This is a genomic window from Kitasatospora sp. NPDC057904, assembly GCF_042887925.1.
In the GTDB taxonomy this organism is placed as follows: Bacteria; Actinomycetota; Actinomycetes; order Streptomycetales; family Streptomycetaceae; genus Kitasatospora.
Genome location: NZ_JBHVOL010000004.1, coordinates 1 through 57,671, shown reverse-complemented (window position 1 = coordinate 57,671; position 57,671 = coordinate 1). Strand labels below are relative to the sequence as shown.

The window sequence follows — 57,671 nt, the reverse complement described above, 5'->3', positions numbered from 1 at the left end:
GCTGGCGCAGCACCGAACGGGCGCGGTCGCTCTCGGCGCGGAAGCCCGGCAGGTGCGGCAGCGCGGAGGCGGGCACGTGCAGCGACTCGGTGGCCACCGCCCGGCCCTCGACCAGCCGGACCCGGCGCACGGTGTGCACGGTGGCGCCCTCGGCGATGCCCAGGTGCTTGGCGAGCTGCGGGGAGGCCGGGGCGGTGGTGCAGTCCACCGTGCGCCAGGACTGGCTGCGCCCGGCACCGGGCCAGCCCTCCTCCTGCCGGTTGACCGGCACGCCGACGCGCGGGGCGGCGATCAGGGTGCCGATGCCGCGGCGGCGGACCAGGCGGCCCTCCAGCTCCAGCTGGTCGAGCGCCTGGCGCAGCGTCGCGCGGGCGACACCGAAGCGGGCGGAAAGCTCGCGCTCGTTGGGCAGCACCTGGCCGGTGGAGAACTCCGAGTCGATGGCGCGGAGCAGCACCGTGCGCAGGTGCCAGTACTTCGGCTCCGGTACCGACGTGAGCTGCCCTGTCGTCCCCACCGTGTCCTCCACCCTGTCGCGTCCGCCCGGCCGGAGTGGCGGGCTGAGAAGAGGGGCGGATCGCGGGCCCGCTGTCCGCTGTTGCGGCAGGTGGGAGAGCGGGCCTTTATCCGTCCTTCTTTATTAAAGGTCCTTGCAGTAAGCGACCCTAGGGGCATCTCGCGGAGATGGTCAAGACCAATGGCACGGCTTGGTGCGACCGTCGCGGGACTTCATGCCGCGTTCACGTCATTCACGTCCGGACGCGCGTCACGGCGCGGGCCGTACGCATCCACTCGGTAGGCTGCCCGGGTGATCGTGGTGACGAGTGTGAACGTGAACGGAATCCGGGCCGCCGCCAAGAAGGGCTTCATCGAGTGGCTGGCCGCCACCGAGGCGGACGTCATCTGCCTGCAGGAGGTGCGCTCCGAGCCCGGCCAGCTGCCCGTCGAGCTCCGGGACCTGGACGGCTGGCACGCCGTCTGGGCCCCGTCCGTCGCCAAGGGCCGGGCGGGCGTCGCCGTCCTGTCCCGCGCGGAACCGCAGCGGACGGCGATCGGATTCGGATCGGAGGAATTCGACAATTCGGGCAGGTACGTGGAAATCGACCTCCCGGGCCTCACCGTCGCGAGCCTCTACCTCCCCTCCGGCGAGGTCGGCACCGAGCGCCAGGACGAAAAGGAACGCTTCATGGCGGAATTCCTCGTCCACCTCACCGCCCTGCGCACCCGCGCCGCCGCCGACGGCCGCGAGGTCGTCGTCTGCGGCGACTGGAACATCGCGCACCGCCCCGAGGACCTCAAGAACTGGAAGGCCAACCAGAAGTCCGCCGGCTTCCTCCCCGAGGAGCGCGCCTGGCTCTCCCGCGTCTACGACGAGGCCGGCTACGTCGACGTCGTCCGCGCCCTCCACCCCGACCGCACCGGCCCCTACTCCTGGTGGTCCTACCGCGGCCGCGCCTTCGACAACGACTCGGGCTGGCGGATCGACCTCCAGGTCGCCACCCCCGGCCTCGCCGCCCGCGCCACCGACGCCCGCGTGGAGCGTGCCGACACCCACGCCGAGCGGTGGTCGGACCACGCGCCGGTGACGGTGGCGTACGCCGTGGCGGACTGAACGGCCGGCGGTCGCCGGAGAATCGTATGGAAATCAATAATTCCGGATGCGCTTGATCGCACATCAAGCATCCGGACGCACATCCCCGATGTGACCCTTGCCACAGCCGCGAGGGTCACATCATTCATTGGCGGCCGTTTACCTGGCCGAAACGATTCACGATGGCCTGATGCCGTGTGATCATTCGTCAAACCTTCATATTCGATGGCAGTGTGTGCGTAGCCGTACCACCCTTCTGCACCAAGTACACATGATCGTGTACACGATGACGAATGGCTGAACTGTGCGCACTACCCGGTCGGATCGCAACGACGCGACCACGCGGCCCCGCCTTCCAGATGAACAGCTCACGCTCCAGGAGTTCTCCCGGCTCGCCGGGCAGGTCGGGGGCTACCCCTATGTGAAGATCGTGCTCGACCGTCAGGAGTCGGTACTCCACTTCATCGACAGTGCCGACGGCACCCTCCACGTCCGGTACATCGCGAGCGAGATCCTCGGAATGTCGATCGACGAACTGGCCCGCGGGCTCGACGCGTTCAACGACGAGGTTTACCGGAATCCCGATCGCCGCTTCTATCTCGGCACCCTCGCGCACCACACCCACCACAGCCACCACACCCGCCACGGCGAATTCCTGTCCCTGGAAACGGTCGACGTCGACACCATGTCCCGGGAGATGCTGCGGCACTTCTTCCACCGGGTGCGCGAGCACGTCGACCCGGCGCTGCCGCTGGTCCTCAAGCCGGCCAACCACCGGCAGGAGGGCTACGTCGCCCGCATCCCGGAGAGCGAGATACCGCGCGTACTGTCCCACGAGCTCTACTCCACCGCCGCGTTCGTGCCGCTCGCGGCCGGGACGGCCCACGGGCGGCTGCGGGTGTTCCGGTCGGAGGAGGAGTACCGGGGTGATCCCGAGCCGCTGGCGTGGCACGACATCGTGGTGATGCCGCGGGTGCCCGAGGACATCCCCCGGGTGTCCGGGATCATCCACACCGAGCACACCACGCCGCTCTCCCACATCAACGTGATGGCCGCCGGCTGGCGGATCCCCAACGCCGTCGGCCTCGGGGCCGTCGAACGGATCGAGCGTGCCGGGCTCGCCGGGCGGTGGGTGCGCTACCGGGTCGCGGCGGACGGCGAGGACTTCCTCCTGGAGGCCGCGCAGCCGGGCAACCCCGGGGGCACGCGGCCCGCCGCGCCGGGCGACCGCGTCGTCGTGGACGTGCCCGACCTCACGCCCACCCCGATCGCCCCGCTGTCCGAGCTGCGCGCCGGCGACCACGTCCGGTTCGGCACCAAGGCGGCGGGCCTCGGCGAGCTCACCCACCTGCTGCAGCACGGCTCGCCGCGGTGGCTCGGCTTCTACCGCACGCCCCGGCCGCCCCGGGACAACCTGCTGCGCTACCTGGCCCGGCAGCTCGACCTCCCGGAGGACGCGGACGTCGCGGAACTCGATTTCGCCGCACAGCAGTTGGTGAAGGAGCATGCCCAGGTTCCGCGCGGGATCGTTCTGCCCTTCGCCCTCCAGCAGTGCTTCCTCGACTCGTCGGCAGAGCTCCGAGGAGTCGTCGGAGCGATCGATTCGGCTGTGTCCGACGGGACTTCGGCCCAGCGGGTCGAGGAGCTCTGCCTCGAAGCGCAGCGGCTGATCCGCGCCGTCCCGGTACCCGGACCGATCCGCACCGAGATCGACCGGGCCGTCGGCCGGCACCTGTACGGCGCACCCGTCCTGGTCGTCCGCAGCTCCTCCAACGCCGAGGACCTGCCCGGCTTCTCGGCCGCCGGCCTGTACGAGTCGGTGGCGAACGTCGGGAGTGCGGGCGGCATGGCCCCGGGCATGACCCCGGGCGATGCGCTCCTCGACGCGGTCCGGGAAGTGTGGGCGTCGCTGCTGTCGCCGCGCGCGGTGCTGCTGCGGAGCCAGGCCGGCATCCCGCCGGAGCACTGCCGCATGGGCGTGATCGTCCAGGAGCAGGTGGGTGCCACCGTCGGCGGCGTCCTGGTGAGCTGCAACCCGCTGAGCCCGGGGGACTTCCGCAACGTCCTCCTCAACATCTCGCCGCGCTCGGTGACCGACGTCGTCACCGGCCGGGGCGCCCCGATCCAGTACCTGTGCAACACGATGGAGGGCGGCAGCCGCACGGTCTCGCTGGGCACCGCCGGCGCCGACCTGGACGGCGGGACCAAGGACGTCCTGGGCCGGCTGGCCCTGATCAGCCGGCTGCTGCAGTCGCACTTCTCGCCCGACGAGGCGTACGACGCCCCGGTCGACGTCGAGTGGGCGGTCGAGGGCGACCGGATCAGCCTGCTGCAGGTGCGCCCCTTCCGCACCGCCGGCTGACGAGTCCCGCACCCTTGGCCCCCAGCCCTGAGCAGGCCTGCGCGAGGCAGCTCGCACGTGCCGCCGGGCCAACTGAACTTCCTTATGGAGAGCCGAAGTTGAACAAGATCCTGTACGTCTACGTCAAGGGCGGAGCCCCGCTCGAATACGCCTTCCCCCGCATCGCCGCCTGCGGCGAGCTGCACGTCCTCGCGCTGGCACCGCTGCCCACGACCGCGGAGGAGGTCTGGCGTCCGAGCTGTACGAGCATCGAACTCGTGCCGGACACCCCGCGCGGCGACGAGCTCGTCGAGCTGATCGTGGAGCATGCGAAGGCCCTCGGGGCCGACGCGGTGCTGACCCTCTCGGAGTTCGCCGTGCTGACCGTCGCGCACGCGGCGAGCCGGCTCGGGCTGGCCGGGGCCGGCGAGGGGATCCTCCGCGCCCGGGACAAGCGGCTGATGCGGGAGGCGTGGGCCGCGGCCGGCGTGCCGATACCCGCCTTCCGCCGGGTCGACAGCCTCGCCGACCTGGACGCCGCGCTGGCCGGGTTGACGCCCCCGCTGCTGCTCAAGCCGGCCTGGGGCGCCGGGTCGGTGGCACAGATCGTGCTGGACGCGCCCGAGGACGCCGCCCCGGCGTGGGAGGAGATCGAGCGCGGGCTGCGGGCCGGCAGCCGGGTCGGCATGAACGAGCTCTACGCCGCGGACACCGACCGGGACCGGCTGGTCGAGGAGATCGCCCAGGGCTCCACCGCGGGCTGGTACGAGGAGCCCGGCTACGGCGACTACGTGAGCGTGGAGGGGATCGTCGCGGACGGCGTCTACCACCCGCTGGCCATCACCGCCAAGCTGCCGACCGTGCCCTCCTTCGTCGAGGTGGCCAGCACCTCGCCCGCGGTCCTCCCGGTGCCGGTGCAGCGCCGGATCGAGGAGGTCTCGCGGCAGGCCGTCGACGCGCTCGGGCTGGAGAACTGCGGCACGCACACCGAGCTGAAGCTCATGGCGGACGGCGGGCTGGTGGTCATCGAGACCGCCGCGAGGTTCGGCGGCCTGCTGACGACCCGGCAGGTCCACGAGGTCTTCGGGCTCGACCCGATCGGCATGCTGGTGCGGCAGTTGCTCGGCGAGCGCGTCGACTACCCCGCGGCCATGCTCACCGACGGGGTGAGGGCCGCCGCGTCGGTGGCCGTCGTCCCGGCCGACGCGGCCGGGACGCCCTGGCGGAGCAGCCCGGTCTGGAACCCGCGGGCCGTGGACTGGCAGGGCCTGCTGTCGCCGGGCAGCACCATCGAGGCCGTGCCGGCCTTCACCCTGCCCGAGGGCGAGCCGGTCCCGGCCTTCGACCCGTCCGCGGGGTCGCGCAACTGGCTCGGCGTCTACCTGCTGACCGCCGTCGACGCCGCCACCCTGCACCGCGACTGCAACGCCGTGCTGAACGGCCTCGAAGCCGCCCTGCACCGGGCCTCCTCCTGATCCCGCCCGTCCCGACGACCGAGGTTCCTCCCATGCGCGTACTGTTCGCCGGCGCCCCCGGCTTCGGCCACCTCTTCCCGCTGGTCCCGCTCGCCAGGGCGATGCGCGGGCTCGGCCACGAGGTCGCGGTGGCCTCGATGGACGGCGGCGAGCCGGTCGCCGCGTCCGGGCTGCCGTACCTGTCCATCGCCCCCGGCGTCGACTGGCGCAAGGAGATCAGGGAGGCCGGCCGCACCCGGCGGCCCGACCTGATGGAGCGGGTGATCGCGACCAACTCGGCCGACCGCGAGGCGTTCGTGCCGCTCGCAGCCCACGTCAACAGCCGGGTGGCCGACGCGGTGGTCGAACTCGCCGCACGGTGGCGGCCGGACCTCGTGGTGTACGAGTACCAGTTCCCGGTGGCCCTGCTCGCGGCGGCCCGCCTGGGCGTGCCCGCCGTCCAGCACGACCTGGGCTTCGTCCGCACCCCGAAGCTGCGCGCGCTGATGCTCGCCGAGATGGCGGACACCTTCGCGCGGCACGGGATCGACCGGCTGCCCGAGCCGGCCGAGACCATCGACCTCGCACCGCCGAGCACGACGGGGGGCGACCTGTACGGCTGCTCGATGCGGCCCGTCTCGTACAACGGCGAGGGCGGCGTCCCGGCACCGCTGACCGCACCCGCCGGCCGGCCGCGCGTCGCGGTGACGCTCGGCACCGTGCCGCCCAAGACCGACGGCCTGACCAGGGTCGAACGGGTGATCGCGGCGGCGGCCGGCCTCGACGCGGAGTTCGTGCTGGCCACCGGCGAACTCGACCTGAGCACGCTCGGCACGCTGCCGGACAACGTCCGCGCGTACGGCTGGGTGCCGTGGCGGGCACTGCTGGACACCTGCGCGGCGGCGATCCACCACGGCGGCAGCGCCAGCGCGCTCGGCGCGCTGGACGCGGGCGTCCCGCAACTCGTGCTGCCCGACGGCTCCGACCGCTTCATCACCGCGGACGCCGTGCACGCCCGCGGCGCGGGGCTCCGGGCGAGTGCCGAGGAGATCGGCCCCGCGCTGCTGGAGCGGCTGCTCACCGACGAGGGGCTGCGCCGGGCCGCGCGCGAGGTCGGCGCCGAGATCGCGGCGATGCCGAGCCCGGCGGACGTGGCGCAGCGGCTCACCGGCCTGGCCGGCGCCACCCACTGAGCCGGGCGGCCGGTGCCCCGGCCGCGAACGCGCGGCCGGGTCCGGCCCGTACCCGCCGCCCGGTCCGCCGGGGTTGCCCCGGGTCCCGGCCCTCGGCCCCGGGCGGCCGGGAACGGCGACCTCACGCAGGCGTCCGTGCTCCGGCCGACTGGAGCGGTCAGAACGGTCCGGTGCCCAACTGCTCCGCCAGGAAGCGTTCGAGGGGCGTCAGCGGAACCTCCGGGCAGAGCCGTTCGGGGTGCCACCGGCCCGGTCCCTCCTCCTCGGGCGGCAGGACCGGAACGTGGACCCAGGAGCTTCCGTAGCTGATCAGCATGGACCAGAACGCCCGGGCGCACCGCCGGCCCCAGGAACGCAGGATCCCGGACACGCGACGGCGCGGGCGCCGCGCTGCTCGGCACCGAACCGCGCGCGGGCGGATCAGAGCGTGGGACGCCCGTCACTGAGCAGCCCGGCGTTGAGGAGCGCCAGGATGCGGGAGGCGCGCTTGGGGTCGGTGTGCTCGGCCAGCAGCGCCTCCCGGGTGGGGAAGTGCCGGTAGAGGGTGCCGATCCCGAGCGGCGCCGCCATCGCGATGGTGCTCGGCGCGCGGCTGATCGACAAGCTGGGCAGCGGGCCGACCTCCTTCATCGGCGGCATGGTCAGCATCGTCGCCACCCTCCCCTTCGTCGCCATCGGCTCCGACACCAACTACTGGTACCTCGGCGCCGCGATGGTGGTGCGCGGATTCGGCATCGGCCTGTGCGCGATGCCCGCGATGACGGCCGCCTACCGGGCCGTCTCGCCGATGAAGGCGGGACCGGGGGCACTGTGGCATGCCCGGCGCGGCACACCCGGCCCGGCACACCCGGCCCGGCGCGCCCGGCGTCGGCCCCGAACCCGGTTGCCTTGTCCATTACATGGCGTTACGTTTTCGTTACGTTCGATTGGGAAATCTGGGTGGAGCCCACTTGCTGACGTAGGTTTGGGTAAGGCCTAAAGAGATCAACGCGGGGGAAAGCAATGCTCAGCAGGCGTGTACGGGACTCCTATCGGCGGTTAAGGGACTCGCGCCAGGGCCGGAGCCGGGACGCCCACTTGCAGACCCACAGCCGTCGGTTGATGCGGCGACTGGAGCTGCCCGTGCCGCTCGACCCGGCGGAGCTGTGCGAGCGGCTCGGCGAGGACCGCGGCACGCCGATCCGGCTGATGCCGTGGGAGCTGCCGGTCGACGGGCCGTTCGGCATGCTGATATCGCGCCCGCACGAGGACGCCATCGTCTACCAGTCCCACACCACCAAGGCCCACCAGGCCCACATCATCCTGCACGAGGTCGGCCACATCGTCGCGTACGACCTCGCGGGCGGACGGCCCACCGAGGCCGGGCCGCACGGGTGTTACTCCGACCGGGACGAGCGGGACGCCGAGGTCATCGCCTCCACGATCATGCGGCACGCGATCACGCTCGGGCGCCGGGCGCAGCGCTACGGCATCGACGAGCCCTGGCAGCCCTCGGTGTACAACAGCCTGGTCCTGACCGACGGGCTGACGTGAGGGCGTTCGACTGCGTCGCCATCGTCACGCTGCTCGCCGGTACCGCCTGGACGCTGCCCGCGCTCGTCCGCCGCCGCTTCCGCGATCCCATGCGGCTGCACCTGAGCCTGTCCCTGCTGTTCATGGGGCTGGGCAACCTGCTGGCGCAGCCCCGCCTGGTCGCCCTCCTCGACCGGCGCACCACCGCCGGGGTCGCCAAGTGCAGCTACAACGCGCTGGTCCTGGTCGGGCTCTGCCTCATGGTCTCGTTCCTGCGGGAGCGCCCGATCAACCGCCGTACGGCCGGGCGCTCGTGGGAGGTGCTGCTGTGCGCGGCCTGTCTGGCGGGCATGGTCGCGATGACCGTCCTGCTGCCGCCGCCGCTCCGCAACCACACCCTGACCAGCCACTTCCTGCTCGACTGGCGGGTGCGGGTGTTCTACGACCTGGGCAACGTCTTCCTGTTCTCCGGGTACGCCGCGTGCGCCCTGCTCGCCCTGCGGCACTCGCGCGCCGGGCACCCGCTGCGCAGATGGTCCCTGGCGGTCATCGCCGCCGGCCTGATCGGGCTGGACCTGAGCTGCGTCTTCCGCGTCCTGTGGGTCAACCTGCCGGGGCTGCGCGCGCCCGGGACGCCGGTGACGTACGACGAGGACTTCGGCTTCGGCATCGCCGCCACGATCGTGGTGTGCGCGGGGCTGAGCCTGCCGTTCTTCGTGGGCCTGTTCCAGCTCCGGCGGGACCGGCGCGACCACCGCGCGCAGTACCACGGCCTGGAGGCGCTGTGGCAGCGGGTGGCGGTCTTCTACCCCGAACTGATCCTCGACCAGCGGAGTTTCGTCGGGCGGCAGCTGGGGCCCGTCGCGGACTACGCCTCGGCGACGTACCGGCGGTACGTCGAGTGCCGGGACGGGCTGACCCGGCTCGGCCCCTACCTCCGGCTCGCCGCCGACGAGTTGGCACCCGGCGGGGACGGTCTGCCGAAGGATCCGCGCGCGGCGGCCCGCATCGTCGACCGCGCGCTGCTCCTGTACGGGGCGCAGTCGCTGGGCGAGGCGGCGCCGAAGACGAACGCGCTGTTCATCCCGGGGCCCCGCGAGGCCTCCGACGACTACGAGAGCGACCTCGTCGGGCTGATCGAGATCTCCCGCGAGCTGCGGGCGCTGCGGGCCCAGCGCACGGGCGCGGCGTAGCCGCCCGGGCCGGTGCGCCGCCCGGCGCACCGGCCCGAGGGTGCGGGAACCCTACGGCACCAGGACGAACTTGCCCCGGAATCCGCCGGCCTCCAGCCGCCGGTGCGCCTCGTGCGCGTCGGCGAACGGGAGGACGGTCGTCCGCGGCCGCACACCGGCGTCGCGGGCGGCGTGGGCGGCCACCTCGGCCAGGTCCGCGCGGTCCAGCTCCACACCGTGGAGGACGAACTCCACGTCCGGGCGGCGGGCCGGGTCGGGCGCGGCGAACGGGACGAGGGTCAGGAACGTGCCGCCCGGGCACACCGCCTCGATCAGGTCCGGGGCGCCGCCGGCGTCCACGACGACGTCGTAGGCCTTCGCCTCGACGCGCGCCGGGTCGGTCAGCACCGCTCCCCCGCCCGGGCGGCCGAGGCGCAGCGCCCGGCAGGCCTCGGCGTCGCCGGGGCGGACGAGGAGGTCGGTGGTGGTGTCCGGCTCGTCGAGCAGCCGGACGGCGAGCTGTCCGCCGAGGCTGCCCTGGGCGCCGACGAGCAGCACCCGGCGGCCGGCCCGGACGGGGGTGCGGCGCAGCGCCTGGACGGCGGTGACGCCGGCCAGCGGCAGGGCGGCCGCGTCGACGAGGTCCAGGGCGTCGGGGACGCGGACGACGTACTCGGGGTCGAAGCGGACGTACTCCGCCATGCTGCCGACACCGGTGCCCAGTTGGGCGGTCATCGCCATGACGCGGTCGCCGGCGGTGTAGCCGCAGCCGGCGGGTGCGTGGGCGACGGTGCCGGCGAGGTCCCAGCCGAGGACGGCCGGGAGGGCGGTGGGGATCAGGCCCGAACGGGTGGCCAGGTCCACGGGGTTGACGGCGGCGGCCGCCACCCGGATGACGAGTCCGTCCCCGTCCGGTTCGGGCAGGTCGAGGAGGCCGAGTACCTCCGGGCCTCCGGTGCGCGTGATCCCCACGGCCTTCATCGTGCGGTGTCCTCCCCGGGACTCGGCGCCGGAGGCCTCGGGGCGTCCAGCGCGTCCATGATCGACAGTAGTTGCTCGCGGACCTCCGGGGTCATCCCGCCGGCCCGCATCGCGATCGAGCGCACCTGCCGGTCGGCGAGGACGGAGGCCCAGGCCGGGTCGTCGGCCGCGTCGGCGGCCGTCTCCTCGTTGATGAGCGCCCCCACCGAGACCGGGAGGGTCATCGGGCGGGCGCGGAAGTACTGCACGATCGCGGCGAGCACGCTGATCGTGGGGTTGGTCTGCGAGCCGTTGCGCAGGGCGGCCAGGTAGCTCCTGGAGACGGTGACGTCGTGGGACGGGTCCTCGGAGATCGCCTGGGCGACCTCGGACGTGGAGGGTTCCCGGCGGCGTCCCACGGCGTCCGTGGTGGCTGCATCCGCGAACCACGCGTTGAGGCGTTCCGCCAACGTGGCCATGTCCGTCTCCCTGGGCTCCGGCGCCTCGGGTCGGGACGACTCGGCGCGACGTTCGGTGACGGCAGGGTAGACGCTAGCGCTTCGCCTGTGAAGTCGCCGAGGTTCTCGAAGCCTAACACCAGTGCCACCTCATCAACACACCTGCCAATATAGTGGCAGCAAGTGCTAATATACTGGCGCTTGCGATCGCCATAGAGACAATCGTCCTGTGAGAAGGTCCTGCGTCGCCCCGGCCACCCGGGGTGCGGGAGCCCTGGCAGTCCAGGGCGCAGGAGCCCCGGGAGGCCGGGGACGCAGGACCGCCCGAACCCTTCCGAATCCGGAGGAGACATGCGCAGCGGTACGACTTTCACCCAGGGCCTGCGGCACAGCGTCGACGACGGCCGGGCCGGCGGCCCGGCGTGGACGGTGGAGGCCGTCCGCCAGGTGCGCTACCACGTCGTCAGCTCCGACCACCTGTTCGCGCTCGACAACACGGCCCTCCTCGACGGCTGCCCGGACGCGCCCATGCGCGCCGGCGACCGCCGCCTCGTCGTCATCGACGAGAACGTCGACAAGCTCTACGGCGGCCGGATCCGCGACTACTTCACCTACCACCGCGTCGCGGTCACGATGCTGCCGCTGCGGGCGGACGAACCCGTGAAGGAGTGGGAGTCCGTCCTGCGCGTGGTCGACGCCATGAACGACTTCGGCATCGACCGCCGCCGCGAGCCGGTCCTCGCCATCGGCGGCGGCGTGCTCACCGACATCGTCGGCTTCGCCGCCAGCCTCTACCGGCGCGGAACCCCGTACATCCGCATCCCCACCACGCTGATCGGCCTGGTCGACGCCGGGGTCGGCGTCAAGACCGGCGTCAACTACGGCCTCGGCAAGAACCGCCTGGGCACCTACGCCCCGGCGACGGCCACCTTCCTGGACCGCACCTTCCTGCGCAGCCTCGCGCCGCGGCACATCAGCAACGGCCTCGCCGAGATCATGAAGATGGCCCTCATCCGCTCCGAGGAACTGTTCGCGCTGCTGGAGTCCTGGGGCGCCGCCGTCCACGCGGACCGGCTCCAGGGCTCCACCGGGGAGCTGGCCGCCGCGTCGGACGCGATCGTCGCCGAGGCCATCCACCTGATGCTCGAAGAGCTCCAGCCCAACCTGTGGGAGTCCCACCTGGAGCGGTGCGTGGACTACGGGCACACCTTCAGCCCGACCGTCGAGATGCACGCGCTGCCGGAACTGCTGCACGGCGAGGCCGTCATGATCGACATGGCCCTCACCACCGCGCTGGCCACCCTGCGCGGCGACCTCTCCGAGGAGCAGGCCGACCGGATCTACCGCGTGGCCACCGCGCTCGGACTGCCCGTGTGGAACGACGTCCTGGCCGACCCGGCGCTCCTGGAAGCCGCCCTGCTCGACACCGTCCGCCATCGCGACGGCCACCAGCGGCTGCCGCTGCCCGTCGGGATCGGCCGGCACCACTTCGTCAACGACGTCACCCCGGCCGAACTCCGCGCCGCCACCGAGCTGTTGCGGCGCAAGGCCGCGGTGGCCGGGCACATCCCGGCCGGCTACGCGCGGGTGAGCGCGTGAGCGAGCGCAGCGAGGTGGGCGTGAGCGCCCCCCACGGCGGGGCCCGGCCCGTCACCGCCGTCGTGATCGGCGGATCCACCGGCATCGGCCGGGGCGTCGCCGACGCGTGGGCCGCCGAGGGCGTCGAGACCCACGTCCTCAGCCGCTCCCGGCCCGCCGGCCCCGGCGCCGACCTGCTCGCCTGGCACCCGCTGGACCTGCGCGACGGCGACGCGGCGCGGGCCGCCCTGCGCTCCGGCATCCCGCCCCGGGTCGACCTGGTCTGCTACTCGGCCGTGTACTTCACCGACCGCCGCGAGCCCTTCACGGACGTCCACGAGGCCGACTGGCTGGACCAGTTCGCGGTCAACGTGCACGGGCTGGCGTGGACACTGAAGGAGACGCTGCCCGCCCTGCGCGCGGCCGGCCCCGGCCTGTTCCTGCACATCTCCTCCGAGGTGGTCTACAACGCGGGCCCGAACCGGTCCGGCTACGCCGCGACCAAGGCCGCCGCCGACTCGCTGGTCCGCTCCGTCGCCCAGGAGACCGACCCCGCCGAGGTGACGTTCATCCAGGCGCTGCCCGCCGGGATGGTGGACACCCCCGGCATCCGCGCCCGCCGGCCGGCGGGCTTCGACTACGGGGCCTACATGACGCCCGCGCACTTCGGGCCACTCGCGGCCGAACTCGCCCGCACGCGCGGGGTGCCGTACGCGGGCGAGGCGCTGGTCGTGCACGAGGACCGGAGCTGGACGCCGGTCCGCGCAGGGACCCCGCAGTCCCAGTCCCGCCCGCAGTCCCAGTCCCGCCCGCAGTCCCAGTCCGACGCGGTGTCACCGTCCCGCCCGCCGTCCCCGTCCGGCGCACTGTCATCGCCCCCGTCCGGCGTCTGAGCGCGCCCGACTCCCTGTCCCCGAGCACGACGTCGAGGAGGACCCGTGCCACAGCTCCAGGCACACACACTGCTGTTCGACATGGACGGAACCCTGGTGGACTCGACCGCCCTGGTCGAGTCCACCTGGGCGGACTTCAGCGGGCGGCACGGGCTGGACCTCGCCGAGGTCCTCGCCTACGCCCACGGCCGCCCCACCCGCGAGACCGTGCACCGCTTCGTCGCCGACGCGCCGCTCGCGGCGTCCGAGACGCGGCGGCTGGTCGCGCACGAGGAGTCGGAGACCGCCGGCATCACGGCCGTGCCGGGCGCCGCCGCGCTCCTCGCCGCGCTGCCGCCCGGCTCCTGGGCGGTCGTCACCTCCGCGAGCCGCCGACTGGCCGAAGTGCGGCTCGGCGCGGCCGGACTGCCCGTACCGGAGCTGCTGGTCAGCGCCGACGACGTCACCCGCGGCAAGCCCGACCCACAGGGCTACCTGCTCGCCGCCCGGCGGGTGGGCGTGGAACCGCGGGAGACCGTCGTCTTCGAGGACTCCCCCGCCGGCATCCGCGCCGGACTGGCCTCCGGCGCGCGCACGGTGGTCATCGGCGGCTGCGCCGACCACGACCACGAGGCGGAGCGGCACCCCGACTTCCGGGGCTTCGCGGTGGCCCCGGCCGACCCGTCCCGCCCCGGCGTGACGCTCACCGTGCCGGAACCCGTCGCCGACGGCCGGCCGGTGCGGCCGTGACCGGGACAACGGCCCCGGCCGCGACCACCCTCGCCGCCGACGTCGGCGGCACCTGGGTGCGCTGGCGCGCCGGGGGCCCCGGGAGCCCGGTCGAGCGGGTGCCCGCGCCCAGCCGGCTGCGGCACCCGGAACGGGCCGTCGCGGACCTGCGGCGGGACATGGTCGAGCTGCTCGGCGGGGCCGCCCCGCCCGGCGCCAGGGCCGCCGTCTCCTTCGGCGCGGCCATCGACCACCTCACCGGCGTCGTCCACGGCTCGGCCCCGCTGTGGGGCGCGGCGGACGAGCCGTACGACCTCATGGCCGCCCTGCGCGAGCACCGGCCGGACGTCACCTGGACCCTCGTCAACGACGTCACCGCCGCCCTCGCCGACTTCGCCGTCAACCACGCCCGCCCCGGCACCCGGCGCGTCGCCTACCTGACCGTCAGCAGCGGCATCGCGCTGCGCACCGCCGACCTGGAGCGGACGGTGATCCCCGTCGACGCGTGGGGCCTGCAGGGCGAGGTCGGACACCTGACCGTCGCCTGCCCGCCGGACCTGGCCGGGCTGCCGTGCGAGTGCGGCGGCCCCGACCACCTCGCCTCGCTCGCCGCCGGCCCCGGCTTCGTCCGGGTCGCCGAACGCCTGGGCCTGCCGGACGCCGCACGGGTGGCCGACTGGCTGCCCGGCGCGCTCGACGCCGGCGACCCGGCCGCCCGGCGGCTGCTCGGCCTGTGCGTCGAACCGGTCGCCCAGCTGATCCGCACCCTGTGGTGCCTCGACCCGCACCTGGACCTGCTCGGGCTCGGCGGCGGCGTCGTCGAGGGCCTCGGCGCGCACTACGCCACCGAGCTGCGCCGCCGCCTGGCCGCCTCCACCTCGTACGCCGCCCGCGGCTACGGCCGGGCCTGGCTCGACGACCGCCTGGTGCTGTGCGGCCCCGGCGACGTGGACGCGCTGCGCGGCGCGGAGTGCATCGGCCACTGGCCGCCGAGGATCGCCCGGTGAGCGCGGCGAGCACCGTGAGCCCGGTGCGCCCGGCCGGCGCCGCGAGCACGACCGGCGCCCCGACCCCGGCCACGCATCGCGCGCTGGTGCGCCGTGCCCCGGACCGCCACGGCCGCACCCTCGTCGACGTCGCCGAGGTGCCCACCCCCGCGCTGCGGCCGGGCGACGCGCTGCTCGCCCCCGCCGTGGCCGGCATCTGCGGCACCGACTGGCAGATCCTGCGCGGCCTGCGCGACGACCCCACCCCGGTGCTCGGGCACGAGGGAGTGGCGTACGTCGTCGAGCCGGGCGACACCGGGCTCGCCCCGGGCACGCCCGTCACCGTGAACCCCACGCACCCGGACGACCCGTCGTTCCTGCTCGGGCACAACCTGCCCGGCCTGTGGGCGGAGCTCGCCCGGATCCCGGCGTCGGCGGTGCGCGCGGGCCTCGTCGTCCCGGTGCCGGACAGCGCCGTGCGCCCCCGGGTCGCCTCGCTGGCCGAGCCGCTCGCCTCCGTCCTGTACGGGCTGCGCACCACGCTCCGCCTGGTGCGCCCGGCCTCGCTGGTCGTCTGGGGGGACGGCATCGTGGGCCGCCTCGCCACCGAGCTGTGGCCGCGCGAACTGCCGGGCCTGCGCGTCCTGTTGGCCGGCCACGGCGACGGCGCCGTCCACCCGGACGACCCCGCGCTGCCGGCTCTGCTGGCCGCCCTGCCCGGACCGGTCGCCGCGGTGATCGCCACCCCGCGCACCGGCACCCCGGACGCCCTGCGGGCGCTGGACCGCCTCGTGCCGGGCACGCTGGTCGTGGACGTGCACGCCGGACTGCCGTCCGGCCCGGTCGAGTTGACCGCCGGCCCGGTCGACGTCACGGCGGTGCGCGCCGAGCACTGCGGCGGCGCGCCGTGGCCGCCGCGGGCCACCAGCCTCGCCCGGCCCGCCGGTCCGCTGCTCCTGCACGGCCACCGGGGCGTGTCGGGCGACCACCTGCGCGAGGCCGTCGCCCACCTCACCGCCCCGCGCGAGGCGCTGGGCCGGGACGTCCTCACCCACGAGGTCGGGCTCGACGGGGCCGCCGAGCTCGTCAACACGGTCCTGACCACGCGGCGGCGCGTCGCGGACGGCCGCCGGGTCCTCAAGGCGGCGATCCGGGTGGCACCTCCGCGGGACCGGCAGTACGGGGTCGGGGGTGGCCGGTGACCGCCCACCCGGTGACCGCCCTCCTGGTGGCCGCACCGCAGTGGCGGATCGCGGACGACCGGACGGCCGCCGCCCGGGCCGCGCTCGCGGCCGGGGCGGACGCGCTCCAGCTGGACTTCGGCGGGGCCCACCGGGGCCCGTTCCTCGACGACCCCGCCGAACTCGCCGCCGCCCAGGGGATCGCCGGGATCCTGCCGGTCCCCGTCCTGGCGGTGAACCACGCCAACGACCTCGGCCTGGCCCTCCCCGACGGCACGGCCAACCCCGCCGCCCTCGCCCTGCTGCGCCGGGCCCTGGACTGCGCCCTGCGCCTGGGCGCCCGGGTCCTGCACGTCCCGGGCTTCCGGCGCAGCCTGCCCGTCACTCCTCACCTACGCGCCGGGACCGCCGAGTTGCTGCGAACCCTGGGCAACGAAGCCGACGCGGCCGGGCTGACGCTCGCCTACGAGTCACCGCTCGACGCCCAGGACAGCCTCGCCCTCGCCCGCGCGGTGGGCCGCCCGGCCCTGCGCCTCGTCCTGGACACCGGCAACCTGCTCGACGCCGGCACCCCGCCCGCCGGCTTCGCCCGCGCCGTCGCGGCGGCCGGATTGCTCCTGCCCGACCTGCACGTCAAGGACCCCTCGCGCCCGACGACCTGGCGCGGCATCCGCACCGAACTGCCGGACCTGCTGCGGCACGCCGGCGCCCGCACGGTGCTCGTCGAGAACGACTACCGCCGGGCCCCCGGCCGCCTGCGCGCCGACGTCACCGCGTGCCGCGAGGCATCCCGTCACACCCCTCACACCGCTCCCAGGGAGAACGCCCCGTGAAAGCCATCCTGCTGACCGCACCGCGCACGGTGACGATCGCCGAGGTCGACCCGCCCGTACCGGGCCCCGGCGAGGTGCTCGTCCGGGTCGGCCTGCTCGGGTTCTGCGGCACCGACCTCGGCTTCTTCGACGGCACCAGCAACTACCTGCGGGACGGCCTCAAGAGCTACCCGTTCGTCCCGGGCCACGAGTGGGTCGGCACGGTGTGCGGGACCGGCCCCGGCGTCGACGCCGGCTGGGCCGGACGCCGGGTCTCCGGGCACAACTTCCGGGTCTGCGGGCGCTGCCCGGCCTGCCGGGCGGGCCGGATCCGCTACTGCCCCGACCGCAGCGAGATCGGGGTGCTGGGGCCCCGACCCGGCGCCGGGACCGAGCTGCTGACCGCCCCGGTGGACACCCTGACCCGGATCCCCGACGCCCTGTCCGACACCGCCGCCGCACTGCTGGAGCCCACCGCGGCGGCCGTGCACGCGGTGGACCGGATCGCGGTGGGCCCGCACGACCGGGTCGCCGTGCTCGGCGGCGGCACCCTCGGGCTCGCCGCGGCCCAGGTGACGCGGGCGCTCGGTGCGGACACCGTCGTCCTCGACCCGCACCCCGCGGCCCGCGAGCTCGCGGCCGCCCTCGGCCTGCCCGCCCTGGCGGCGCCGGGCGAGCGGTACCAGGGGGCGTACGACGCCGTGGTGGAGGCCTCCGGCAGCGGCGCCGCCGTCCGGGCGGCCGTCGGCCTGGTCGCCCCGGGCGGCCGGATCGCCCAGCTCGGCACGCCCCACCACCCCGTCGACGGCTTCGACGCCGCCGCACTGGTGATCAAGGACGTCACGCTGCACGCCGCGCTGTCCGGGGTCGGCTACTGGGACCGGCTGGTGGAGCTCGTCGAGTCGGGCGCCGTCGACCTGGACCCGCTCGTCGACCGGGTGTTCCCGCTGGAATCCGTGGAGTCCCTGGACGCCGCGTTCGCCCACCTCGCGTCCCCGGACCGCCGACGGCCCAAGGTCCTGGTGCGCATCGGGGCGGAGCAGCCGGGCGGCGTGGCCGAAACCGCAGCGGCGCTGGTGAGTTGATGAACGGAACGGACCCCGGCGCGGACCGTCCCGGCGCGGACCGCCCCGCCCGGATCGACGCGCGCACGGCGGCGCGGCTGGCCACCCTGGCCGCCGCCGCCTTCGTCTACGTCACCTTCGAGGTCTTCCCCGTCGGCCTGCTCCAGGACATGGCGGACGACCTCGGCGTCCCGGCCGGGCGGATCGGGCTGCTGCTCAGCGGCTACGCCGTCGTCGCGGCCGTGGTCACCATGCCGACCGTCGCGCTCGCCGCGCGGGTCTCCCGCCGCACGGCCCTGCTCGTCTGCCTGCTCGTCCTGCTCGCCGCCGAGCTCATGGCCGCGCTCGCGCACGACTACCCGACGATGGTGGCCAGCAGGGTCGCCGCCGCGCTCACGCACGGGGTGCTGTGGTCGCTGATCGCCCCGGAGGCGGCCGGACTGGTGCCGCGCGAGCGGGTGGGCACGGCGACCGCGGCCGTCTTCGGCGGCGCCACCCTGGCGTCGATCGTGGGCAGCCCCGGGACCACCCTGATCGGGCAGCTGATCGGCTGGCGCGCCACGGCACTGCTGCTCGCGCTCGCCACCGCGGCCGTGACGGGCGCCCTGGCGTGGGCATTGCGCCGGCGGCCGGAGGTCGGGCCCGCCGAGGCGCCCGCACGGACGGGCGAGGGCGTCCGCATGGACCGGCGCGCGGTGCTGACGCTGTGCGGGGTGGCGCTCGTGCTGGTCACCGCCCACTTCCTCAGCTACACCTACTTCTCCGTGCTCGTCGCCGGCATCACCGGCTCGGCCGGGTCCGTGGTCACCCTGCTGACGGTCTTCGGACTGGCCGGCGCCGCGGGCACGTTCCTCGTCGGCCGCCACAACGACACCGTCCCGCGCCGGACGGCCACCGTGACGATGACGGCCTTCACGGCGGGCGTCGGCCTGCTCCTGCTCGGCTCCGCCCCGCTGCCGGGAGCCGTCGCCGCCGCGGTGGCCACGGTGGCCGTCGCCCTGTGGGGCGGGGCGTTCGCCGCCGCCGGGCCGGTGTTCCAGACCGGGATCATGCGCCTGGCGGGCGACGACGCCGACCGCGCGTCCTCGATCTACGTCACCGGCTTCCAGATCGGCATCGCGAGCGGCTCGGCACTCGGCGCGGCCCTGCTCGACGGCTCCCCCGCCTGGCTGCCCGCCGTCTCGACGGCCCTCGCCACGGCCGTCCTGCTCGCCGTGACGCTCCGCCGCCCGATCCCGGAGGCGAACCCGGCCGGCGCTCCGGAGGCCGTCGAGCAGCAGCGCGGCCCGTCAGAACGTAGGAACGGACCACGATCCACCGCGTCGGCCGGCGGATGTCAGCTCCTCCCAGGCCATCGGCCCGGGGGCGTATCCGGCGTACATCCCCGGGGCGACGCGCAGGGCCGGCGCGGCTGAATACGATCTCCGCATGGAAGAGCTTCTCCAGCGTCTCTCGACATCGAAGCGCGTGACCTGGCTGATGTCGCAGGCCGTGGTGCTGGCCACCGCCGGCTTGTATGCGCTGATGCTCCCCTTGACGATGCCGGCCCCTGAGCACGGCCTGTTCCGGTTCCCCGACCTCGGGGGCTTCCAGAAGATCGGTCTCTGGCTCCTGCTCGCCCTGCCGGTTCTGCTCGTGCGCCGTCTGCCGGCGGCGGTCTTCACGGTGGTCCTGGGCGAAGCGGTCCTCGGCGACGCCTTCGGCGCGCGGCCCTCGATCGTGTTCGTCCTGCTCGTCGGCTTGGGCGGGTACCTCGCCGTCCGGCGGCCGAAGGCTGCCGCCGTCGGCTCCGTCGCGAGCGTCGTGGCCGCGTTCTTCAACGACCTCCACGGCCGCGAGCAGTCCCTCGGCGACGCGTCCCAGTGGGCCGGGGGGTTCGCGTTGTGGTTCGCGGTCGCGTGGGTCTTCGGCGGGGTGTACCGCAAACGCCGTGAGTACCTCGAAGCCCTGCAGGAGCAGACCGCGGCCCGCGTCGTCATGGCCGAGCGGCTGCGGATCGCCCGCGAGCTGCACGACAGCGTCGCGCACAGCATCGGGATCATCACGGTGCTGTCGGGAGCGGCGGCGCGGGTCGTGGAGACCAAGCCCGAGCAGACGCGGCAGGCGCTGGCCGGCATCGAGACCACCGGCCGGGAGACGCTGCTGGAGCTGCAGCGCATGCTCGGGGCGCTCCGCCGCGCCGAGCCCGACGACGCCATGCCGCAGGCCGCTCCGCTGGCGCCGGCCGGCAGCCTGGCCGACGTCCCGCAGCTCGCCGAACGCACGGCCGGCGCCGGGGTGCGGGTTCAGGTGACCTGGCGGGGCGAGCGGCGTCCACTGCCGCCGGAGATCGAACTGTCGGCGTTCCGGATCATCCAGGAGTCGGTGACGAACGTGGTGCGGCATTCCAGGGCGCGGACGTGCCGGGTCGCGGTCGGTTACGAGCCGGAAGGGGTGACGATCGAGGTGGTGGACGACGGGGACGACGCTCGCGGCGGGCCCGGCCGGCCGAGGCTCTCCGCGGCCGGCGGGAGCGGCTTCGGCCTGCTCGGCATGCGCGAGCGGGTGACGTTGCTGTCCGGCCAGTTCAGCGCCGGCCGGCGTCCGGAGGGCGGGTTCCGGGTGACGGCGAGGCTCCCGGCATGAGCGTGCGGGTGCTGCTGGTCGACGACCAGCCGCTGATGCTGGTCGGGCTCGGGATCCTGATCGGCGACACCGACGACCTGGAGGTGGTCGGCGAGGCCGGCGACGGCCGCGAGGCGGTGCGCCTGGCGCGTGAACTGCGGCCGGACGTCGTGGTGATGGACATCCGGATGCCGGGCATGGACGGGATCGAGGCGACCAGGCAGGCGACCGCCGAGCCGGACCCGCCCAAGGTCCTGGTGCTGACGACCTTCGACGACGACGAGTACGTCTACGGCGCACTGCGCGCCGGGGCCAGCGGATTCCTGCTCAAGAGCATGGCCCTGGACGCGATCCTGGAAGCGATCCGCGTGGTGGCCGCGGGCGACGCGCTGATCGCGCCGAGCGTGACCCGACGGCTGATCGCGGACTTCGCCGCAACGTCCGGCCCCGCGACCCCCGAACCGGACGCCGGGCCCGCCCCGGACCCGAGTCCCATCGCGGGGATCACCGACCGGGAGCGCGAGGTGCTGGCACTGGTCGGACAGGGACTGTCGAACACCGAGATAGCCGAGCGGCTGGTGATCAGCGCGGCGACCGCGAAGACCCATGTCGCGCGTCTGTTCGCCAAGCTCGTGGCCCGGGACCGCGTCCACCTGGCGATCATCGCCTTCGAAACCGGACTCGTGCCGCGTAGACGGTAGGGGCCCGCGACCGGGCCGGTCACGCTCGGCCGCGGGCCGCGGAACGAACCCTGACCTGCACGGCAGGCGAGCCGGCCGAAAGGCTTCCGGTGCCGCTTCGGCGAGCGCCGAAGCGGCACCGGAACAACCAACAGCAAACGGGGGTGCGAGGCGACCGGGCCGGTCAGACGGCGTGTTCGTCGAGGAAGCGCTCGACGTCCCGCGCCCACAGCCGGCCCTCGTCCTCGGTGAAGGCGTGGCCCGCGCCCGGGTACTCGACGACCGTCGCCCCCGGGATCCGCTCCCCCAGCAGCCGGCTGGTGGCCGGGAGGACGACGCGGTCGGCGCCCGCGACAACGACGAGCGTGGGCACGGCGATCTCGCCCAGGTGGCCGGTCAGGTCGACCCGGGTGGCGGCGGTGATCTGGAGCAGCCCGCCCGCGGGCAGCCCCGCCCCGACGGCGGCGGCCTGTGCGCCGTGCTCCTCCGCGCCGAGCTCCGCGAGGAGCCGGGGGTGCGTCAGCAGGCCGATCAGGTAGGCGCCCAGCACGGACGGGTCCCCGGCCGCGGCCAGGGCCTCCCACACCGCGGCGACCGTGCGCAGCTGCGCGTCCGGCTCGCTGAAGCCGACCGTGAGCACCAGGCCGGTGACCCGCTCCGGGTGGCGCAGCGCGGTGGCGAGGGCGACGGCGCTGCCGAAGGACGAGCCGACCACCGGGAACCGCTCGTGGCCCTCGCGGACCAGGGCGGCGACCAGGGAGTCCGCCAGTGCGAACACGTCGAGGTCGCCGGACGGGTCCGACGCGCCGGTGCCCGGGTAGCGGGTGCCGACGAGGTGGCGGCGCCCGGCGAGGCGCCGGATCAGCGGCCCGAAGTTCAACTCGACGTCGCCGCCCGCCCCGTGGGCGAGGGCGAGCCCGGCGCCCGTCCCGGCGCTCAGGTACTCGGTGCGGCCGGTGCCGAGCAGCGCGCTCGACACCGGCGACTGGAGGTCCGTCACCTCTCTCCCTTCCGCTTGCCGAACCGCCGCACGAGCGGCATCTCCACGTACCGGTACAGCAGTCCGGCGATCACGAGGGAGACGGCCAGCGCCGACGCCAGGTAGACGGCGACCATCGCCCCCGAGCCGAACGGCCCGTGCAGCACCTTGATGTTCAGCGTGTAGAGCACCAGGTAGTGGCACAGGTAGAACGCGAACGACGCGTTGCCGAGCGCCAGCAGGGGCCGGGAGGCCAGGACGCCCGGGCGGCCGGCGACGTCCCGCTGGGCGGCCGCCACGATGAGCAGCACGCACGGGACGATCAGCGGCGCCCGCCAGCCGAACAGCACCGGGCTGTAGGTGGCGACGGCGTAGGCCGGGACGAACGACACCAGCACCCACGGCAGGCTGATCCGCGGGAAGCGGCCGGAGGCCACCAGCTGGGCGGCGAACATGCCCGCGAAGAAGTCGAAGAGACGCCCCAGCGGGAACACGTAGGCGAACCACAGCTGGAAGCCCGTCACGCTCGGCTCGCTGATCAGCTTGATGTTCCCTGACGGCAGCGTGTAGGCGAGCACCGGCATCAGGACGGCGCCGGCCACGCACACGGCCAGCCCGGCCCAGGAGGTGCCGGAGCGGACGGTGCGGAACCGGGCGATCACGAACGGGAACACCAGGTAGAACACCGCCTCCACCGCGAGCGACCAGCCCGGGGGCAGGACGGTGAAGTTGTGCTTCGGGTTCGGCACCCACACCTGGGTGAGCGTCGCGTAGCGCAGCACGTCGGAGAGTTGCGTGCCGGTGCCCCAGAACACCGCCACCGCCGCCACGCCGGCCGCGTAGTACAGCGGCAGGATCTTGACGAACCGGCGGCGGTAGAAGGCCCCCAGGCGGTCGCCCGTGCGGGACGACCACGTGAGCACGAAGCCGCTGAGGACGAAGAAGAACGCCACGCCTAGGCCGCCGAACTGGTTGGAGACCTCGTGGAAGACGACGTTGGTGTGGTGGTCGGCGAAGGTCGGCAGCGCCAGGTACGAGGAGTGGCACACGAAGACCGACAGCGCGGCGAAGAAGCGCAGTCCGGTCAGCGAGTCGAGGCGGGGGGTGCGCCGCCCGGCCGCCGCTGGCGGCGGCCCGCTGGGTGCGGGGACCGCCGCCGGCGCCGGCGCCAGTCTGCCGGCGCTGTTCACCGTGCTCATTCCCCGGCCGGGGAGGTCAGGGCCGACACCGCCGCCACCGCCGCGAGACCGTCCTCGTACCCGAGCACGGCGGCCACGCCGCGCACGTCGGGGTCGAACGGGTCGGCGCCGAAGCCGGCCCGCGCGCGCTCGGACGGCTCCAGGACGACGGCCCGGTCCAGCACCTTCCGGCGCTCCGGCGTCACGTAGCCGGGCAGCTCGGGCTGCGGGCGCAGGACGAGCACGCGGTCGGCGTGGGCGGCGAGTTCGGCGTTGGTGAGGGAGTAGATGCCGCCGTCGACGTAGTCCGCGCCGTCGATCGTGGCCACCGGCCACAGGCCCGGCACGGCGCAGCTGGCGGTGAGCGCGTCCACCAGGCCGACGCCCGAGTCCGCGGTGAAGACGGCGGGCTCGCCGTCGGCGCGCACGGCGGTGACCGAGAGCCGGGCCTCGGGCCAGGCGTCCCGCTGGAGGCGGCCGGCGATGGCCGCGCGGCGGCGGGCCGGGTCGGTGCCGGAGCGCTCGCGGGACAGCGCGGCGAGCCGCTCGGTCTTGACGGCCAGGGACTCGTCGGCGCCGTGGACGGCGAGGACGTCCGGCAGGATCTCGGCGAGGGAGACGGCCGGGGCGAGTTCGGCGTTGCGGCGGGACTTGCGGACCGTGCGGTCGAACTCGGCGGCGGCGCCGGAGTGCAGCACGGCGGCGGCGACGGCGGCGCCGGCCGACGTGCCGACCACGTGGCCGACGGCGTCGAGCCGGAGCGCCCCGGCCTCCTCCAGCGCGGCCAGGACGCCGATGGTCCAGCCGATGCCGGCGAGTCCGCCGCCGCCGAGGACCACGGCGGTCGATTCCTGCGACATGAACTTCCTCCTGTTGGTACGGGGTGGTGCCCGGTGCGATGTGGTGGTGAGGGTCGTGGGGGGTCGTGGGAGCGGTCGGGGCCGTGGGGGTCGTGGGGGCGGTAGGGGCTGTGGGGGCCGGCCACCGTGCCCTCGGGGCGGGTCCGGTGGCCGGCCTCGTCCCGGCCGGGGGATGGCGGGACGGTCGCGGGCACGGCGCTCAGCGCGCGTGCACGGGTTCGGCGGGCGCCGCGGTGTCCGTGGGGACGCCGATGGGGGCGGGCGCGCCGGTGGGGGCCTGGCGCGGGCTCGCGTTGCGGCGACGCCAGCGCTGGTCGAGGGGTTTCTCGACGAGCTGGTACGACAGGTAGGTGGCGGCGATGGTCAGCGCCACGATCCCGGCGTACACGATCGGCGCCTCGACCCCGCTGTAGCCGTGGCCCGAGCGGTGCAGGTACCACATCCACAGCAGCGGCCACTGGTACATGTAGACGCCGAAGGTGAAGCGGCCGAAGCGGGCGACCGCGGGCGCGGGCCGGTCCGCCGGGCGGCGCAGGTCGCCGGCGCCGACGGCGCCGATCAGCAGCACGATGCCGGTGATGCCGACCGCGCTGGTGGCGAAGATGAAGTGCGCGTGCTCCGTCGCCACGTAGACCTCCGGTGCCAGCACCACCAGGGCGGTCCAGCGCGGGATCCGGGGCCAGGCGCCGCGCTTGAGCAGCAGGGCGATCAGCATGCCGAGGACGGACTCGACCATGCGCGCGGCCGGGCAGACGTAGACCAGCCAGAACTTCCACTCCGAGATGTCCTCGGGCACGCCGTGGTAGTTCATCCCGGGGCTCTGGAACGTGGCGCCGTCGGGGAGCAGCGACAGGACGAACGGCAGCGCGACGACCACCGCGGTGAGCACGACCGTCAGGATGCGCAGGGCCTTGGTGGAGCGCTGGACCAGCCCCCGGTACAGGAACGGGAAGACCAGGTAGAAGCAGATCTCCACGGACAGCGTCCAGGCCGGGTTGTTCACCGCGAAGTACACGGTGTGGTCCGGCACCCACGCCTGCACGAGGAACAGGTTGGCCAGGACGGTGCCGAGCGGGAACGCCGTCGCGGCGAAGAGGGCCGCGCAGATCACCCAGGCGACCAGGTGGACGGGGATCACCTTGACCACGCGCCGGGACATGAACCGCCGCCAGTCCAGCGACGTGCCGCGCGAGGTCCAGGTCAGCACGAAGCCGCTGAGCACGATGAAGAACGACACCGACGTGTAGCCGACCTTGCTCAGGGCCCCGTACACGTGCGACTGGAGCACCTGGTCGGCGAAGAGGCCGACGCCGACCACGTGCGAGGTGAGGATGAAGAAGGAGGCGGGCAGCCGGGCCAGCGACAGTCCGGGCAGGTTGCCACCGCGGCCCGTGCCGACCGGCTGGGCGGTACCGACCGGCCGGGCGGTGCTCACGAGGACACCCCCGCCTCGGCCTCGGCCCCGGCCCGCTGCGCCGGCACGGCCGGTGCCCCGGGCGCGGGCTCCGTCGGGACCGTGGCCTTCGGCCGGGCCGTGGCCCAGTACTTCATGGTCGGCAGCTCGACCAGCCGGTACAGCAGCCAGCCCGCGAGGATCGTCGCCGCGAAGGTGCCGAGGATCAGGGCGATCGCGGGCAGCGGCGCGTAGTGGGCGCCGTGCTGGATCTTGGTGCGCAGCGTGTACATCAGCACGTGCTGCGTCATGTAGAAGCCGAACGACACCTCGCCCAGCCACACCATCGTGCGCGTGGCCGTCCAGGTGCGGTGCCCGTCGAGGTCGCGGCGGACGGCGGAGGCGACGATCAGCAGCAGCGGCACGAACGTGAACGGGATGAACGAGAAGGTGAACGGCACCACTTCGGCGACGACGTAGCCGACGAGCAGCGCGCCCCACGCGACGGCCGGCCGGATCACCGGCAGCCGGCCCTCGGCGATCACGCGGGCCAGCAGCATGCCGGAGAGGAACTCGGCGAGCCGGGGCAGCGGGAAGTTGTAGCCGAACCAGAACTGGACGGTGGAGATCGGCATGCCGTCGGTGTGCGGCGAGTTGGGCAGCACGGTGGCGACGGCGGCGATCAGGAAGGTCCAGGCGACGCAGCCGGCCAGGGCGAGCGTCAGCCGCTCGCGGGGTATGCGGCGCACCAGCGGCGCGATCAGCGGGAACAGCACGTAGAACATCAGCTCGCAGCAGAGCGACCAGCTGGGGACGTTGACGGCGAGGAAGATGTTGTGGACCGGGAACCAGGAGTTCACGAGGAACAGGTTCGGCAGGTAGTCCCAGGGGCTGGTGGCGGCCGCCCCCGCGAAGAGGACCATGGCGAGCGCCCAGGTCACGACGTGGGACGGGAACAGCTTGACCACGCGCTTGCGGAAGAAGTGCAGGTAGCCGCGGCTGTCGGAGCTCCGCCACATCAGCAGGAACCCGCTGAGGACGAAGAAGAAGGACACGCCGACCCAGCCGGCCTTCCAGAAGATCGTTTTGTAGGTCTCGGCCCAGTTCTGGTCTCTGAACGGGTTCATCGGGATGAACGTGAGCGAGAGGTGGAAGAAGAAGACGGGCGCGGCCGCTATGAAGCGCAGACCCGTCAGGGACGGCAGCGGGGCGCGGTGGTCGTGGCTAGGCCTGGAAATGGGACGCCTCCTTGATGCGGTCGACTGGGGAAGGGGCCGGTCGCACGTGCCGCAGCCCGTAGAGGACGAAGCCGCCCACGGCGAGGCCGACGGCGGCCAGTGGTACGTCGTGCACGTCGTGGAAGTGGGTGATGACCCGGCCGCCGGCGAACGAGCCCAGGGCCGCGCCGACGCCGAAGGCCGACATGTTGGTCGCCAGGGACAGGCTCGGGGCGGCCGCGGCGAGGTCCAGGACGTCGCTCTGCAGGATCGGGATGAGCGAGAAGGTGGCGAGGGCGAAGAGCACCCCGCCGATGGGGAACGTGAGGGTGCTGCGCTGGAGCGGCTGGAAGGCCGCGCAGCCGGCGATGAACGCGGCCGCCGTGAGCAGCGCCGGCCCGCGGCCCCGGCCCGCGAGCCGGCCGCCGATCGAGTTGCCGAAGATGCTCGCGACGCCGTAGGCCACCAGCAGCACGGGGACGGCCGCCTCGGCGTAGCCGGCCGCGACGGCGCTCGGCTCGAAGTAGGTGATGATCGTGAACATCGCCGCCGAGAACAGCGCGGTGGCGCCGACGGTCAGCGCGACGTCGAGATTCAGCAGCGCCGAGATCTCCTGCCGGGCGTCCGGCTCCGGAGTGCCGATGTCCAGGTGGGCGGTCGCCTTGTGCACGCCCCACGTGGCGACCGCGGCGACCACCGAGATCACCGCGAACGGTGTGCGCCAGCCGCCGATCTGGGCCAGCGCGGCCCCGGCCGGGATGCCGAGCACGGTGGCCAGGTTCACCCCGAACTGGATGGCCGTGACGGCCTTGCTGGAGCGCTCCACCGGTAGCAGGCGCTGCGTCAGCACGATCGCGGTGGCGAGGTACGCACCATGGACGCTCGCGGTCACCACCCGCCCCAGCAGCACCAGGGAGAAGTCGGCGGCGGTCGCGATGACGACGTTGCCGAGGGCGAACACCGCGAGCAGCCAGGTGGCCAGCCGCACCTTCGAGACCCCCGCCGTGAGCACGGCGACGACAGGCCCGGCGATCGCGACGGTCGCGGCGTAGACGGTCACGAGCAGCCCCGCCGTCGTCACGTCGACGCGCAACGCAGCCCCGACCTGGGACAGCATCCCGCCGGGCAGCAGCTCGGAGGTGCCGATGCAGCAGATGCCTGCCACCAGCGGAACGGTTCTGCGGGTCACGTGGGAGTCCTCTCAGGAGCCATGAGGAGACTATAGAAACCGAGCTGCCAATATACAAGACAGATTCCTGCGGAGGCGGCGCCGAGCTTGCAGTGAATACGCACCGTCCAGTCAGCCGGCGGCATGCGGGGACTGTGCGGGATGACCGTGCGAAGGGAAGGAAGACGCGGCAGACTACGGCCGTGATCCGGGCCGGGTCGGCAGGCCCGGGGCGTCGACTATCGGCCAATCGACCTTACGTACGCAGTTTCCCTGATGTGCGAACACGTGTGTCGACCGGAGAGTTGGGGGCGAGGAGAAACGAGGGCTCCCCATTCCCACCGTTTGCGAGGTATCGATGCGCTATGAACTGCTCGGGCCGCTCCGCGTGTCCGACGGTACGACGAGCTTTTCCATGAGCGCGCCGAAGATGGAGCTGACCCTGGCCACCCTGCTCGTGGGGGCCGGCCGGATCACCACGAAGGAGCAGTTGATCCAGGAGCTGTGGGGCTCCGGTCCGCCGCGGCGCGCGTCGGCCGCGGTCCACGTGTACCTCTCCCAGCTGCGCAAGTTCCTCGCCGCCGCCGGGGACACCGAAGGGGCCGCGATCACCACCAAGCCGTCCGGGTACCTCCTGCGACTGGACGGCGCCCAGTACGACGTGGCCGAATTCCAGACGGCGATGCGCAGCGGTCGCGCGTGGCAGCACGCCGGGGAGTACGAGGCGGCGCTCGACGACTTCGAACGCGCGCTGTCGCTCGTCCGGGGGCCGGTGCTGGACGGCGGCGCGGAGGGGCCGGTACTGGCTTCCTTCGCCGCCTGGGTGGAGGAGGAACGGCTGGAGTGCCTGGAGCTGTCGATCGAGGCCCGGACCGCACTCGGCCGCCACCGGGAAGTGACCGGGCTGCTCAACACCCTGATCGCGCAGTACCCGTTGCGCGAGTCCTTCTACCGCCAGCTGATGCTCGTGCTCTACCGGGCCGACCGGCAGGCGGAGGCCCTGCAGGTGTACCGCTCGGCCCAGCAGGTGCTCAGGTCCGAGCTCGGGCTGGAGCCGTGCCGCTCACTGCGCCGGCTGCACCAGGCGATCCTGACCTCCGACCAGCTCCTGGACCTTCCGCTGGCGAGCTGATCCGGCCTCCGGGCGGGTGGTGGCGGCGGGGCGCCCGTCCCGTCACCACCACCCACCCGGGTCAGCCGGCCAGCGTCATCAGCCGGACCAGGGCCACCCGGGAGGCGATCCCCAACTTGCTGTAGATGCGGGTCAGATGGACGTCGACGGTGCGCGGGCTGACCCGCAGCTGCTCCGCGATGTCCTTCGTCTTCAGCCCCTGGCCGGCGAGGTCCGCCACCTCCCGTTCGCGGATGGTGAGTTCGGCGAGCGCCCCCTCCGGCCCGCGGTCGGCGGTGCGCAGCGCGGCCCGGGCCAGTTCCCTGGCCCGGACGCCGGCGGAGCTCTCGGCGCCGAGGAGCTCCTGCGCCTCCTGGTAGCGCTGCGCGGCCTCGACGGGCTGGTGCCTGCTCATCAGGACGTGGCCGCTGGCCAGCAGCGCGTGCCCGCTCTGCTCGGCGATGCCGACCACGGCGGCGGCGTCCGCGGCGTGGTCGGCCCACTGCTCGATGCTCGCCTCGTCCATCCCGGTCCGCAGTGCCGCCGCAGCGAGCAGTTCGTACCCGCGGGCGGCCAGCACCCCGACCGGTTCGGCCACCCGCCACGCCTCGCGTTCGGGCAGCAGGAGCGCCAGCGCCGACTCGGCGTCGCCGGAGACCAGGGCGGCCTCCGCCCGCAGCAGGGCGTTGAGGGGGGTCCTGGGGGCCTTGCTCAGCACGCCGCTGGCGACGAGGAACGAGCCGCGGCCGAGCTGAGCGGAGGCGGCCGCGATGGTCGCGTCCAGCAGCGCGGCGTGGTCGAGGCGCCCGAGGGTGAGGGCCATGACACGCCCCTCCTCGGCGGCGTCCAGGGCGTCCGCCATCCGGCCGGACTGGTAGTTGACGTACCCCAGGGTGGCGAGCAGCGGCAGCGTCAGGTGGACGTCGCCGCGCTCCCGGACGGCCGTCAGCGCCCGGTCGATGTGGGCGTGCGCGGTGCCGTAACGGCCCATCAGCGCCTCCGCCCAGCCGAGGACGAGCAGGTGGACGGCCTGCCGGTGGTTCGGCCGGCCGCCGTTCGCGGTGGTGTCGAGCACCCGGGACCCGGCGTCGAACGCCTGCTTCGCGGCGCACACGTCGCCCTCCAGGACCGCGCACAGGCCGCTCAGCACCAGTGCTCCGGCCGGCGACACCCCGTCCGTCCGCTGCACCTCGCGCACCAGCGCCTCGATGTCGGGACGGGCGGGCAGCTTGCCCGCCAGGACCTTCGCCAGGTGCTGCTGCTCACGGAGCAGTACGCCGACGGCCGGGTCCGCCTGGTCCGCGGTGGAGAGTTCGACGATCAGGAGGGTCTGCACCGCCTCGTCCTGGCCGAGCGAGGCCAGGACGGTCGTCAGGAAGGCGACCTCGGCGGAGCGCGGTCCGGCGGCCAGGCGCCGGACCGGCCCGGACAGGATCGCGCCGGCCAGTGACCTGATCCGCTCGGCGTCCCCCTGCGCCGCGAGCGCCCGGACCACGGCCCGCCACAGCTCCGGTCGCACCGGCGAGGCGTCCGGCGACTCGTCGGCCGGCCGCGGCAGGCGCATCGCGGCGGTCAGCCAGTGGGCGGCCCGCGAGGGCTCGCCGAGGTGCAGGGCGGTGCGCGCGGCGGAGGCGAGCACCCGGGCGTCCGAGGCGCGGGCCAGCGAACCCGACCGCTCGATGTGCGGGGCGAGTTCGGTGGCCGGGGCGTCGAGTCGAGTGAGCCGGGCCAGTGCGCGCCGGTGGGCGCCGGCCCGCCAGCACGCGTCCATGGCGGCGTTCAGGCAGCGGCCGAGCAGCGGGTGGCGCAGGGTCACCAGGTCCGGCCCGGTGGCGCGGAGCAGGTCTCGCCCCTGCAGTTCCCCGAGGACCCGGCAGGCCTCGTCCTCGCCGATCTCGGCGACCTCGGCGACCGCGCTCATGCCGGACGCGTCCCCGAGCACCGCCGCCGCCTGCAGGGCCGCGCGGGCCGCTCCGTCGAGGGCCTCGGTCTCGGCCAGCAGCCGGGTGCCCAGGCCGTTGCGCGCCCAGTCCTCGCAGCCGCCGTCCGCCGGGGAGGCGGCGTCGGCCAGTGCCGTCAGGTACAGCGGGTTCCCCGCGCTGCGCTCGTGCAGGTCGGCGACCTCGGCCGGGCGCCTGGCGGGACCGAGCAGTTCGGCGCTCTGGGCGAAGGTCAGCGGGGCGAGCTCGATCGTCTCGACGGTGCCGAGTTCGGTGCCGTGCCGCAGGATGGAGCGCACGGCGACCGGGGCCTGCCGCGGCCGGTGCGCGACCACGAGCGCCATGCCGCCGTCCATGGGCCAGCGGACGAGCATGTTCAGCAGCGCGGCCGAGCCGGGGTCGGCCCAGTGGAAGTCGTCGACGATCAGCACCAGTCCTTCGGGCGCGGCGGCGAGGCAGTCCGCGATCAGTCGGCGCGCTTCGGTCAGGAGGCGGCCGCGGGAGGTGAAGTCGGCGTTCCCGGCCTCCTCGGACGAGGCGGTCGACGCGCCGGTCAGCGCCCGGGCCCTCGACTCGACCGGCCCGGCCCCGCCCCGCCAGGTGGCCAGCGCGTCGACGAACGGCTGGAACGGCATCCGGGCGTCGGCCTCGGAGCACCATCCCCGGAGCACCGCAAGGCCCCGGCCCCGCGCCTCCTGCGCCAGCGCGGTCAGCAGCCAGGTCTTCCCGCTGCCCGGATCCCCGGCCAATTCGACGATCGTGGACCGCCGTTCACGGATCGTCCGGACGTGGTCGAGCAGTCGGCCGAGTTCGGTGGTACGAACGGCCGCCCGAGCGGGCGGCGTTGTCATGACGGTAGTGGTCATCCCGAAATCCCTTCCCCCGTAAGCGACGGTGTGGCTCCGACGATGAAGAACGCGAACGGATCACCAACAACCACAACCAGCCTAAGAGTCCGATCCATGCCAACCGGCCCCGGAAAGAACCTCCCCAGTTAGTTCACAAATGGCACGACGGCTACCGCACCGGGGCTCCTCCCGAGCCCGGACGGCCCCACGTGCACGTCACGCGGACTTAGCCGAGCTTTAGACGACCGGGCGAGTCTGGCGCCCGTCCGACCGACGACCCGCAGACCGAGGAGCCCATCCGTGCTCGAACTCCGGGACTTCCCCGACCACCGCGCAGTGTGGCGCCTGCCGCTCGGCGACCTGGCCGAGCTGGTGGTCGACCTCGCCACGGGCGAGCCGACGTTCCGTCAGATCGACCTGGTGCTCGCCGGGTCCGGACGCCACCTGCGGCTCCTGCGCGAGCACCGCCGCGCCTCGGCCGCCGCCGACGGGTTCGGCCCCGGCTGGTTGCTCTGCGCGGGCCCCGGGTTCGAGGTCGACGCCTCCGGCGATCCCGTGACGGTGACCGACGGCCTGGGCCGCACGGTCACCCTGCACCGGGACGGCGACGGCATGGTCGCCAAGGTCGTGGACCCGGCCGGCGGCCAGGCGGCGGCCTTCGCGTACGACGCCTCCGGCCGGATGGCCCGCCAGACGGGTGCCGACGGCCCCGTCACGGCCTACGGCTGGGACGACCGGGGCCGGCTGCTGTCGGTCACGGCCGGCGGGGAGACGGTCCGGCTCGGGTACGACGACCGGAACGCCGTCCTGGAGGTGGCCTGGGACGGCCCGGACGGCCAGGTCCGCACCGGGTTCGCCCGCTCTCCTGGGCGCACCGTCGTCACCGGCGCCACCGGCCTGCCGACCACCTACGAGTTCGACGACCAGGGACGGCCGACCTCGGTCACCGATCCGCTCGGGCACGTCACCCGACGGGAGTGGGACGCGGACGGCCGTCCGACGGCGGTCGTCGACGCCACCGGCGCCACGACCGCGTTCGAGCACGACGCGGCGGGCCGCCCGGTCGCCCTGCGGCTGCCCACCTCCGCCCGCTCCACCATCGCCTACGACGACGCCGCGCACCCCGGGCTCGCCACCGCCCTGCGCGACCCGGCCGGCAACGAACTGCTCCTGGAGTACGACGCGTCGGGGCACCTGGTCCGCAGCCACGCCCCCGGCCGCGCGGCCGACCTGGACACCCGCGTCAACCATCCGGTGCACGGCCGGCCGACCGCGTTCACCGACGGCAACGGCCGGACCACCACCTTCGGTTACGACGGGCAGGGCAATCTGACCGACGTCACGCCGCCCGCGCCGCTCGGGCGGACGTCCTACCGCCACGACCGGCTGTCCAGGGTCGTCGGGGTCACCGACGGCGCCGGCCGGCGCACCGGCTACCGGCACGACCCGACCGGCCGGCTCGCCGAGGTCACCGACGAGGAGTCCGGCCGGGTCCTGCTCACCCTGGCCCACGACGCCTTCGGCCGCGTGGTCCGCAAGTCCTCCCCCGACTGGTCCTACGAGTTCCGCTGGGTCCGGACCGCGGCGGGCGGGCGGCTCGCCTCGGCCGTGCGCACCGAGGGCGCGGACACCGAGGAGGTGCGGGCCGGTCACGACGCCGAGGGCGCGCTGACCACGCTGACCACCGCCGGCGGCACGACGCGCTACGACTACGACCCGGCCGGACGGCCCGTCGCGGTCACCACCCCCGCCGGACGCACCGCCCGCCTCACCCACGACGCCGCGGGCCGCCTCACCGCCGTGGACTTCGGTGCGGGCCGCCAGGAGATCGGCTACGACGACGCCGGGCGCCGGACCGCCCTGACGGTCCGCGGACCCGCCGGGGACCTCCTGGTCGGCGCGGAGTACCGCTACGGAACCGCCGACGGTTCGGACGGCGACGTCCTGCTCTCCACGACCGTCGACGGCGAGACCGTCACCTTCGCCTACGACGGCCTCAAGCGCCTGGTGCGGGCCGGGGACACCGAGTTCGAGTACGACGGCGCGCACCACCTGGTCCGCCTCGGCGGCACCCGCTTCACCCTCAACACGGCGGGCCAGGTGGTCCTGCTGGGCGAGACCGGCTTCGCGTACGACGGCGCCGGCAACTTCACCGAGGAGACCAACCCCACCGGCTCCTTCACCTACAGCGCCACCAACCAGACCCTGACCGGCGTGTTCGGCGGGCAGCAGGTGGTGGACATCCGGTACGACGGACTCGGTCAGGAGCTGCCGCGGCGGATCACCGAGACGACCGTGGACGGACACACCGTCACCCACGTCCTGACCCACACCCCGCTCGGGATCGCCCGTGCCACCGACGACGGGGTCCCGACCGACTTCGTCCGCACCCCCGACGGTGCGCTGCTCGCCGTGCTCACCGCCGACGGCCGCCACTACTGGGCCGTCACCGACCAGCAGGGCTCGGTGCTCGCGCTGCTGGACGAGGAGGGCCGGCTCGCCGCCCGCTACCGCTACACGCCGCACGGCGCGGTGACGGCGACCGGGGAGGCCGCCGCCGCCAACCCCTTCCGCTACCGCGGCGCGTACCAGCTGCTGCGCAGCGCCCACGTCCTCGACCACCACCTCTACAACGGGTTCTGGGGCCGCTTCACCCAGCCCGACCCGACCGGGCGGCAGTACGCGCCGTACACGTTCTCCGACAACGACCCGGTGAACAGCGGCACCTGGACCAGGCACGACTTCCGGGCGGTGCTGGTGCGTCCGTTCGAGCCGGCCGCCGGGTCGTTCTTCCCCCGGCCGGCACCGGCGGCACCGGCCGACCGGCTGCTGACCGATCTCACCGGTCCCGGCGCCACCCCCGACGTCCCCCCGCTGATCACCGGGGCGCCGCCGGCGCGGTTCGCGGCGTACTGACCCACCCGGACCGCGCGGGCACCGCGCGCGTGCCGCACCCCCGATCCACCCCCTCCACCGCACTGAAAAGGAACGGACACATGGCCGAGCAGATCGTCCTCCGGGTTCCCCGGGAAATCGTGGTCAAGGTCGTCGACGACGTCGAGGTCTCGGACCCGCAGGTGGGCCAGACCGGCACCTTCGACGACGAACTCTTCGACGAGTCGGGCAAGCTCATCGGCACCTCCCACGGCTCCTTCCGGATCGAGTACGCGCGCCCCGGTGACGGCGGTCTGATGACGTACTACAGCGAGGACCTCACATTCGAGGACGGCACCGTCCACGCCGAGGGCTGGGCCGACTTCAACGACGTCCGCACCAGCGAGTGGGTCTTCTACCCGGCTGTCGGCACCGGCGGCCGCTACGAGGGCCTGACCGGGTTCCGCAAGTGGCGGATGACGGGTGTCCGGGCCTCGGCCGAGGCCCGGATCCTGCTGTCCGACTGACGCCAACACGCCGGCAACCGACGGGAGACCACACATGACCGGCCGGGACGTACACATCCTGTCCGCCGCAGCAGCCCTTCCCGGGCCCGCCCTGGACAACGCCACGCTGGCCCGGCGGTTCGGCATGGACCCGCTGTGGGAGCAGTGGGTCGACGCGTTCATCGGCACCCGGGCCCGCCACCTGGCGCTGGACCTGGAGACCGGGAAGCAGACCCGCACCCTGGCCTCGCTCGCCGAGGAGGCGGGGCGCCGCGCGCTGGCCGCCGCCGGCCTCGGCCCGGGCGACGTCGACGCGGTGGTGCTGGCCACGGCCACCCCCGACCAGCTGATGCCGGCCACCGTCAACGTCGTGGCCGACCGGCTCGGCATCGACGGCGTGCGCAGCTTCCAGCTGCAGTCCGGCTGTTCGGGAGCGGTGCAGGCGCTGGACGTCGCGCGGCAGATCCTGCTGAGCGGCAGCGGGCGCACCGTGCTGGTGCTGGGCGGTGACGTGATCGCCCGCTTCTACGACCTCGAAACGGACCTGCGCAAGGCGGCCCCGGCCGAGCTGGTGAACTTCGTGCTCTTCGGGGACGCGGCCGGTGCGGCGGTCCTGTCGACCGACCCGGCCCCGGGCTCGGCGGCGGTGCGGGCCCTGTTCACCCGGCTCGTCGGCCTGGGCCGTCCGCCCGGGGCCGTCCTCGAGTGGTTCGGCCCGGCCGACCGCCACAACGACCGGCCCGCCGCGACCGAGGACTACAAGGCGATCGAGGAACACGTGCCGACGATGACCGGCGAGGTGCTGGACGAGTTGCTGACCGGCCTCGGCTGGCGCGGCGACGAGGTCGACCTGCTGCTGCCGCCCCAGCTCTCCGGCCGGATGACCAAGCTCATCAGCGGGCGGCTCGGACTCCCCCGCGCGCAGGACGTCTCCTGCGTGGACGACGCGGGCAACTGCGGCAACGCCATCGTCTTCCTCCAGTTGGAGCGCGCCCTCGCCGGGCCGCTCGGCCCCGGACGACGGGCCGTCGGCATCTCCATCGAATCCAGCAAGTGGCTCAAGGCGGGCTTCGCCCTGGAAGGGAACTGACGCCGTGACCGACGCACTGGCGGAGCTGCACCGGGAGGGCAGCCTGCCCGACCGCTACCCGGAGGTCCGGCGGCTGCTCGCCGGCCTGACGGACGACGAACTGGTCCGCGCCGGCCGGGTGCTGGCGAGGACCGACCCCGACGCGGTGCTCGCCGCGCACCCCGGCACCCCCGCGCCGGTCGTCGCCGTCACCGGTCACGGCACGCTCAACGCGCTGCTGCCCGCGCTCACCGCGCAGTTCGCCCGGCACGGCCTGCTGGCCCGGACCCGGCTGTCCGACTTCGACGGCTGGGTCTTCGACCTCGTCGACCCGTCGAGCGGCCTCTACGCGGCCCGCCCCTCCTTCGCACTGTGCGTGCTCGACCCCGCGACGGTGGTGGACGAACTGCCGTCGCCGTGGCGGGTCGAGGACGTGGCGCGGGTGCTGGAGGAGAAGCTCGCCCTGGTCGAGCGGGCCGCGCGGGTCTTCGCCGGCACCACCGAGGGGGCCACGCTCGTCCTCAACACCCTCCCGCTGCCGCGCGAGTTGACGGGCCAGCTGGTCGACCTCCGGGCCCGGGCCGGGCTCGGGGTGCTCTGGCGGGAGGCCAACGCCCGGCTGCTGCGCCTGTCCGAGGCCCACCCCGAGGTCGTCACCGTGGACCTCGACCCGCTGCTCGCCGAGGGTGTCGCCGCCCGGGACGTCCGGCAGAGCGTGTACGCGAAGGCACACCTGTCCGACGCCCTGCTCGCCGCGTACGCGCGGGAGGTCGGCCACCTCGCCCGGCAGGCGTCGGGTGGCGTGAAGAAGGTCCTCGCGCTGGACCTGGACGACACCGTGTGGGGCGGGGTGCTCGGCGAGGTCGGCCCCGAGGGCATCGAGACGGCCGGCGGCTACCGGGGTGAGGCGTTCGCCCGCTTCCAGCGGGTGGCCCGCCAGCTGAGCGCGCAGGGCGTCCTGCTGGCCGCGGTGAGCAAGAACGACCGCGAACCGGTGGAACGGACCCTGCGCGAACACCCCGACCTGGTCCTGCGCGAGGAGGACTTCGTGCAGATCCGGGCCGACTGGCGGCCCAAGCCCGAGAACCTCCGCGAACTGGCCCTCGCCCTCAACCTCTCCGTGGACAGCTTCGTCTTCGTCGACGACAGCGCCTTCGAGTGCGGCCTGGTCGAGCGGGAGCTGCCCACCGTCGCCGTGGTCCGGGTCGACGGCGACCCGGCGACCCACGTGACGCGGCTGCTGCACGACGGCTGGTTCGACGCGCGCCGGCTCACCGACGAGGACCTGGCGCGGCCCGCCCGCTATCGCGAGGACCGGGCCCGGCAGGACTTCCTGTCGACCTTCGACTCGCTCGACGGCTACCTGCGGGAGCTGGACATCTCGGTGGCCCTCGGCCCCGCGACGGCCGACCGGTTCGCCCGGGTCTCCCAGATCACCCTGCGCACCAACCAGTTCAACCTCACCACGCGGCGGCTGCAGCCCGCACAGGTGCGGGCGATGGCCGAGGACCCGGCCGCGCAGGTGCTCACCATCGCCTCCGCCGACCGCTTCGGCGACAACGGACTGGTGGGCGCCGTCCTGCTGCGGCGGGACGCGGACGTCCTGCACATCGAGAACTTCCTGCTCAGCTGCCGGGTGTTCAGCCGCGGCATCGAACAGGCCGTGCTCGGCGCCGTGCTGCGCCACGCGCGCGGCAGCGGCGCCACCGAGGTGCGCGCCGACTACCGCCGCACCGCGAAGAACGGCAACGTCGCCGACTTCTATCCGCGGGCCGGCTTCGAGACCGTCACGGTCGACGACGACTCGGCCGCCTTCCGGCACCCGCTGGAGCCGCTGCCCGAGCCCGTCGGGCACATCCGACTGACCGCGAACTTCGAAGGGGACACCCCGTGAGGACCATCGACGACTTCGTCACGCTCCTGCGCGACGAACTCGCCCTGCCCGTCTCGGCCGAGGACCTCGGCCGGGACCTGGACACCGTCGAGGAGTGGGACTCGGTGCACCTGCTGGCGCTGTGCACGCTCCTGGAGCGCGAGACCGGCCGCTCGCTGCGGCTGTCCGAGGTGCTGGAGGCGCCCAGCCTGGAGGCAGTCTACCGGCTGGCGGTGGAGTCGTGACCGCCGAAGAGACCGAGGTCGGCGAGCCGCTGCCGCGCCAGCGCCGGCACACCCTGTTCTTCCTCGAAGTGATCCGCGACTTCGCGCCGGTCTTCCTGGACACCGAGGTGGACATGGGCCGGGTGCTGGCCCACCGCGCCGCGGCCCTCGACAGCACGGGCGTGCGGTACTCCACCACGGCCTACGTGCTGCGCGCGGCCGGCCGGGTCCTGGCCGGGCACCCGGACGCCAACGCGGCCGTGGAGGGCGGACCGCAGCGGCTGCGCATCGCGCACTACCCGTTCGTCAACGGCAAACTGACCCTCGACCGGACCCTCGACGGCCGGCGGGTGGTGCTCGGCACCGTCGTACCGAACCTCCACGAGGCCGAACTCGACGACATCCAGGAGCACCTCGTCCGGGTGCGGGACGGCGACGCCGAGCAGCTGCCGGACTTCGAGGGCGTGCGGCAGCTGCACCGGGCGCCGTGGGCCGAGGGACGCGAGCGCTTCCGCGAGGCGGCGGGTTCGCTCGCGCTGCGCCCCCACCTCACCGGGACGTTCGCGGTGACCTCGCTGGGACACCGCGCGGTCGACTCCTTCCATTCGGTGGGCGGCACGACCACCACCTTCGGCGTCGGCCGGATCCTGGACCGGCCGGTGGTCCGCGACGGCCGGGTCACCGTGGCGCCGGTGCTGCGGCTCAGCCTGGCCTTCGACCACCGCGTGATCGACGGGGCCGAGGCCGCGGACGTACTGACCGAGGTCAAGGAGTCGCTGGAGAGCGTATGAACGACATCACCGAGCTGAAGAACTTCGTGGTCGCGCACACCCGTTCGCAGGGCCTGCCACCCGAGCACTACGACCCGCTGCTGGACCGCGTCCGGCACGACGGGAACGGCGGGCCCGGGTCCTGGGTCCACGAGTGGAGCACCGACGCGGCCCGGCTGGAGGCCGAAGGGAAGCTGCTCGAAGCCTGCGTGCACTACAACATGGCCCGGTTCCCGTACGTGGACGGTTCGGCGCGCCGGGAGGCCCTGAGCCGTTGCACCGACACGTTCGACCGGTGGCGCGCCGACTTCCCCGCCGTGCAGCGGCTGGACGTCGAGCTGCCCGAGGGCCGGATCCGCTGCTGGAGCGCCGGGCTCGACGCCGCGGACCCCAAGCCGCTGCTGGTGATGACCGGCGGCATCGTGTCCGTCAAGGAGCAGTGGGCGCCGGTGCTGCTCCAGCTCGGCGCCCTCGGGTTCGCCGGCGTGGTCACCGAGATGCCGGGCGTGGGCGAGAACACCCTGCCCTACCGCGCCGACAGCTGGCGGATGCTCCCCGCCGTGCTGGACGCCGTGGGGGACCGGGCGGACACCTCACGGACGTACGCGCTGGCGCTGAGCTTCAGCGGCCACGGCGCCCTGCGGGCCGCCCTGCACGACTCCCGGATCAGAGGGGTGGTGGGCGCGGGCGCCCCGGTACACGACTTCTTCACCGACACCGCCTGGCAGCGGACGGTGCCGCGCGTCACCACCGACACCCTGGCGCACCTGATCGGCACCAAGCCCGACGAGGTGTACGGGGTGATCCGCGACTGGGCGCTGACGCCCGGCGAACTGGGCGCACTGCGCATCCCGGTGGCCCACGTCACCAGCCTGCGGGACGAGATCATCCCGCCCGCCGACGCCCGGCTGCTGCGGGAACACGTGCGCGGTGTGCGGCTGCTCGCCCACGACGACGTGCACGGCTCACCGGGCCACTTCGCGCAGACCCGGCTGTGGACCCTGCTGTCGGTGCTGCGCATGCGCGGCGGCCTGGGCGACCAGCGCGTCGCGCTGACCCGGGACTTCGCCCGGCTGCGGTACGGGAAGGGGCGGCGGCCGTGAACACGACGATCGACCTCGACGGCGGCACCCGGTGCCTGCGCAACGTGCTCGGCCGGTTCGCGACCGGCGTGGTCGCGGTGACCTCGGCCGACCCTGCCACCGGCCACCGCGCCGGGCTGGTCGCGAACTCCTTCTGCTCGGTGTCGCTGGAACCGGCGCTGGTCTCCTTCTGCGTCGCCCACACCAGCGCCAGCTGGCCGCTCATCCGGTCCGCGGAGCCGCTCGGCATCAGCATCCTCGGGGCGCAGCAGGCCGAGGCGGCGAACCGTCTCGCGGCGAGCGGGACGGACAAGTTCCAGGGCCTGCCGTGGACTTCCTCGCCGGGCGGCGCACCGATCCTCGACGGTGCGCTGGCGTGGCTGGAGTGCGCGGTCGAGGCGGAGCATCCCGCCGGCGACCACGTGATCGTGGTCGCCCGGGTGCTCCGGCTCGACGCGCTCGCCGACGGCGATCCGCTGCTGTTCTTCCGCGGGTCGTACCAGCGGCTCGACCGCTGAGGCCGGATCCGTCAGACCCCGGTACCGGAAGCGGTACCGGGGTCGACGCCTGCCCCCGTACCGAAGGCGCGCAGGAAGGTGTCGACCCCGGCGGTGACGACCTTGGTCACCTCGGCGTGGTCGAGCGGCCGCGTGCCCAGCCCGCTCAGGCCCGGCAGTTCCTCGTAGACGAGGGCGATGAACTGGTTGGCGGCGCGGACCGGGTCCTCGATCCGCAGTTGCCCGGCGTTGGCCAGCCTGGCCAGGCGGCCGGCCAGCGCGTCGACGAACTGGTCCGGCCCGCTCGCCCGGACGGCGTCGAAGAGGTCGGGGAAGCGCACCGCCTCGGCGTACAGCAGGCGGCGCACCGACTCGGACTGCTCGTCGCAGTAGCAGTCGACCAGCTTCTGGGCCACGTCCTCCAGCCCGGGCCGCAGGTCCTGCGGCTCGTTGGGGAAGGACTCCAGCACGTCCATCGTCTTCGCGTTGGAGCGCGCCGCGGTCTCCGTCATGACGTGCCGGAAGAGGTTCTCCTTGGACCCGAGGTGGTTGTAGATCGTGGGCTTCGCGACCCCCGCCTCGGTGGCGATCTGGTCGAGGCTCGCCTGGGCGTAGCCGACCCGCGCGAAGACCCGCAGGGCGGCCTCCACGATCGCTCGGCGCTTGTCCATCCGGCCCCGGTCGCCGGGGCTCCCGGTCGTCTTTTCGGTCTCGCCAACACTCATGGAGCCATGCTACCGTCCCAGCCATCGAAATGAACTACCTAGTTCATTTAGCTTGGCGGTCTGGTGCAAAGGAGTTTCCGTGTCTGAAACGAACGCGGCGGGGGGCGGGCCCGCCCGGCTCGACCGCCCGCTGCTCACCCTGGTCGGCGTCATGGTGCTCGGCGGCATGATGTCCTACCTCGACGCGACCATCGTCAACGTCGGGATCAGCACCCTGGGCGGCCACTTCAACGCCACCCTGGCCAGCGTCGAGTGGATCACCACCGGCTACCTGCTCGCGGTGGCGCTGGCCATCCCGCTGGCCGGCTGGGCCATGGTCCGCTTCGGTGCCAAGCGGATGTGGCTGCTCGGCCTGACCCTCTTCCTGGCCGGCTCGACGCTGTGCGCCGTCGCCTGGAACGTCGAGTCCCTGATCGCGTTCCGCGTCCTCCAGGGCCTCGGCGGCGGCATGGTCGACCCGATCATGATGACCGTGGTGGCCGGCGCCGCCGGACCGGCGCGGATCGGCCGGGTGATGGGCCTCATCTCGGTGCCGATCACCCTCGGCCCGGTGGTCGGCCCGATCGTCGGCGGCCTGCTGCTGGAGAACCTGTCCTGGGTGTGGATGTTCCTGGTCAACATCCCGTTCGCGCTCGCCGCGATCATCCTCGCGGTCAAGGTCCTGCCGGCCGACCCGGCGCCCAGCGGGGACCCGGTGCCGGTCGACGGCCTCGGCATCGCCCTGCTCCCGCCCGGCTTCGCGGCGATCGTCTACGCGCTGTCCCAGGCGGGCAGCGAGGGCTTCGGCAGCGCCAAGGTGATCATCGGCCTGGTCCTCGGCGTCGTGCTGTTCATCGGCTACGTCGTGCACGCGCTGCGCACCGACAAGGCCCCGCTGATCGACCTGCGGCTCTTCACCAACAAGGGCTTCAGCGCCGCGGTGGCCACCATGTTCCTGCTCGGCGGCGGCCTGTTCTCGCTGCTCTTCCTGCTGCCGCTCTACTACCAGCAGGTCCACCACCACACCGTCCTGGAGTCCGGTCTGCTGCTGGCCCCGCTGGGCTTCGGCACCCTGATCGGCATGCCGATCGCCGGCAAGCTCGCGGACAAGTTCGGCGCCCGGCAACTGGTACCGCTCGGCGCCCTGCTGATCGGGGCCGGGGCCCTGGTGTTCACCCAGTCCGGCGCCGACACCTCGCAGGCCGTGCTGACCGTCGCCCAGCTCGCCGCCGGCTTCGGCATGGGCCTGGTCGGTGCCCCCACCATGGGCGCGGTCTACCGCACCGTGCCCGGCGAGTCCGTGGGCGGCGCGACCGGCGCGGTCTTCATCCTCAACCAGATCGGCGCGTCGCTCGGCATCGCCGTCGTCGCGCTGATCATCCAGGGCGGCGGCGAGCACGCGGCCCCGACCGACGCGTCCTTCAGCAACGCCTTCTGGTGGGCGGTCGCCGCCGCCGTCGTCGTCTTCGTCGCGGGCCTCGTCCTGCCGGGCCGGGCGCAGCCCGCCGCCGAGACCTCGCCCGCGCCGCAGCCCGAGAGCGTCTGACGTCCCGTCCCTCACGGGGCGCCGCCGGTCACGGGACCGGCGGCGCCCCGGGGAACCGGAACCACCGGCCACACCCGGCCCTCGCGGGCCGTCGACCACCTGTGGAGAACCCATGAGCAAGCTCGCCGGAATCCCCCTGTCCGTCCTCGACGTCGTGCCCGTCTTCGCCGGCGGGACCGCGACCCAGGCGCTGCGCGACACCGTGGCCCTCGCCCCCAAGGTCGAGGCGCTCGGCTACCTGCGCTACTGGGTCGCCGAGCACCACAACACCCCGAGCCTCGCCACCTCGGCACCGGGGGTCCTCGTCGGCAGCCTCGCCGCGGTCACCACCACCCTCAAGGTCGGATCGGGCGGCGTGCTGCTGCCCAACCACGCACCGCTGGTCGTGGCCGAGCAGTTCGGCACGCTGGAGGCCCTGCACCCGGGCCGGATCGACCTCGGCCTCGGGCGCGCGCCCGGCACCGACCCGCTCACCGCCCGCGCGCTGCGCCGGGTGCCCGAGCTGGGCCAGGACGACTTCGCGCACCAGATAGCCGAGCTCGACGGGTACTTCGCGCCCGGCTCCCCCGACTCCGGCATCGTCGCGGTGCCCGCCGCCGACGGCCGCCCGGACCTGTGGATGCTGGGCTCCAGCCCGTCGAGCGCCCAGGCGGCCGGCGCGCTCGGCCTGCCGTACGCCTTCGCCCACCAGATCAACCCGCACGCCGCGGCGCACGCCCTGGAGCTGTACCGCAGGTCCTTCCGGCCCTCCGCCCACCTCGACCGGCCCCGCACCCTGGTCGCCGCGCTGGTCACGGTGGCCGAGACCGACGCCGCGGCCCGGGCCGCGGCCGCACCTTACCTCCTCGGCAAGATACGGATGCGCATGGTGCCGCGCTTCGACGCCTTCCCGTCCGCGCGGGAGACCGCCGCGCACGTGTTCTCCCCGGCCGAGCGGCAGTTCCTGGACGACCTGGTCGAGCCCCAGCTGGTCGGCGGCCCGGAGACGGTCCGCGAGAAGCTCACCGCGCTGGTGGCGCGCACCGGCGCGGACGAGCTGATGGCGCTGACCATCGTGCCCGACCAGGGCGAGCGGCTGCGCTCCTTCGAGCTCCTCGCCGAGGCCGCGGCCGCGGTGCAGCCCGGGGCCGGCACCGAGGGTGTTTCAGTTCGGCTTTAGAGATCCCCGAGAGAGTCGTGCACGGTCCAGAGTCCGCCAGCCGCCCCGGAGTTCGAATGCGTTCGCGCCGCACCGCCCCGCTCGAAGCCGTGCTGCTGTCCGTTCTCGTGCTTGTCGGCGCCCAGGCCTGCGGCCCCGGCGCCGACGGCACGCCGGGCGGCTCCGAGCCGCGCACCGGCGGCCACCTGACGTACGCGGTGAAGAAGGAGCCGGACTGCTGGGACCCGCACACCAGCGCCCAGGACGTGACGGCCTTCGTCCAGCGGCCGGTGTTCGACTCGTTGGTCTACCAGACCCCGGACGGCGAGCTGGAACCCTGGCTCGCGCAGTCCTGGCGCACGAGCGAGGACGGCGAGGTCTACACCTTCACCCTCCGCCAGGACGTGACCTTCCACGACGGCACACCGCTCGACGCCGAGGCGGTGAAGGCCAACTTCGACCACATCACGGCCAAGGAGACCCGCTCCCAGTACGCCGCGGGCCTGCTCGGCCCGTACCAGGGAACCACCGTCACCGGGAAGTACCAGCTGGAGGTGCGCTTCGAGCGCCCCTACGCACCCTTCCTGCAGGCCCTCAGCACCACGTACCTGGGCATCGCCTCGCCGGCCTCGCTCAAGGCCGGCGCGGACAAGCTGTGCTCCGGCACCGACTCGGTGGGCTCGGGCCCGTTCAAGGCCGGCGCCTACCTGCGCGGCCAGCAGCGGCAGTACAGCAGGAACCCCGGCTACCAGTGGGCCCCCGAGCACGCCGGGCACAGCGGCCCGGCCGTGCTCGACTCCCTCACGCTGCGGTTCATCGCCGAGGACACCACCAGGGTCGGCGCGCTGACCTCGGGCCAGGTGTCGGCCATCGACGCCGTCCCGGCCAACCAGGCGCCCATGGTGTCCCGGGATCCCCACCTCGGCATCCTCACCATGGACGTCCCCGGCGTGGTGGACACCTTCTTCCTCAACACCCGCAGCGAGCTCTTCTCCGACGTGCGGGTGCGCACGGCCTTCCAGCGCGCCATCGACCTCGACGCCATCACCAAGTCCGTCTTCCAGGGCACCGGCACGCGCGCCTGGAGCCCGCTCGCCCCCTCCACCCCGCACAGCTACGACGCCGCCCTGGAGAAGAGCTGGCCGTTCGACCGCGCGCTGGCCGGCCGGCTCCTGGACGAGGCCGGCTGGACCGGCCGCGACGCCCAGGGCTACCGCACCAGGGACGGCCGCACGCTCACCGTCGTCGCACCCGTCTACGGCAAGCCGAGCCTCTTCTCACAGGCGGTCCAGGGCGATCTGAAGAAGTCCGGGATCAGACTGGACCTGGCCGCCTCCACCGACGCCACCGAGGTCGCGGGACGGCTGGCCCAGGGCCGCTACGACGTGGTCGAGACCTCCTGGGGCCGCGCCGACGGCGACATGCTCAGCCACTTCTTCCTCACCACCGAGGGTTCGGCCACCGGCCACAACTTCTCCCGGGTCTCCGACCCCGGGGTCGACGACTGGCTCCGGCGGGCCCAGGCGTCCCAGTCGCCGGACGAGCGCGCCGCGGACTACGCCGAGGTGCAGCGCTGGGCGCTCGATCAGGCGGCCGTGGTGCCCGCGTACGTCGTGAAGGCCGCCGTGGGCGTGAACCGGAAGGTGCACGGCCTGCGCCTCGGCAGCTCGGCCTGGCCCGAGTTCTACGGCGCCTGGACGGAGGCCCGCTGATGCCCGCCCTCCTGCGTGTCGTCGCGTCCCGGCTCGGGGGCGCCGTCCTCGTGGTCTGGGGCGCGGCCAGCTGCGCCTTCCTGGCGCTGCACCTGATCCCCGGCGACCCGGTGAACGCCATCGTCGGCTCGAACTCCCTGGTCGGCGACGAGCAGCGGGCGGAGGTCCGGCACCACTACGGCCTCGACCAGCCGCTGGCCGTCCAGTACCTGCGCTACCTGCTCCGGCTGGCGCACGGCGACCTCGGCGACTCCTACCAGCTGCAGCAGCCGGTCTCCTCCGTGCTCTCCGCACAGTTCCGGCCGACCGCCGAACTGGCGCTGTGGGCCACGCTGGTGGCGGTGGCGCTGGCGGTCGCCGTCGCGGTGCTCACCTCGGGCCGCTCCCGGCTGCCGCGCCGGGTGTCGGCCGCGATCGAGCTGGTCGTCGTCTCCACGCCGTCCTTCTGGCTCGGGATCGTCCTGTTGACGGTCTTCTCGTTCCGGCTCGGCTGGCTGCCCGTCTCCGACGGCGACGACGTGCGGTCGCTCGTCCTGCCGGTGGCCACACTGGCCCTGCCGATCGCCGCGGTCCTCATCCCGGTCGTGCGCGAGGGACTGCTGCGGGCCCTGGAGCAGCCGTTCGCGCAGACCGCCCGGGCCCGCGGACTCGCCGAGCCCGCCGTGCGCGTGCGGCACGGGCTGCGGCACGCCGCCCTGCCGGCGCTCACCCTGACCGGCTGGTTCACCGGCACGCTGCTGGGCGGGGCGGTGGTCGTGGAGGACGTGTTCGCCAGGTCCGGGATCGGCCGGGTCACCCTGCAGGCCGTCGAGGGCCGCGACCTCCCGGTCGTGCAGGGAGTGGTCGCGCTGTCCGCGGTGGTGTTCGTCGCCGTGGGCGCGCTGATCGAGGTGCTGTACGCGCTGGTCGATCCGCGGCTGCGCGAGGGAACGGGGGTGACGGCGGCATGACCACCGAACAGCCGGTGCGGACCGGCCCGTTGACGGCGCTGACCGAACGGGTCCCGGGCGTCCGGCCGCGGCCCGGCGTGCTGCTCGCCGCGGCCCTGCTGGCCCTGATCCTGCTGGCCGCCCTCGTCCCGTCCCTGTTCGCGGACGGCAACCCGACCGACACCGATCCGCTGAACGCGCTCCAGCCGCCGGGCTCCGAGCACTGGTTCGGCACCGACCAGCTCGGCCGGGACGTCTTCACCAGGGTGGTGCACGGCACCCGCTACTCGCTCGCGATCGGCGCCGCGGCGACCGGCTGCGGAGTGGCCCTCGCCGTGCTCTGGGGCCTGGCCGCCGCGCTGTCCGGCCGGTTCGGGAACGCCCTGCTGATGCGCATCGCCGACGCGCTGCTCGCGGTGCCCGGCCTGCTGCTCGCCCTCCTGGTCGTCCTCGTCGTCGGCAAGGGCGTGACGGGCGCGACGGCCGCCGTGGCGGTCGGGCTCGCCCCCGGCTTCGCCCGGGTGGTCCGCGCCCAGGCCCTGCTGGTGCGCCGCTCGGGGTACGTCGAGGCCGCCGTCGCGATCGGGGTCCGCCGGTCGCTGATCGTCCTGCGGCACGTCCTGCCCAACACGCTCGCGCCGCTGCTCGTCCTGGCGACCGTCACCCTCGGCGCGTCCGTCTCCACCGGGGCGGCGCTCAGCTACCTCGGCCTCGGCGCCCAGCCGCCGACGCCGGAGTGGGGCGCGATGCTCACCGAGGGCCAGGGCTTCCTCGAACAGGCCTGGTGGATCGCGTTCTTCCCCGGCCTGCTGCTGGTCACCACGGTGGTGACCGTCACCGTGCTGGGACGCCACGCACAGGCACGATCCGAAGGGCGGTCCGCGGCATGACGGAACCACTGATCGACGTGGCCGGGCTCGACGTCAGGTTCGGCACGGGGGGCGGACAGGTCCACGCCGTTCGCGGCGCCTCGCTCAGCCTGGACGCCGGCCGGTGCCTGGCCCTGGTCGGCGAGTCCGGCTCGGGCAAGAGCACGTTCGCCCGCAGCCTGCTGGGCCTCGCCGGACCCACCGCGGCCGTCACCGCGCAGCGGCTGCGCATCTGCGGGGACGACGCCCGGAAGTTCGGGCCGCGCGACTGGCGTGCGGTCCGGGGCCGGCGGATCGGGCTGGTCGCCCAGGACGCACTGGTCGCCCTCGACCCGCTGCGCCCGGTCGGCCGGGAGATCGCCGAATCGTTGCTGACCCACCGGACCGTACCCCGGCGCGACGCCGGGGCGGTGGTGGTCGATCTGCTGACCCGGGTCGGCGTGCCGGAGCCGGCCGAGCGGGCCCGCGCGTACGTCCACCAGCTGTCGGGCGGACTCCGGCAGCGGGCGCTGATCGCCTCCGCCCTGGCAGCGGACCCGGCCGTCCTGATCGCCGACGAGCCGACGACCGCGCTGGACGCCGCCGTGCAGTCCCGGATCCTCGCACTGCTGGGCGAGTTGAAGGCGGCCGGCACCGGCGTGCTGCTGATCAGCCACGACCTCGCCGTGGTCGAGGCCCTGGCCGACGAGGTCGCGGTGATGAAGGACGGCCGCGTCGTCGAGTCGGGCCCGGTCGGCGAGGTGCTCGACCGCCCCCGCCACGCCTACACCCGCTCGCTGCTGGCCGCGGTGCCGGGCGGCCACCCGCGGACGGCCCGGCCGTCCAGCGGCACCGGCCGCCCGGTGCTGCGGGCCGAGGGAGTCGGCAAGCACTACCAGGGTCCGCGACGCAGCCGGCGGACGGCCGTGGAGCAGGTCTCGTTCACCCTGCACGCCGGCGAGGCGCTCGGCCTCGTCGGCGAGTCGGGCTCCGGGAAGTCCACGCTCGCCCGGATCGCCCTCGGCCTGCTGGCTCCCGACACCGGCGAGGTGCGGCTGGACGGCGAGCCGTGGAGCACGCTGCCCGAACGGGCCCGGCGGGCCCGGCGGCACGCCATCCAGCTCGTCCCGCAGGACCCGCTGAGCGCCTTCGACCCGCGCTGGACGGTGGCCCGGATCATCGACGAGGCCCTGGGCGCCGCGGGAACGGCCCGCGCGGAGCGCCACGACCGGACGGTGCGGCTGCTGCGGCAGGTGGGACTCCCGCAGGAACTGCTGGAGCGCCGGCCGCTCGCCCTGTCCGGCGGCCAGCGTCAGCGCGTGGCCATCGCCCGGGCGCTCGCCCCCGGGCCCCGGGTGCTCGTGTGCGACGAACCGGTGTCGGCGCTGGACGTGTCCGTCCAGGCACAGATCCTCGACCTGCTGCGGGAGTTGCAGGACTCCCTCGGTCTGGCGACGCTCTTCGTCTCCCACGACCTGGCGGTCGTCCGGGAGGTGTGCACACGGGTGATGGTGATGCGCGCCGGCCGCGTCGTGGAGTCGGGACCGGTGGAGGAGGTCCTCGCGACGCCCTCGCACCCGTACACCGCGGAGTTGCTCGACGCGGTACCGCGCCGCACCCGTGCGGCGTTTGGTGCTGCCAAAGAACAGCTTTAGATCCGGCCAATGAGCCGCTGCAAGCCTCGAAGGGCCAATTTCGGACACTCTTGCGCCCCGGAGGCCGCCACTCATGCCCGCCACGCCGAGACCGCCGAGAACCACCAGACTGCCCTCGCTCACCGGGATGCGGTTCATCGCCGCCCTGCTCGTCTTCGCCTTCCACACCACCTGGCAGACCCGGTTCATCCCGGGTGGTGCGGGCGACACCCTCAGCACCGTCTTCGCCAACGCCGGCTTCTACGGCGTGAGCTTCTTCTTCGTGCTCAGCGGCTTCGTCCTGACCTGGTCGGCGCGGCCGAACGACACCGCGACCCGGGTCTGGCGGCGTCGGCTCGTCAAGATCTACCCGAACCACCTGGTCACCTTCGTGATCGCCGCCGCCCTGATGCTCGCGGCCTCCGACGTCTTCACCACGGAGGGCACGCTGACCAACCTGTTCCTGCTGCAGGCGTGGGTGCCGCAGATCCAGGTCCCCAACACGATGAACGCCGTCAGCTGGTCACTCTCCTGCGAACTGTTCTTCTACCTGAGCTTCCCGTGGCTCCTGCGCCTGCTCGACCGGGTGCCGATACGGCGCCTGTGGGCCCTCGCCGGAGCCCTCGCCGTGTGCACCGTGGCGGTCCCGTGGATCAGCCTGCACACCCTGCACGGACAGCCGCTGCCCTTCATCGCCGACGGCTCGCTCTCCTTCGAGCAGATCTGGTTCGTCTACTTCTTCCCGCCGGTCCGGGCGCTGGAGTTCGTCCTCGGCATGGTCGCCGCCCGGCTCGTGCTGTCCGGCTCGTGGCCGCGGATCGGCCTGTGGCCGGCCAGCCTGATCGCCGTCGGCGGCTACGCCCTCAACTCGGCCGTGCCGTACCTGTACGGCGTCGCGGGCACCGCCGCCCTCTGGCTCACCCCGCTGGTCGCGAGCGCCGCCGTCGCCGACCGCGACGGCACCCCGACCCCGTTCCGGGGCCGGCTCCTGGTACGGCTCGGCGAACTCTCCTTCGCCTTCTACATGGTGCACGGCCTCGTCGTCACGTACGGGCACCGGTGGCTCGTCGAGGGGCGGAGCCTGCCGACGGCCGCCGCGGCCGCCCTGCTCGTCGCGGCTCTGGCGTTCTGCCTGGTGCTGGCCCTCGCGCTGTTCACCTGGGTCGAGAGCCCGCTCGTGCGCCTGCTCAGCACACCTCGCGCGGAGCGCCGCGCGCCGCACACCACACCCCTTTCCGTCCCCGCCCTGGAGGCCAAGGAATGACCGACACCACGCGAGCCGCGAGCGACGACCGCCGACCACCGGCGTACCCCCAGGCCCGCGGCTGCCCCTTCCAGCCGCCGTCCGGTTACGACCGGTACCGCGAGGAAGGACCGGTCTCCGCCGTCGAGCTCTACGACGGCCGCCGGGTGTGGGCCGTCAGCGGCCACACCGAGGCCCGTCAGGTCCTGCTCGACGCCGCCACCTTCTCCTCCGACCGCGTCCACCGCGACTACCCGGCCACCGCCCCGCGCTTCGAATCCGCGCGCAAGGTCAAGAACTTCATCGGCATGGACCCGCCGGAACACACCGTCCAGCGGCGCATGCTGCTCTCCACCTTCACCGTCAAGAAGGTGCAGGCGCTGCGCCCCGGCATCCAGCGCCTGGTCGACGAGCTCGTGGACGCCATCGAGGCCAAGGGCCCGGTGGCCGACCTCGTTCCCGACTTCGCGCTGCCCGTGCCGTCGATCGTCATCTGCGAGCTGCTCGGCGTGCCCTACGCCGACCACACGTTCTTCGAACAGCAGTCACGGCGCGTGGTCACCGGGAGCACCACCCTGGAGGACAGCGCCGACGCCTTCGCGCAGCTGAGCTCCTACCTCGACGAGCTGATCCGGCGCAAGGAACGCGAACCGGGCGACGGGCTGCTCGACACCCTGATCGCCGAGCAGCTGGCCGTCGGCGCGCTCTCCCACCGCGAACTGGTGGACATCGCACTGCTGCTGCTCGTCGCGGGCCACGAGACCACCGCGAGCGCCATCGCCCTCGGTGTCCTCACCCTGCTGAAGCACCCGGACCAGCTCGCCGCCCTGCGCGACAACCCGGACGTGCTGCCGACCGCGGTCGAGGAACTGCTGCGCTACATGGCGATCGCCGACGGCGTGGCCCGGTTCGCCACCACCGACACCGAGCTGGGCGGACAGCGCATCAAGGCCGGTGACGGGGTCGTCGTGGTCATCTCCACCGCCAACCGGGACGAGGCCGCCTTCCCCGCGGCCGGGTCGTTCGACGTCGCCCGCGGTGCCCGGCACCACATCTCCTTCGGCCACGGCGTCCACCAGTGCATCGGCCAGAACCTGGCCCGGGCAGAGATGGAGATCGCCCTGTCCACGCTCTTCCGCCGGCTGCCGGGTCTGCGGCTGGCCGTGCCGGAGACGGAACTGCCGGTCAAGGAGGCGGGCGGGGTCCAGGGCGTCTGGAAACTGCCGGTCACCTGGTGACGAGTGCCAATCTGCAGACTGGCAGCGGTACCTGACGGATCAGAACAACGAGGAGAACAATGCGCATCACGGCCGACACCGGAAGGTGTCTGGGCGCGGGACAGTGCGTCCTGTCCGCACCCGACCGCTTCGACCAGTCGACGGAAGGCACGGTGCTCGTGCTGACACCCTCGGTGGAGGGGGAGGCGGAGGAAGCGCGGCTGCGCGAGACCATCGCGCTCTGCCCGTCGCAGGCGATCGCCCTGGAGGCCTGACCATGCCCGTGACGGGAAACCTCGCCGACGCGATCGCCGACCACCGGGCCGGCCCGCGCCCGCTCGGCGAACTGCCCGCCGTACCAGGCGTCTCGGTGCGCGAGCTGTTCGTGCCCGGCCCTCCGGGGGCCCCGGACGTGCGGGTGCGGATCTACCGGCCCGACGCCGAGGACGCCGCGCTGCCCGCGGTGCTCTGGATCCACGGCGGGGGCTTCGTCCTCGGCAACGTGGACGCCGCTCACCACGGCGCCGCGCAGGCCGCCCTGCACGCCTCGGCCGTCGTGGTCGCCGTGGCCTACCGGCTCGCGCCCGAGCACCCGTTCCCGGCGGGTCTGGACGACTGCTGGGCGGCACTGGAGTGGACCGCCGCGAACCCGGCCGAGCTGGGCGCCGACCCGGCCCGGCTCGCCGTGGCCGGCGCGAGCTCCGGCGGCTGTCTCGCCGCGGGCCTCACCCTGCTCGCGCGCGACCGCGGCGGCCCCGCGCTGTGCTTCCAGCACCTGAGCACCCCGGTGCTGGACGACCGGCTGAACACCCCCTCGATGGCCGAACACACCGCCACACCCATCTGGAACCGGCCGCTCGCCGAGGAGAGCTGGCAGCTCTACCTCGGGGCGGGGCGGGAGACGACGCCGAAGTACGCCGCACCGGCCCGCGCCGCGGACCTCCGCGGCCTGCCACCGGCGTACATCTCCACGGCGGGCCTCGACCCGCTGCGCGACGAGGGACTCCGCTACGGCCTACGGCTCGCCGAGGCGGGTGTGCCCACCGAAGTCCACAACTACCCCGGTGCCTACCACGCCTTCGGCGGCGCGGCGGCCCCGGAGGACCAGCAGCGGATCGCGGTCGAGCACCTGGTCACGCTGCGCCGCGGGCTGCACCCGGACCGCCGGGTTTAGCAGGGTTTAGAACGCGCAAAGGTCGTCGTTAGCCCCGCTGGCGAGGGTGGTTGCCACCAGGTCGTCGTCGACGAGGGAGCACGTCACAGACCATGCGTAGCGACCACTCCGCACCGATCGCCGTCATCGGACTCGCCTGCCGCCTGCCCAAGGCGCCCGACCCCGCCGCGTTCTGGCAGCTGCTCAGCAGCGGCGAGGACGCGGTGGGAGAGGCGCCGGCGGGCCGGTGGTCCGCTGCCGCCCCCGCCCGTGGCGCCTTCCTCGACGAGGTCGACCGCTTCGATGCCGCCTTCTTCGGGATCTCCCCGCGCGAGGCCGCGGCGATGGACCCGCAGCAGCGGCTGATGCTCGAACTCGGCTGGGAGGCGCTGGAGGAGTCCGGAATCGTCCCGGCCGCACTCACCGGCAGCCGCACCGCGGTGTTCGCGAGCGCCATCTGGGACGACTACGCGGCCCTGCACCACCGCCGCGGTGAGGACGCCGGCGACCGCCACGCGGTGACCGGCCTCCACCGCGGGATCCTCGCCAACCGGCTCTCGTACGTCCTCGGCCTCACCGGCCCGAGCCTCACGGTGGACGCGGCACAGTCCTCGTCGCTCGTCGCGGTCCACCTGGCCTGCGAGAGCCTGCGCAGCGGCGAGTCCGAACTCGCCGTCGTCGGCGGGGTCAACCTGATCCTCTCCCCCGGATCCAGTGCCGACAGCGCCCGGTTCGGCGCCCTCTCCCCCGACGGACGCTGCTACACGTTCGACGCCCGCGCCAACGGCTACGTCCGCGGCGAGGGCGGCGTCGCCGTCGTCCTCAAGCCCCTCGACCGCGCGCTCGCCGACGGCGACCACGTGCACTGCGTGATCCTCGGCAGCGCCGTCAACAACGACGGTGCCTCCACCGCCCTGACCGTCCCCGACCGGACCGCGCAGGAGGCCGTGCTGCGCACGGCCCACGAGCGGGCCGGCACCCCGCCGCTCGCCGTGCAGTACGTCGAACTGCACGGCACCGGCACGCCGGTGGGCGACCCGGTCGAGGCGGCGGCCCTGGGCGCCGTGCTCGGCCGCGGCCGGACGCCGGACGACGCGCTGCACGTCGGCTCGGCGAAGACGAACGTCGGCCACCTGGAGGGCGCCGCCGGACTCGTCGGCCTGCTGAAGACGGCGCTGGCCATCTCGCGGGGCAGCATCCCGGCGAGCCTCAACTTCCGCGCGCCCAACCCGGCGATCCCCCTGGACGAGCTCGGTCTGCGGGTGCGCACCGAGCAGGGCCCGTGGCCACGGGCGGAGCTCCCGCTGGTCGCGGGCGTCAGCTCGTTCGGCATGGGCGGCACCAACTGCCACGTGGTGCTGGCCGATGCCGCGAGCGTGGCCGAGCTGCGCGGAACGGGCCCGGTGAGCACACCGGCCGGCTCCGCCACCGCTCTCGCCGCCGAACAGGGCGCGGACGGCGCCGGACCCGTCCCGTGGCCGCTGTCCGCACGCGACGCCCGGTCCCTGCGGGCCCAGGCCGCCCGGCTCCGCGACCACCTGGCCCCCGGGGCCGGCACCGCCCGCCCGGTCGACACGGCCCATGCGCTGGCCACCACGAGGACGCTCTTCGACGAGCGCGCCGTGGTGCTGGCGGACGACCCCGCCGGGCTGCTGCGCGGCGTCGAGGCGCTGGCCGCCGGCGAGGACCATCCGGCGATCGTGCGGGGGCGGGCGTCCGGCCCCGCGGGCGTCGCGTTCCTGTTCACCGGCCAGGGCAGTCAGCGCGCCGGCATGGGCCGCGAACTCCACGCCGCCCACCCCGAGTTCGCCGCCGCCTTCGACGCCGCCTGCGCCGCCCTCGACCCCCACCTCGACCACCCGCTGCGCGACATCGTCTTCGCCGACGAGGGCACCCCCGAAGCCGCGCTCCTCCACCAGACCCGCTACACCCAACCCGCCCTCTTCGCCCTCGAAACCGCCCTCCACCACCTGGTGGGACGGTTCGGCCTGACGCCGGACCACCTCGCCGGCCACTCCGTCGGCGAGATCGTCGCCGCCCACGCCGCGGGAGTCCTCTCGCTCGACGACGCCGCACTCCTGGTCGCCGCCCGCGGACGGCTCATGCAGGCAGTGCCCGCGGGCGGGGCCATGGCCGCCGTCGAGGCCACCGAGGACGAGGTGCTGCCGCTCCTCGACGCGCGCGTCTCCCTCGCCGCCGTCAACGGACCCCGCGCCGTCGTCATCGCCGGCGACGAACCCGACGTCCTGCGCGTCACCGAAGCGCTGACCGCCCAGGGCCGGCGCACCCGGCGCCTCACCACGAGCCACGCCTTCCACTCCCCCCACATGGACCCCGTCCTCGACGAGTTCCACCGCGTCGCCGCCGGACTGACCTTCCACGCACCCCGCGTCCCGGTGGTCTCGAACGTCACCGGCGAGCTCGCCACCGCCGAGGAGCTCACCTCCCCCGCGTACTGGACGCGGCACATCCGCGAGGCCGTCCGCTTCCACGACGGCATCCGCACGCTGCGCCGCAACGGCGTCGGCGTGTTCCTCGAACTCGGCCCCGACGCCGTGCTCACCGGCATGGGCCGCGAGTCCCTGGCGGGCCAGGACGAGGACGACCCCGTGCTGCTGGCCGCGCTGCGCCGCGGCCGTCCCGAACCGACGACCCTGCTGGCCGCCCTCGCGGGCGCGCACGTCCGGGGCGCCCGGGTGGACTGGGCCGGGTCACCCGCCGTCCGGGGTGGACGTCCCGTCCCCCTGCCGACCTACGCGTTCCAGCGCGAACGCCACTGGCTCGACACCCCGGCCGCGTCCCCCGCGCCCGAGACCGCCCCCGCACCGGCGACGGCCCCCGCACCGGCACCGCAGACCGGGCCGGCGGGCCCGGCCTCGGCGGGCCGCCCGGCCCGACCGGCCGCGCCCGTCGAACTGCTCGACCTCGTGCGCACCCAGACCGCCATCGTGCTCGGCCACGTCACGGGTGACACCGTGGACACCGGCCGCACCTTCAAGGACCTCGGCTTCGACTCGCTCGCCGGGGTCGAGCTGCGCGACCGCCTGCAGGCCGCCACCGGGCTGACACTGCCGACCGCGCTGATCTACAACCACCCGACCCCCGAGGCCGTCGTCGGGATGCTCCACGAGCGGCTGTCCGGCACCCGGACGGACGTCGCGGCGCCGGCCACGGCCCCCTCCCGGACCGGCGCCGACGACCCGATCGCGATCGTCGGCATGGCCTGCCGCTACCCGGGCGGCGTCGCCTCCCCCGAGGACCTCTGGCGGCTCGTCGCCTCCGGCACCGACGCCATCGGCGACTTCCCCACCAACCGCGGCTGGGACCTCTCCGCGCTGTACGACCCCGACCCGGACCACCCCGGCACGTCCTACACCCGCAAGGGCGGATTCCTCCACGACGCGGGCGAGTTCGACCCCGCACTGTTCGGGATCAGCCCGCGCGAGGCCCTCGCGATGGACCCGCAGCAGCGCCTGCTGCTGGAAACCGCGTGGGAGACGTTCGAACGCGCCGGCATCGCACCCGACGGACTGCGCGGGAGCGCGTCGGGCGTCTTCATCGGCGCGACCGCGCAGGACTACGGTGCCCGGCTGCACGAACCCGCCGACGGCCTCGACGGCTACCTGCTGACCGGCGGCACCGTGAGCGTCGCCTCCGGCCGGATCGCCTACACGTTCGGGCTGGAGGGCCCGGCGGTCACCGTCGACACCGCGTGCTCCTCCTCCCTCGTCGCCCTGCACCTCGCCGCCCAAGCCCTGCGGCAGGGCGAGTGCGACCTCGCACTCGCCGGCGGCGTCACGGTCATGCCGACGCCCGGCATGTTCCTGGAGTTCAGCCGGCAGCGCGGACTGTCCGCCGACGGCCGCTGCAAGCCGTTCGCCGCGGCGGCCGACGGCACCGGCTGGTCCGAAGGCGTCGGCCTCCTCCTCGTCGAACGCCTCTCCGACGCCCGCCGCAACGGCCACCACGTCCTCGCCCTCGTCCGCGGCTCCGCCATCAACCAGGACGGCGCCTCCAACGGCCTCACCGCCCCCAACGGCACAGCCCAGGAACGCGTCATCCGCCAGGCCCTCCACCAGGCCGCACTCACCCCCGCCGACATCGACGCCGTCGAGGCCCACGGCACCGGCACCCGCCTCGGCGACCCCATCGAAGCCCAGGCCATCCTCGCCACCTACGGACAGGACCGGCCCGCCGAACACCCCCTCCTGCTCGGCTCCCTGAAATCCAACATCGGCCACACCCAGGCCGCCGCCGGCGTCGGCGGCATCATCAAAATGATCCAGGCCATGCACCACGGCCTCCTGCCCCGCACCCTCCACATCGACGAACCTACCCCCCACGTCGACTGGACCACCGGCACCGTCGAACTCCTCACCCACGAACGGGAATGGACCCCCAACGGCCACCCCCGCCGCGCCGCCGTGTCCTCCTTCGGCATCAGCGGCACCAACGCCCACGTCATCCTCGAACAGGCTCCCGCCCTGGCCGAGGCCCCGACCACCGAGCCGGTGGAACCCACGCCGACCGGGCCGACGCTGTGGCCGCTCTCCGCCCACAGCCAGAAGGCCTTGCGTGCCCAGGCCGAACGGCTCCGGTCACATGCCGCCGAGCACCCCGAGCTCGATCCGTCGTCCATCGCACGGCAGTTGGCCACCGGTCGGTCCTCCTTGGCACACCGTGCGGCGGTGGTGGCGGCCGACCGCGACGAAGCCCTCGCAGCACTCGACGCCCTCGCCAACGACCAGGACCACCCCGCCCTCCACCGCGG

Annotated in this window: 49 protein-coding genes (1 of these 49 running past the window's edge); 36 read left to right on the top strand and 13 right to left on the bottom strand. The window is 73.9% G+C overall.

All coding sequences use genetic code 11. The features are described from left to right. Nucleotides 1-517 carry the 5' portion of a GntR family transcriptional regulator gene (locus tag ACFVSN_RS11955; RefSeq protein WP_387954758.1) on the bottom strand. 272 nt of this gene lie to the left of the window's left edge, so only the first 517 of its 789 coding nucleotides appear in the window; it begins with the start codon at nucleotides 515-517; the stop codon falls past the left edge of the window. A 291-nt stretch (nucleotides 518-808) separates the two neighbouring features. Here ACFVSN_RS11955 and ACFVSN_RS11950 point away from each other — a divergent pair, with 291 nt between their 5' ends. From ACFVSN_RS11950 to ACFVSN_RS11935, 4 genes are all read left to right on the top strand, one after another. Then, nucleotides 809-1,612 carry an exodeoxyribonuclease III gene (locus tag ACFVSN_RS11950; RefSeq protein ID WP_387954756.1) on the top strand — a complete coding sequence of 268 codons (804 nt, stop codon included), beginning with the start codon at nucleotides 809-811 and terminating at the stop codon, nucleotides 1,610-1,612. A 283-nt stretch (nucleotides 1,613-1,895) separates the two neighbouring features. Then, on the top strand, nucleotides 1,896-3,953 hold the full coding sequence (locus tag ACFVSN_RS11945) for a PEP/pyruvate-binding domain-containing protein (protein ID WP_387954754.1): 2,058 nt from the start codon (nucleotides 1,896-1,898) through the stop codon (nucleotides 3,951-3,953). Nucleotides 3,954-4,051: 98 nt separating this feature from the next. Beyond that, the gene (locus tag ACFVSN_RS11940; RefSeq protein WP_387954752.1) at nucleotides 4,052-5,407 is read left to right on the top strand and encodes an acetyl-CoA carboxylase biotin carboxylase subunit family protein; all 1,356 of its coding nucleotides are present in this window, start codon (nucleotides 4,052-4,054) and stop codon (nucleotides 5,405-5,407) included. Between the two features lie 32 nt (nucleotides 5,408-5,439). Next, nucleotides 5,440-6,579, top strand: a complete 1,140-nt coding sequence (locus ACFVSN_RS11935) for a nucleotide disphospho-sugar-binding domain-containing protein (RefSeq protein ID WP_387954750.1) — start codon at nucleotides 5,440-5,442, stop codon at nucleotides 6,577-6,579. Between the two features lie 157 nt (nucleotides 6,580-6,736). Here ACFVSN_RS11935 and ACFVSN_RS11930 read toward each other — a convergent pair whose 3' ends face one another. Next, nucleotides 6,737-6,895, bottom strand: a complete 159-nt coding sequence (locus tag ACFVSN_RS11930) for a DUF6059 family protein (protein ID WP_380442279.1) — start codon at nucleotides 6,893-6,895, stop codon at nucleotides 6,737-6,739. 104 nt (nucleotides 6,896-6,999) lie between these two features. After that, nucleotides 7,000-7,236: a hypothetical protein gene (locus tag ACFVSN_RS11925; RefSeq protein ID WP_380442277.1), complete on the bottom strand. Its 237-nt coding sequence runs from the start codon at nucleotides 7,234-7,236 to the stop codon at nucleotides 7,000-7,002. Nucleotides 7,237-7,680: 444 nt separating this feature from the next. Here ACFVSN_RS11925 and ACFVSN_RS11920 point away from each other — a divergent pair, with 444 nt between their 5' ends. Together ACFVSN_RS11920 and ACFVSN_RS11915 are read left to right on the top strand one after the other, a co-directional pair. Next, complete coding sequence (locus ACFVSN_RS11920) at nucleotides 7,681-8,112, top strand: hypothetical protein (protein WP_387954748.1); 432 nt, start codon at nucleotides 7,681-7,683, stop codon at nucleotides 8,110-8,112. After that, nucleotides 8,109-9,284: an MAB_1171c family putative transporter gene (locus ACFVSN_RS11915; protein ID WP_380442273.1), complete on the top strand. Its 1,176-nt coding sequence runs from the start codon at nucleotides 8,109-8,111 to the stop codon at nucleotides 9,282-9,284. The genes ACFVSN_RS11920 and ACFVSN_RS11915 overlap by 4 nt, the downstream gene beginning before the upstream one ends. 51 nt (nucleotides 9,285-9,335) lie before the next feature. On the opposite strand, the gene ACFVSN_RS11910 is transcribed toward ACFVSN_RS11915, so the two are convergent. Together ACFVSN_RS11910 and ACFVSN_RS11905 are read right to left on the bottom strand one after the other, a co-directional pair. Further along, nucleotides 9,336-10,235 carry an alcohol dehydrogenase catalytic domain-containing protein gene (locus tag ACFVSN_RS11910; RefSeq protein ID WP_387598917.1) on the bottom strand — a complete coding sequence of 300 codons (900 nt, stop codon included), beginning with the start codon at nucleotides 10,233-10,235 and terminating at the stop codon, nucleotides 9,336-9,338. Between the two features lie 5 nt (nucleotides 10,236-10,240). Next, complete coding sequence (locus ACFVSN_RS11905; protein ID WP_387954746.1) at nucleotides 10,241-10,702, bottom strand: hypothetical protein; 462 nt, start codon at nucleotides 10,700-10,702, stop codon at nucleotides 10,241-10,243. Nucleotides 10,703-11,032: 330 nt separating this feature from the next. On the opposite strand from ACFVSN_RS11905, the gene ACFVSN_RS11900 reads away from it, so the two are divergent. From ACFVSN_RS11900 to ACFVSN_RS11855, 10 genes are read left to right on the top strand one after another with little or no spacing between them, the layout of a single operon-like run. Continuing rightward, nucleotides 11,033-12,280: a sedoheptulose 7-phosphate cyclase gene (locus ACFVSN_RS11900; RefSeq protein WP_380442267.1), complete on the top strand. Its 1,248-nt coding sequence runs from the start codon at nucleotides 11,033-11,035 to the stop codon at nucleotides 12,278-12,280. Next, nucleotides 12,277-13,152 carry an SDR family NAD(P)-dependent oxidoreductase gene (locus ACFVSN_RS11895; protein ID WP_380442265.1) on the top strand — a complete coding sequence of 292 codons (876 nt, stop codon included), beginning with the start codon at nucleotides 12,277-12,279 and terminating at the stop codon, nucleotides 13,150-13,152. The genes ACFVSN_RS11900 and ACFVSN_RS11895 overlap by 4 nt, the downstream gene beginning before the upstream one ends. A 45-nt stretch (nucleotides 13,153-13,197) precedes the next feature. Beyond that, nucleotides 13,198-13,881, top strand: coding sequence for an HAD-IA family hydrolase (locus ACFVSN_RS11890; RefSeq protein WP_380442263.1), 684 nt, complete (start codon nucleotides 13,198-13,200; stop codon nucleotides 13,879-13,881). Then, nucleotides 13,878-14,867, top strand: coding sequence for an ROK family protein (locus ACFVSN_RS11885; RefSeq protein ID WP_380442261.1), 990 nt, complete (start codon nucleotides 13,878-13,880; stop codon nucleotides 14,865-14,867). The genes ACFVSN_RS11890 and ACFVSN_RS11885 overlap by 4 nt, the downstream gene beginning before the upstream one ends. Beyond that, the gene (locus tag ACFVSN_RS11880; protein ID WP_387954742.1) at nucleotides 14,864-16,048 is read left to right on the top strand and encodes an alcohol dehydrogenase catalytic domain-containing protein; all 1,185 of its coding nucleotides are present in this window, start codon (nucleotides 14,864-14,866) and stop codon (nucleotides 16,046-16,048) included. The genes ACFVSN_RS11885 and ACFVSN_RS11880 overlap by 4 nt, the downstream gene beginning before the upstream one ends. Next, nucleotides 16,045-16,860 carry a TIM barrel protein gene (locus ACFVSN_RS11875; protein WP_387954740.1) on the top strand — a complete coding sequence of 272 codons (816 nt, stop codon included), beginning with the start codon at nucleotides 16,045-16,047 and terminating at the stop codon, nucleotides 16,858-16,860. Before ACFVSN_RS11880 ends, ACFVSN_RS11875 begins: the two co-directional genes overlap by 4 nt. Further along, nucleotides 16,857-17,924: a zinc-binding dehydrogenase gene (locus ACFVSN_RS11870; RefSeq protein WP_387954738.1), complete on the top strand. Its 1,068-nt coding sequence runs from the start codon at nucleotides 16,857-16,859 to the stop codon at nucleotides 17,922-17,924. The genes ACFVSN_RS11875 and ACFVSN_RS11870 overlap by 4 nt, the downstream gene beginning before the upstream one ends. Beyond that, nucleotides 17,924-19,318 (top strand): MFS transporter, encoded by a 1,395-nt coding sequence (locus ACFVSN_RS11865; protein WP_387954736.1) that lies wholly within the window; start codon nucleotides 17,924-17,926, stop codon nucleotides 19,316-19,318. The genes ACFVSN_RS11870 and ACFVSN_RS11865 overlap by 1 nt, the downstream gene beginning before the upstream one ends. Before the next feature lie 13 nt (nucleotides 19,319-19,331). Further along, nucleotides 19,332-20,528, top strand: a complete 1,197-nt coding sequence (locus ACFVSN_RS11860; protein WP_387954734.1) for a sensor histidine kinase — start codon at nucleotides 19,332-19,334, stop codon at nucleotides 20,526-20,528. After that, nucleotides 20,525-21,208, top strand: coding sequence for a response regulator (locus ACFVSN_RS11855; protein WP_387954732.1), 684 nt, complete (start codon nucleotides 20,525-20,527; stop codon nucleotides 21,206-21,208). The genes ACFVSN_RS11860 and ACFVSN_RS11855 overlap by 4 nt, the downstream gene beginning before the upstream one ends. 163 nt (nucleotides 21,209-21,371) lie before the next feature. On the opposite strand, the gene ACFVSN_RS11850 is transcribed toward ACFVSN_RS11855, so the two are convergent. The 6 genes from ACFVSN_RS11850 to ACFVSN_RS11825 form a co-directional block, all read right to left on the bottom strand. Continuing rightward, nucleotides 21,372-22,187, bottom strand: a complete 816-nt coding sequence (locus tag ACFVSN_RS11850) for an alpha/beta fold hydrolase (protein ID WP_387954730.1) — start codon at nucleotides 22,185-22,187, stop codon at nucleotides 21,372-21,374. Beyond that, entirely contained in the window at nucleotides 22,184-23,365 is a 1,182-nt protein-coding gene (locus ACFVSN_RS11845; protein ID WP_387954728.1) for an acyltransferase family protein, read from the bottom strand. The genes ACFVSN_RS11850 and ACFVSN_RS11845 overlap by 4 nt, the downstream gene beginning before the upstream one ends. Further along, the gene (locus ACFVSN_RS11840) at nucleotides 23,362-24,204 is read right to left on the bottom strand and encodes a patatin-like phospholipase family protein (protein ID WP_387954726.1); all 843 of its coding nucleotides are present in this window, start codon (nucleotides 24,202-24,204) and stop codon (nucleotides 23,362-23,364) included. Before ACFVSN_RS11840 ends, ACFVSN_RS11845 begins: the two co-directional genes overlap by 4 nt. Nucleotides 24,205-24,403: 199 nt before the next feature. Further along, the gene (locus ACFVSN_RS11835) at nucleotides 24,404-25,639 is read right to left on the bottom strand and encodes an acyltransferase family protein (protein WP_387954724.1); all 1,236 of its coding nucleotides are present in this window, start codon (nucleotides 25,637-25,639) and stop codon (nucleotides 24,404-24,406) included. Continuing rightward, a complete protein-coding gene (locus ACFVSN_RS11830) occupies nucleotides 25,636-26,835 on the bottom strand; it encodes an acyltransferase family protein (protein WP_387955273.1) in 1,200 nt (399 codons plus the stop codon). Before ACFVSN_RS11830 ends, ACFVSN_RS11835 begins: the two co-directional genes overlap by 4 nt. Beyond that, a complete protein-coding gene (locus tag ACFVSN_RS11825) occupies nucleotides 26,822-28,003 on the bottom strand; it encodes an MFS transporter (RefSeq protein ID WP_387954722.1) in 1,182 nt (393 codons plus the stop codon). Before ACFVSN_RS11825 ends, ACFVSN_RS11830 begins: the two co-directional genes overlap by 14 nt. Nucleotides 28,004-28,397: 394 nt before the next feature. On the opposite strand from ACFVSN_RS11825, the gene ACFVSN_RS11820 reads away from it, so the two are divergent. Further along, entirely contained in the window at nucleotides 28,398-29,114 is a 717-nt protein-coding gene (locus ACFVSN_RS11820; RefSeq protein WP_380447690.1) for a BTAD domain-containing putative transcriptional regulator, read from the top strand. Between the two features lie 61 nt (nucleotides 29,115-29,175). Here the strand turns inward: ACFVSN_RS11820 and ACFVSN_RS11815 are convergent, their stop codons facing one another. Then, a complete protein-coding gene (locus ACFVSN_RS11815; protein ID WP_380447688.1) occupies nucleotides 29,176-31,899 on the bottom strand; it encodes an AAA family ATPase in 2,724 nt (907 codons plus the stop codon). Nucleotides 31,900-32,181: 282 nt separating this feature from the next. On the opposite strand from ACFVSN_RS11815, the gene ACFVSN_RS11810 reads away from it, so the two are divergent. From ACFVSN_RS11810 to ACFVSN_RS11775, 8 genes are all read left to right on the top strand, one after another. Beyond that, nucleotides 32,182-34,797, top strand: coding sequence for a DUF6531 domain-containing protein (locus ACFVSN_RS11810; RefSeq protein ID WP_387954720.1), 2,616 nt, complete (start codon nucleotides 32,182-32,184; stop codon nucleotides 34,795-34,797). 80 nt (nucleotides 34,798-34,877) lie between these two features. After that, nucleotides 34,878-35,282 carry a hypothetical protein gene (locus tag ACFVSN_RS11805; protein WP_380447684.1) on the top strand — a complete coding sequence of 135 codons (405 nt, stop codon included), beginning with the start codon at nucleotides 34,878-34,880 and terminating at the stop codon, nucleotides 35,280-35,282. Between the two features lie 34 nt (nucleotides 35,283-35,316). After that, nucleotides 35,317-36,351: a 3-oxoacyl-ACP synthase III family protein gene (locus tag ACFVSN_RS11800; RefSeq protein ID WP_387598870.1), complete on the top strand. Its 1,035-nt coding sequence runs from the start codon at nucleotides 35,317-35,319 to the stop codon at nucleotides 36,349-36,351. Between the two features lie 4 nt (nucleotides 36,352-36,355). Then, entirely contained in the window at nucleotides 36,356-38,224 is a 1,869-nt protein-coding gene (locus ACFVSN_RS11795) for an HAD-IIIC family phosphatase (protein WP_387954718.1), read from the top strand. After that, the gene (locus ACFVSN_RS11790; RefSeq protein ID WP_359973398.1) at nucleotides 38,221-38,448 is read left to right on the top strand and encodes an acyl carrier protein; all 228 of its coding nucleotides are present in this window, start codon (nucleotides 38,221-38,223) and stop codon (nucleotides 38,446-38,448) included. Before ACFVSN_RS11795 ends, ACFVSN_RS11790 begins: the two co-directional genes overlap by 4 nt. Then, nucleotides 38,445-39,218 carry a 2-oxo acid dehydrogenase subunit E2 gene (locus ACFVSN_RS11785; RefSeq protein ID WP_380447678.1) on the top strand — a complete coding sequence of 258 codons (774 nt, stop codon included), beginning with the start codon at nucleotides 38,445-38,447 and terminating at the stop codon, nucleotides 39,216-39,218. Before ACFVSN_RS11790 ends, ACFVSN_RS11785 begins: the two co-directional genes overlap by 4 nt. Then, complete coding sequence (locus ACFVSN_RS11780) at nucleotides 39,215-40,300, top strand: alpha/beta hydrolase (RefSeq protein ID WP_380447676.1); 1,086 nt, start codon at nucleotides 39,215-39,217, stop codon at nucleotides 40,298-40,300. Before ACFVSN_RS11785 ends, ACFVSN_RS11780 begins: the two co-directional genes overlap by 4 nt. Beyond that, entirely contained in the window at nucleotides 40,297-40,797 is a 501-nt protein-coding gene (locus ACFVSN_RS11775) for a flavin reductase family protein (RefSeq protein ID WP_387598859.1), read from the top strand. The genes ACFVSN_RS11780 and ACFVSN_RS11775 overlap by 4 nt, the downstream gene beginning before the upstream one ends. Nucleotides 40,798-40,808: 11 nt before the next feature. Here the strand turns inward: ACFVSN_RS11775 and ACFVSN_RS11770 are convergent, their stop codons facing one another. After that, on the bottom strand, nucleotides 40,809-41,501 hold the full coding sequence (locus ACFVSN_RS11770) for a TetR/AcrR family transcriptional regulator (protein WP_359973406.1): 693 nt from the start codon (nucleotides 41,499-41,501) through the stop codon (nucleotides 40,809-40,811). A 79-nt stretch (nucleotides 41,502-41,580) separates the two neighbouring features. Here ACFVSN_RS11770 and ACFVSN_RS11765 point away from each other — a divergent pair, with 79 nt between their 5' ends. From ACFVSN_RS11765 to ACFVSN_RS11715, 11 genes are all read left to right on the top strand, one after another. After that, complete coding sequence (locus ACFVSN_RS11765) at nucleotides 41,581-43,026, top strand: DHA2 family efflux MFS transporter permease subunit (protein ID WP_387954715.1); 1,446 nt, start codon at nucleotides 41,581-41,583, stop codon at nucleotides 43,024-43,026. Between the two features lie 112 nt (nucleotides 43,027-43,138). After that, on the top strand, nucleotides 43,139-44,185 hold the full coding sequence (locus ACFVSN_RS11760) for an LLM class flavin-dependent oxidoreductase (protein ID WP_387954713.1): 1,047 nt from the start codon (nucleotides 43,139-43,141) through the stop codon (nucleotides 44,183-44,185). Nucleotides 44,186-44,241: 56 nt separating this feature from the next. Then, the gene (locus tag ACFVSN_RS11755; RefSeq protein WP_387954711.1) at nucleotides 44,242-45,876 is read left to right on the top strand and encodes an ABC transporter substrate-binding protein; all 1,635 of its coding nucleotides are present in this window, start codon (nucleotides 44,242-44,244) and stop codon (nucleotides 45,874-45,876) included. Next, on the top strand, nucleotides 45,876-46,826 hold the full coding sequence (locus ACFVSN_RS11750) for an ABC transporter permease (RefSeq protein WP_380448161.1): 951 nt from the start codon (nucleotides 45,876-45,878) through the stop codon (nucleotides 46,824-46,826). Before ACFVSN_RS11755 ends, ACFVSN_RS11750 begins: the two co-directional genes overlap by 1 nt. Continuing rightward, entirely contained in the window at nucleotides 46,823-47,695 is an 873-nt protein-coding gene (locus ACFVSN_RS11745) for an ABC transporter permease (RefSeq protein WP_380448159.1), read from the top strand. Before ACFVSN_RS11750 ends, ACFVSN_RS11745 begins: the two co-directional genes overlap by 4 nt. Further along, on the top strand, nucleotides 47,692-49,308 hold the full coding sequence (locus ACFVSN_RS11740) for a dipeptide ABC transporter ATP-binding protein (RefSeq protein ID WP_387598850.1): 1,617 nt from the start codon (nucleotides 47,692-47,694) through the stop codon (nucleotides 49,306-49,308). Before ACFVSN_RS11745 ends, ACFVSN_RS11740 begins: the two co-directional genes overlap by 4 nt. A 73-nt stretch (nucleotides 49,309-49,381) precedes the next feature. Next, the gene (locus tag ACFVSN_RS11735; protein WP_387598847.1) at nucleotides 49,382-50,551 is read left to right on the top strand and encodes an acyltransferase family protein; all 1,170 of its coding nucleotides are present in this window, start codon (nucleotides 49,382-49,384) and stop codon (nucleotides 50,549-50,551) included. After that, on the top strand, nucleotides 50,548-51,768 hold the full coding sequence (locus tag ACFVSN_RS11730) for a cytochrome P450 (RefSeq protein WP_380448153.1): 1,221 nt from the start codon (nucleotides 50,548-50,550) through the stop codon (nucleotides 51,766-51,768). Before ACFVSN_RS11735 ends, ACFVSN_RS11730 begins: the two co-directional genes overlap by 4 nt. Nucleotides 51,769-51,827: 59 nt before the next feature. Next, nucleotides 51,828-52,022: a ferredoxin gene (locus ACFVSN_RS11725; protein WP_359973423.1), complete on the top strand. Its 195-nt coding sequence runs from the start codon at nucleotides 51,828-51,830 to the stop codon at nucleotides 52,020-52,022. A gap of 2 nt (nucleotides 52,023-52,024) precedes the next feature. Beyond that, entirely contained in the window at nucleotides 52,025-52,921 is an 897-nt protein-coding gene (locus ACFVSN_RS11720; protein WP_380448151.1) for an alpha/beta hydrolase, read from the top strand. 92 nt (nucleotides 52,922-53,013) lie between these two features. After that, nucleotides 53,014-57,671 (top strand): beta-ketoacyl synthase N-terminal-like domain-containing protein (locus ACFVSN_RS11715; RefSeq protein ID WP_387598842.1); only part of this gene is annotated, 4,658 nt, incomplete at its 3' end.

Excerpts from the sequence above, each read along its gene's own strand:
- ACFVSN_RS11800 (WP_387598870.1), top strand. The coding sequence starts at position 35,317 with ATGACCGGCCGGGACGTACACATCCTGTCCGCCGCAGCAGCCCTTCCC.
- ACFVSN_RS11935 (WP_387954750.1), top strand. The coding sequence starts at position 5,440 with ATGCGCGTACTGTTCGCCGGCGCCCCCGGCTTCGGCCACCTCTTCCCG.
- ACFVSN_RS11735 (WP_387598847.1), top strand. The coding sequence starts at position 49,382 with ATGCCCGCCACGCCGAGACCGCCGAGAACCACCAGACTGCCCTCGCTC.
- ACFVSN_RS11820 (WP_380447690.1), top strand. The coding sequence starts at position 28,398 with ATGAGCGCGCCGAAGATGGAGCTGACCCTGGCCACCCTGCTCGTGGGG.
- ACFVSN_RS11750 (WP_380448161.1), top strand. The coding sequence starts at position 45,876 with ATGCCCGCCCTCCTGCGTGTCGTCGCGTCCCGGCTCGGGGGCGCCGTC.
- ACFVSN_RS11745 (WP_380448159.1), top strand. The coding sequence starts at position 46,823 with ATGACCACCGAACAGCCGGTGCGGACCGGCCCGTTGACGGCGCTGACC.
- ACFVSN_RS11805 (WP_380447684.1), top strand. The coding sequence starts at position 34,878 with ATGGCCGAGCAGATCGTCCTCCGGGTTCCCCGGGAAATCGTGGTCAAG.
- ACFVSN_RS11845 (WP_387954728.1), bottom strand. The coding sequence starts at position 23,365 with ATGAGCACGGTGAACAGCGCCGGCAGACTGGCGCCGGCGCCGGCGGCG.
- ACFVSN_RS11780 (WP_380447676.1), top strand. The coding sequence starts at position 39,215 with ATGAACGACATCACCGAGCTGAAGAACTTCGTGGTCGCGCACACCCGT.
- ACFVSN_RS11740 (WP_387598850.1), top strand. The coding sequence starts at position 47,692 with ATGACGGAACCACTGATCGACGTGGCCGGGCTCGACGTCAGGTTCGGC.
- ACFVSN_RS11930 (WP_380442279.1), bottom strand. The coding sequence starts at position 6,895 with ATGCTGATCAGCTACGGAAGCTCCTGGGTCCACGTTCCGGTCCTGCCG.
- ACFVSN_RS11730 (WP_380448153.1), top strand. The coding sequence starts at position 50,548 with ATGACCGACACCACGCGAGCCGCGAGCGACGACCGCCGACCACCGGCG.
- ACFVSN_RS11815 (WP_380447688.1), bottom strand. The coding sequence starts at position 31,899 with ATGACCACTACCGTCATGACAACGCCGCCCGCTCGGGCGGCCGTTCGT.
- ACFVSN_RS11725 (WP_359973423.1), top strand. The coding sequence starts at position 51,828 with ATGCGCATCACGGCCGACACCGGAAGGTGTCTGGGCGCGGGACAGTGC.
- ACFVSN_RS11900 (WP_380442267.1), top strand. The coding sequence starts at position 11,033 with ATGCGCAGCGGTACGACTTTCACCCAGGGCCTGCGGCACAGCGTCGAC.
- ACFVSN_RS11860 (WP_387954734.1), top strand. The coding sequence starts at position 19,332 with ATGGAAGAGCTTCTCCAGCGTCTCTCGACATCGAAGCGCGTGACCTGG.
- ACFVSN_RS11770 (WP_359973406.1), bottom strand. The coding sequence starts at position 41,501 with ATGAGTGTTGGCGAGACCGAAAAGACGACCGGGAGCCCCGGCGACCGG.
- ACFVSN_RS11855 (WP_387954732.1), top strand. The coding sequence starts at position 20,525 with ATGAGCGTGCGGGTGCTGCTGGTCGACGACCAGCCGCTGATGCTGGTC.
- ACFVSN_RS11920 (WP_387954748.1), top strand. The coding sequence starts at position 7,681 with ATGCGGCGACTGGAGCTGCCCGTGCCGCTCGACCCGGCGGAGCTGTGC.
- ACFVSN_RS11865 (WP_387954736.1), top strand. The coding sequence starts at position 17,924 with ATGAACGGAACGGACCCCGGCGCGGACCGTCCCGGCGCGGACCGCCCC.
- ACFVSN_RS11840 (WP_387954726.1), bottom strand. The coding sequence starts at position 24,204 with ATGTCGCAGGAATCGACCGCCGTGGTCCTCGGCGGCGGCGGACTCGCC.
- ACFVSN_RS11720 (WP_380448151.1), top strand. The coding sequence starts at position 52,025 with ATGCCCGTGACGGGAAACCTCGCCGACGCGATCGCCGACCACCGGGCC.
- ACFVSN_RS11755 (WP_387954711.1), top strand. The coding sequence starts at position 44,242 with ATGCGTTCGCGCCGCACCGCCCCGCTCGAAGCCGTGCTGCTGTCCGTT.
- ACFVSN_RS11905 (WP_387954746.1), bottom strand. The coding sequence starts at position 10,702 with ATGGCCACGTTGGCGGAACGCCTCAACGCGTGGTTCGCGGATGCAGCC.
- ACFVSN_RS11760 (WP_387954713.1), top strand. The coding sequence starts at position 43,139 with ATGAGCAAGCTCGCCGGAATCCCCCTGTCCGTCCTCGACGTCGTGCCC.